Genomic DNA, 56,439 nt, shown 5'->3' on the forward strand with positions numbered 1-56,439 from the left:
TGACGCGGCCGCCGCGGAGCGCCCAGGCGATGGCCATCTGCGCAAGCGTCTGACCGCGCTGTTCGGCGATGTCGTTCAGCTTGCGGATGTTGTCGATGATTGCCGGCCGGATGAAGTCCTTCTTGAGGAAGTGGTTCTGTGCCGCGCGGCTGTCGGCGGGGATGCCGCCGAGATACTTCGTCGTCAGCATGCCCTGCGCCAGCGGCGAGAACACGATCGAGCCGATACCGAGTTCATCGAGCGTGTCCAGCAGATGATCCGTCTCGATCCAGCGGTTGAGCATCGAATAGCTCGGCTGGTGGATGACGCAGGGCGTGCCCAGGTCCTTGAGGATCGCAGCCGCCTCCCGGGTGCGCTGGGCGTTGTAGGAGGAAATGCCGACATAGAGCGCCCTGCCCGACCGCACGATGTAGTCGAGCGCGCCGCAGGTTTCCTCGAGCGGCGTATCCGGATCGAAGCGGTGCGAATAGAAGATGTCGACATAGTCGAGCCCCATGCGCTTGAGGCTCTGGTCGCAGGAGGCGATCAGATACTTGCGGCTCCCCCATTCGCCATAGGGTCCCGGCCACATGTCGTAACCTGCCTTGGAGGAGACGATCAGTTCGTCGCGAAGGCCTGCGAAATCGGTCCGCAGGATCTCGCCGAAGGCCGTCTCGGCCGAACCCGGAGGCGGTCCATAGTTGTTGGCGAGATCGAAATGGGTAATCCCGAGATCGAAGGCCGTTCGGCACATGTCGACCTTGCGCTCGTGCGGCGTATCGCCGCCGAAATTGTGCCAGAGGCCGAGCGAGACTGCCGGAAGCTTTAGCCCGGAGCGGCCGACACGGTTGTACTTCATGGTTTCGTAGCGGTTTTCCGCGGGTACCCAGGACATGTGATGTTCCTTCTCGTAGCGTCAGATCGAATCGGCTGCACTTTACCCCCTCCGTCGCGCCACGACATCTCCCCCCTCGTGCGAGGGAAGCCGTGGAGGACGGAGGGGCGTGCCGCCGACTGCCTCACTCCCGAAGCAGCGCTCTCGCTTCCTCGATGCCGAGCGCGGCGGGCTGCGTGCACGTCGTCGTCAGTTCGACGAACCGCCCTTCGGCACCGGATTTCAGGATCGAGACAAGGACGTCTACCCCGTGCAGCGCCCGATCGAGCGAGCAGCGCGCATCGCGTCCCTCGATGATCGCCATCGCAAGATCGGCCAGTCCGGCCGTGCGGTAGTTGGCGCGCGGTCCGCCGGGATGCTCCTGGTTGTCGACGCTGAAAGGATGCTCCCAGGGATCGATATGACTGATGTCCTTGTCCCGCCCGCTCGCCTCAACGGTACCGCCGAAGAAGTTGGGATCGGGAATGAACAGCGAACCGTCCGTACCATAAAGCTCGATGTTGGAGTGGCGGTGGGACCACACATCCCAGCTCGCACCGAGCGTGACCGTCGCACCATTGTGGAACTCCAGGAGCGCGTGAATGTTCGTCGGCGTCCGGACGGGGATGACTTCACCCTTGCGAGGAGCGCTGGAGATTGTGCGGGTCGGCGATGCCATCGAGGTCAGCGCAGCCACTCGCTTGACCGGGCCAATGAGGTTCACAAGCGCGGCGATGTAGTAGGGTCCCATATCGAGGACTGGCCCACCGCCGGGCAGGAAGAAGAAGTCGGGATTGGGGTGCCACATCTCCATGCCGGGGCTCATCACGTAGCAGGTACCGGACGTCACCCGACCGATCTTGCCCTCGTCGACATAGCTGCGGGCGAGCTGGTGGGAGCCACCGAGGAAGGTATCGGGTGCGCAACCGACCAGGAGGTTCCTCGCCTTGGCGAGCGCGCGCAGCTCCTCGCCCTCTTCGAGGGAGAGTACCAGCGGCTTTTCGGAATAGACGTGCTTGCCGGCCTCCAGGATGCGCTTGGAGACCGGGAAGTGCGCGTCGGGAATGGTGAGGTTGACGACAATCTCGACTTCGGGATTGGCAAGCAGATCCTCGATCGACTGCGCCTTCACGGCGTATTCGGCAGCACGCGCCTCCGCGGCGGCCATGTTGATGTCGCTGCAGGCCACGACCTTGATTCCCTTGAAGAGTGGCGCAAGCGAGAAATAGGTGGTGGAAATGTTGCCGCATCCGATGATGCCGACGCCGAGTTCCCTGGTCATTCTATCGTCTTTCGTTTGGCGAGCCTTCCTTTCCGTTGCAGTTGGACGGGAAGGAAGGGCGCGCGGTGTCAATGATGCTCCCGCACAGGCGGGAGGCGAGTGTCAAAAAGCCTTGATGGACGCGATCGAGCGCGTGGCGAGCCTCTTCAGATCCTTCGGATTGTCGTGCTCGACGATGTAGTGGGCGACCGGCGATCCGCTGAGCGCCTTCGCGAGGTCGGGCCAGGGCGCAACGCCGTGACCGACATCGGCCCAGCCGTCCTCATCCGCATTCTCACCTTTCGGAGCGATGTCCTTGACGTGAACGGCGGTGATGCGGCTGCCATACTTCTGGATCCATGCGAAGGGATCCGCCCCGCCGCGGATAATCCAGGCAATGTCGGCCTCCCAGGAGAGGTCCGGGCCGCCGGCGAAGATATGGTCGAGCGGATAGGTTCCGTCCGGAAGCGCGAAGAACTCAAAGTCATGATTGTGCCACCCGAAAGTAAGCCCTGCCTTGCGATAGGGGGACGATGCCGCCTGCAGCCGCTCACCGAAGCCTTTCCAGCCTGCAGCGTTGCTCGGGCGATGTTCCGGCAGAATGTACGGGCAATAGATGGCCTTTATGCCGAAGGTGCGGGCGATCTCAAGCACGCGCTCAGGTTCGGCCTCCAGCATGTCCAGCCCGAAATGGGCGGTCGGCATGGATAGGCCGTTCCGGTCGAGATCCGCGCGCACGGCCTTGACCGTCGCGTCGTCCAGCGAGGCATAGAGAGCGCCGTAGCCCTCGACTTCCTTGTAGCCAGCCTCGGAGATGATCTTGAAGACCTCCGGGAAAGGCTGGAAATTGCGCGCGCTATAGAGCTGGAAACTGACGTTCTGCATGTAGTACCTCCTTCGGCCCGGGCATTCGTTCCCTAGGCCAGCCACTTTTCATAATCCGAGACCAGCAGGCGAGCCGGCTGGCCGTCTTCCTCGATCTCCGCGAAACGGCCGACGGAATCGCGAAAGATGTTGTCGGTCCGGTCGTCGTTCACCGTCGAGACTTCCCCGACGAGGACGTCGCCGTCCTCGCCCCAGAAAGCGTGCCAGTGATGTGGCAGCAGCGTGACGCTCTCTCCGGGCGAAAGCCTGAGCCGCTCCCCAACTCCCACCCGCCGCTTGCAGCCGTCGACGTCGACGGTGACGTCCGTCTGCTCGTCGACCGATCCGTCCGCGGCCACGTTGCGTAGTTCAAGCACGAGCGTGCCGCCGCCGCGATTGATGATGTCCTCGGCCTTGACGATATGATGATGCATCGGTGTGAGCTGGTTCTCCCGCACGATCATGATCTTCTCGGCATAGAGCATGCCGCGGCCGTTCTTCAGGTCCTCGGCGGAACCGTTGCGGACGGTGAAAAGGAAGAGACCGCAGCCGCTAAAGTCCCCGGAACCAAAATCCGTGATGTCCCAGCCGAGGTTGCCGGACGCGATTGCCGCGCTGTCGCTCTTCACGCGCCGGCGCATCTCCTCTGGCGAATAGTGGGCGAAGGGCGGCAGGCGATAGCCGAACGAGCGAAAGAAGGCATCGCCTTCGGCAATGATTGCATTGATTTCACTGCGCTTCATTGGATGGTTCCTCCTCGGCACTCTGGCAGGAAAAAAGATCCAGCCAGGTGAACCTCGGTTCTAGACCGGGTTCGTTCGGACGGAAGACCAACCTTCTGGCTTGACCGGCTGTCAGGTCGAAAGCGTTGTCCGACCAGCGCCCCTCGACATCCGCCTCGAGCATGACGTGCAGTGCAAGCCTCTCGGCGGTGACAAGGATGTCGAAGGCGCCGTCCGGCCGTGCGGCAACCTCTATCCCTATGCCCGATGGCATGAGGTCGAGCGTCTTGTAGGTGGTCGCAACGTGGTGCCCCTCGCCCGCCATCCCGTTCGATGCTTCGAAGGTCCAGAACAGAAGCTCGCCTTCCGGGATATCGCTGGCGGGCACGGAAAGAAGTACTTCGGCCCTGTCCGGACCGCAGACGCCCTCGGTCGCTCGGAAAGGGCGCTTCTCGCCGGCGAGTGTCACGAGCCAGGACTGGAGGTTGACAGTCACCTGCTCGGCAGTGTCGTTGACCATCGAAAAACCGATCGTCTCCCCGTCTGCGGATGGTATCGCGGCAACGGTCACCGGCTGGAAGAAACGTCGGACCATGTAGTGCATGGCCTTCCATCGCCCGCCATGGTCCAGGCTCGACCACGAGGCAACCGGCCACGTATCGTTGAGCTGCCAGTAGAGCGTGCCCATGCAATGAGGCTTTAGCGAGCGCCAGTATTCGACCGCCGTGCGTATTGCCAGCCCCTGCTGTACCTGGCTCAGATAGACGAAGCTTGCGAAATCCTTGGGGAAACGGAAGTAGCGGAACATCGTGCCGGCGATCCGCTCGTTGCCACCTGCATTCTTCTGATGCCACTCGATGACCGGCGACGATATGTTCAGGTCCTTCGAAGCGGCGAAGGTTCGCATCACCGGCATCGACGTATAGGACTGGAAACCGAACTCGGAGCAGAACCGGGGCCGGACGGACCTGTAATTGTCGAAGGACTTGTTTTCGTGCCAGACGGACCAGTAGTGCATGTCGCCCGAGCCGTCCGCATGCCATGCATCGCCGAAATCGAGATAGCCGGAGGCTGGGCTCGACGGCCACCAGATCGCACCGGGAGCAGCCTTTCTCGTCGCAAGCTCGATCGTGCGGTTGAGCCGGTCGTATGAGACGAGGTAGCGGTCGCGGTTCTGCCGGCTGATGTCGAACCAGGTGAGCGCGCCGACGAGTTCGTTGTCCCCGCACCACAGGACGATCGAGGGATGCGAGGAAAGACGCCGGACCTGGTAGTCCACCTCGGCGGCAACGTTGTCGAGGAACGCCTGGGTCGACGGATAGAGGTTGCAAGCGAACATGAAGTCCTGCCAGACCATGAGGCCCAGCTCGTCGCAGAGATCGTAGAACCAGTCGGGCTCGTAAAAGCCGCCGCCCCAGACACGGATCATGTTCATGTTGGCGTCGACGGCAGACTGGAGGAGATCGCGGACCCCATCCCTCGTCACGCGCGACGCCAGCGCATCGGCAGGTATCCAGTTGGCCCCGCGGCAGAAGATCTCCCGGCCGTTGACGCGGAGCGCGAACCGGCTGCCCGCCTCGTCGGCATCTGTCAGAAGCTCCACTTGTCGCAACCCGACCCGGCGGATGACGCGCTCGGTCGTCGTTTCCACCCGTACATGCATGAGCGGTTGCCCGCCGCTGCCCGACGGCCACCAGAGCTTGGGAGAGTCGATCCGGAACATATGCGTGATGGCGGTCTCCCCCGCCTTGACGCCGATGTCGAGCCGCACCCGCTCGTCCTCCAGGCAGAAGTAGACCGGCATCACGCCGGGTTCGTCGGCATGGAGAATGGCGGTCACGTAGAGATCAACCGCGCCATCGGCATGGTGGAACTGCCGGGTCGTCACGTGTTCGATGCGCGCGACATCGAGCCTTCGGAGCGCGATCCCCTCGTAGATGCCGAGAGGCGCCAGCGCGATGTTCCAGTCCCAGCCGAAGTGGCACTGCGGCTTGCGAAGCATGTTGCCGTTCGGAATGGGTGAGTTGAACTCGTGCCAGGGTACGAAGAACGGCAGCTCGGCCTGACGCGCCGCGCCGGCGGCGATGCTGGAATGGATGAGAACCCGGAGCGTGTTCTCTCCCGCATGGAGCGCCTCGGTGACATCGGGGCGATAGCGCAGAAAGCAGTTGTCCGTATCCTGCACGAGGATGCCGTTCACATAGACCGTCGCCACCGTGTCGATGCTGGCAATATCCAAATACCAGCTATCCTCCAGCATTTCCGGTGAAACCTCGAACGTCCGCTCGATCGCCCAGTCCTTCTCCGCCACCCATTGCACGTCGCGCTCGTTGCGCCCGGCATAGGGTTCCGGGATCACCGCGGCCGCCGCGAGCGCACTGTGAACGTCGCCCGGCACGCACATGGCGACGGCGTGGCTGCCATCCGCCGCGCTGAGACGCCAGGTCCCGGAAAGATCGATGGTGGTGATGTCCGTCCTTGCTGTCATTTTCGTGTCTTGTTCCGTCTGCATTGCCGCGGCACTCGCATTGCCAGCGCCCGTCGGCGGGATGCCGGGCGACCGCTGGGATGTGATCTTGGGGGCCGACTAGATGCGTTCCTCGGTCTTAGCGTCAAACAACGAGGCAAGCCCCATGTCGAAACTGAGCCGCACTGCAGTACCCGGCTGGAACCGGCGCGAACCCGCGATGCGCACGGACATGGTGTGCCCCGCATGCTTCAGCCACAGCAGGTTGTCGGCGCCCATCGGTTCTTCGATGTCCACCACCGCGACATGCTCCAGGTCCGCACCCTCGTTGACCCTGACGTGTTCGGGACGAACGCCGAGGACGACCTCGCGACCCGGCACCAGAGGCGCGCCCGATCGATACCCATCGAGCGGAAAGGACACGCCGTGGGTGACGAATTCCGGCTTGCCGTCAGCGCCAGCGACAAGCTCGCCGCGCAGGAAGTTCATCGACGGCGAGCCGATGAAGCCCGCGACGAAGAGATTCCTGGGCGCGTTGTAGATCGTGTTCGGATCGGCGAGCTGCTGGATGACGCCGCTCTTCATGATCGCGATGCGGTCTGCAAGCGTCAGCGCCTCGATCTGGTCGTGCGTCACGTAGATCATCGTGTTCTTGAGCGACTGGTGGAGACGCTTGATCTCCACGCGCAGCTCGGATCTGAGCTTCGCATCGAGGTTCGAGAGAGGCTCGTCGAAGAGGAAGACGTCGACGTCGCGCACGAGCGCCCGCCCGATCGCCACGCGCTGGCGCTGTCCGCCGGAAAGTTCCGAGGGCTTGCGCTTCAGGAGCGGCTGGATCTGCAGGATCTCGGCGGCACGCGCCACGCGTTTGTCGATCTCGGCTTGCGGCACCTTGGCCACGTGTAGGCCGAAGGAAAGGTTCTTTTCCACGGTCATCTGCGGATAGAGCGCATAGGACTGAAACACCATCCCGATGCCCCGGTCCTTCGGCTCCTCCCAGGTGACGTTCTTGCCGTTGATGAAGATCTGTCCGTCGGTGACGTCGAGAAGCCCCGCAATGCAGTTGAGCAGCGTAGACTTCCCACAACCGGACGAGCCGAGCAGCACCAGGAACTCGCCATCGCCGATATCGAGGTTCAGCTGGTCGAGCACCGTCACGGCGCCGAAGCTGAGTGTGAGGTCTTTGACGGATACGCTTGTCGATGCAGTGTTCATGCTTATCCCTTCACCGCGCCGGCGGCGATGCCGCGCACGAAATATTTCCCGGAGAAGAAGTAGATGGCGAGCGGCACGGCCCCGGTCAGGATGGTTGCCGCCATGTTCACGTTGTATTCCTTCACGCCCTGCGTCGCGTTGACGATGTTGTTGAGCTGGACGGTCATCGGGAAGTTCTGCGTACCGGCGAAGATCACGCCGAAGAGGAAGTCGTTCCAGATGCCGGTCACCTGAAGGATCACGGCCACGACCATGATCGGGACGGACATCGGCAGCATGATGCGGAAGAAGATCTGCCAGAAACCCGCCCCGTCTACGCGCGCCGCCTTGAAAAGCTCCTGCGGGAGCGAGGCAAAGTAGTTGCGGAAGACCAGCGTCAGGATCGGCATGCCGAAGATGGTGTGGATGATGATGATGCCGGTCAGCGTGCCGAAGACGCCAGCCTCGCGGGCGAGGATCACCAGCGGGTAGAGCATTACCTGGTAGGGAATGAACGAGCCGAAGATCAGGATCGTGAAGAACACGTTCGCGCCCTTGAAGCGCCAGTAGGACAGCGCATAACCGTTGATCGAGGCGATCAGGATGGAAACGATGACGCTCGGAACGGTGATCTTCACGGAATTGAGGAAGCCGACCTTCAGCCCTTCACAATAGAGGCCCGTGCAGGCGGAATCCCATGCCTTGACCCAGGGTTCGAAGGTGATCTCCACGGGTGGCGAGAAGATGTTTCCGAGGCGGATTTCGGGCATGCCCTTCAGCGACGTAATCACCATCACGTACAAGGGAAGCAGATAGTAGATGGCAGCGAATGCGAGCACCCCGTAGATCATGATCCGGGTCGGATCGAGGAGGCGCTTCGGACGGCTGCCGGACGGTTCGACGACGGTGGCCATGTTTCCCCCTCAAGCCTTCTTCTTCGGACCATATTCGTAATACATCCACGGAATGAGGATGATGAACACGGTGACGAGCATGATGGTTGATGCGGCTAGGCCCTGGCCGATATTGCCGCGTGCGAACATGAAGTCGTAAACGTACTTGGCCGGCACCTCGGACGAGATTCCAGGCCCGCCATTGGTGAGCGCCACGACGAGGTCATAGAGACGGACGATGCCCGCAGCGACGATGACGAGCGACGTGATGAAGGTCGGCCGCATCATCGGGATCACGACGAATACGTAGGTCCGCCACTTCGGTATGCCGTCGACGCGGGATGCCTTCCAGATATCCTCGTCGATCGTTCTCAAACCCGCCAGCATCAAGGCCATGACAAAGCCGGTCCCCTGCCAGACGCCGGCGATGAGAAGCGCATACATAACGGTGTTGCGGTTTGCGATGATGTCGAAGGTGAAGCCTTCCCAGCCAAGGTCGCGCACCGCCTGCTGCAGGCCAAACGTCGGGTTGAGGATCCACTGCCAGACAACGCCCGTGACGATGAAGGAAAGCGCGAACGGATAGAGATAGATGGTGCGGAACGTGTTCTCGAACCGGATCTTCTGGTCCATGAAACAGGCGAGAATGAACCCGACCGTGAACGAGAACAGCAGGCAGAACACGGCGTAGAAAGCGATGTTCTCCAGGGATATGATCCACCGCGACGTGCGAAAGAGGCGCCTGTACTGGTCAAGGCCGACGAAGTCGTTGATGGGCAGCGCCCTCGACGACGTGAACGAATAGTAGACTGTCCAGAGCGAGCAGCCGACGAAGACGACAAGGGTCGTCAGGATCATGGGGATTGCCGCTATCTTGGCGCTGGCATTGCGCGTCAAGGACGACGGTTTTCGCGCAACCGACATGGTTCCTCCTCAAAATCAAAGCTTCGCGGGCGCACGCACCCGCACCGTCCCTGCAAGGCCCAGGGCCGCCGCAGGGACCGCGTGGAGCTTCACTGTGCCCGCCCGCCGGCGGACACAGTGCGAAGCATGCGAGCTAGTTCGCGGCCTCGATGATTTCGACGAAGCGTTCCTGGCCTTCCTCGACGGACATGTCGGGATTGTTGAAGAACTCGACCCACAGATCCTCGAGCTGCCCCTGGGTATCGGAGGAGAATGCCTGTTCCGTGGCCGGCAGGATATTGGCCGGGTCGTCCAGGATCTTGATACCCTTCTGCATGCAGGCGTTCGCGGCCGACATGTCGATATCGCCGCGGATCGGCAGGGAGCCCTTCTTCAGATTGAAGGCAACCTGCAGGTCCTTGGAGACAAGCAGAGAGGCCATCTTCAGCTGCGCATCCACCACGTCCGGATTGTCATCCTTCGGCCGGGGGAAATAGAAGGCATCGCCACCGGTATCAAGCACCGGGTTGAGGCCGAGGCCGGGAAGGCAATCATATTCCTTGCCCGCCGTCTGGCCCGCCACCTGGAACTCGCCCTGCGCCCAGTCGCCCATGATCTGTGCGCCGGCCTTGCCGGTGATCACCATGTTGGCCGCGTCGTTCCACGAACGCCCGACGGTGCCGTCGTCGACGAAGTTACGCGCCGCCGCCATGGCGTCGAACACCTTCTTCATCTGTGGCCCGGCGGCCGCCTCGGCGTCCTTGTCTACATTGATCTTCTTGTAGAAATCGGCGTCGTTCAGCGCAACGAGGAACACGTTCGCCATACCGAGGAGCTGCCAGGGTTCGCCGCCCACAGCAAGCGGGATCACGCCCTTTTCCTTCAGCTTCGGCGCCTCTTCGACGAACTCGTTCCAGTTCGAGGGAACCTTGAGCCCATTACTCTCGTAGACACCGCGGTTCAGCCACATCCACTGGAACGAGTGGATGTTCACCGGAACGCAATAAATCTTGCCTTCATAGGTGCAGGCATCAAGAAGCTTGGCCGGCCGGATGAAATCCTTCCACCCTTCCTTTTCGGCAATTGCGGTCAGGTCGGTCATCAGCCCGGCCTTCACCAGGTCCTCCGCGTCGCGACCTGTATTGAGCTGGGTTGCGCCCATCGGATTGCCGCCGGTGATGCGGCTGATGATGATCGGTCGCGCATTGCTGCCGCCGGCGATCGCACCATCCACCCAGTTGATGCCCGCCGCGTTAACGGCATCGGCCATCACCTTCACCGCAGCGGCCTCACCGCCCGACGTCCACCAATGGGTGACCTCCAGATCGACTGCGTGAGCAGCACTGAACGGAAGCGCCACGGTTGCGGCCAACGCGGCCACCAGATTACGGAATTTCATGAGTCTCCTCCCTCACTGAAACGTTGCAGGCGAAACTTAGAGCAAAGGTTTTGAACACGCAACCGCCCACACAAAAATTCTCCCCAGCCACCTGCAAGTCACGGAAATTGCATTAAAAACAGGCTGTTTCGGCTGGAATATTTGGCAGAATTCGACAGAGACGTTTCAAGCGCATCGGTATAACATCCTGTTTTATATATTATTTTTCTTCATGAGAAAAATTCCACACGGAAAACGCTCGAAAACTGCACAAAATCCTCCACGATCCGCCGGAAACTCACTCCGGCAAGCTTTTCCAGGTGGCAGGCGAGAATTCGCTCGACAAATGACCTGTATCGTTACAGATTTTCACCTCCATGTGCGGGGGGAGTAGCGGCCGGACGCAGAGCATGTATAACCGGCAGCAAAGCGGAGAGGTTCAGGCGGGGATGGAAAGCAGCGGAAGAGAGGGGCGCGCCGGGGGCCTCCCGCAAACAATGAGCGGCCGACGCTGAAAACGATTGCCTTCATGACAGGCCTCGGCATCACGACCGTATCGCGCGCCCTGAAGGATGCACCGGACATCAGCGCCGAAACGAAGGAACGGGTGCGGCTGGTTGCCCGCCAGATCGGATACCAGCCCAACCGGGCCGGCGTTCGCCTCAGAACGGGCAAGACCAACGTCATCAGCCTCATCCTCAGCCTCGAAGAGGAGATCATGGGGCTCACGAGCCCGATCGTGGTCGGTATTTCGGAGGTTCTCGCCTCGACCCAGTACCACCTCGTCGTGACGCCCTACCGCGCCTCGGGCAATCCGCTGGACCCAGTCCGCTATGTCCTGGAGACGGGTGCAGCAGACGGCGTCATCATCTCGCGCACGGAACCCAAGGACCCGCGCGTAGCGCTGATGATGGAGCGAAACTTTCCCTTCGTGACCCATGGCCGCACGGAGATGGGCTTCACCCACCCGTATCATGACTTCGACAATGAACGGTTCGCCTATGAGGCAGTCCGACGGCTGACGGAAAAAGGCCGCAGGCGGCTCATGCTTCTACAGCCGCCGCCTTACCTCACCTTCCACAGGCACATGCGGTCTGGTTTCGAGAAGGGATTGCGCGACTTTGGGGCAACGGCGGTTCCGTTCGGCCAGGTCGACCTCGATTCCAGCCTGCAACAGATCCGGGACGCCTGCGAGGAAGTGATGCGCCAGCCGAACCCGCCGGACGGGATCGTCTCGGGCAGCGGTTCCGGCGCGGTTGCACTTGTGGCCGCCGTCGAGGCAACAGGTCGTAAGCTTGCAGTCGACCTGGACGTTGCCGCGAAGGAGCCGAGCAGCTTCCTGCAATGGCTGCGCCCCGAGATCATGACCATGCGTGAGGATATAAGGCTGGCGGGACGCGAGCTTGCAAAGGCCGTGCTCTCCCGGATCGAGGGCGTGCCCGCGTCCGAACTTCGCACCCTGAGCTATCCGATCACCACTGGCGAAGCCGCCGGCACGGTGGGTCTCACGCAAGTCGAGACGTGAAAAAGGCCCGGCTGCGTGCCGGGCCCTCGCATTTTATCCCAAACGTTTATGGGAAGCCGTATCAACCGTTAAGGCCGCTTCCCCACGGACCATGGTGGCTGTCCTTGCCGTCCACGCGGTCGAAGCCGTGTGCACCGAAGAAATCGCGCTGGGCCTGGATGACGTTCGCCGTGCCGCGACCACGACGGTAGCTGTCGAAGTAGCCGAGCGCCGAGGCGAGAGCGGGAACGGGCAAACCACCGAGCACGGCCGCCGAGACGACGCGGCGAAGTGCCCCGTCGGTTTCCTTGACCATCGCGGCAAAGGCGGGCGTGACGATCAGGTTGGCGGAGTCCGGAGCCTTGGTGAAGGCGGTGGTGATTTCGTCCAGGAACTGCGAGCGGATGATGCAGCCTGCGCGCCAGATCTTGGCGATCGTCGGCATCGGCAGGTTCCAGCCGAATTCCTTTGATGCGGCGGACATCACAGCGAAGCCCTGCGCATAGGCGCCGATTTTCGAAGCGAGAAGCGCGCTCTCGAGGTCCTTGATGAAGGCCTGCTTGTCGGCGACCTTGAATTCACCGACTTCAGGAAGACCGAGGATCTTCTCCGCAGCTTCGCGCTCATCCTTCATGGACGAGATGCTTCGGGCAGCGACGGCAGCCTCGATGCCCGTGGCCGGAATACCCATGTTCTGGGCTTCGATGACCGACCACTTGCCGGTGCCCTTCTGGCCGGCCTTGTCGAGGATCATGTCCACGATCGGGTTGCCGGAGATGGGATCAGCAGCCTTCAGCACCTTTTCGGTGATTTCGATGAGGTAGGAATTGAGGCGTCCCTTGTTCCAGGTGCTGAAGACCTCGCCGATTTCGCCGGCGCTCATCTTCAGTCCGTCGCGCAGGATGCCGTAGATTTCCGCGATCATCTGCATGTCGGCATACTCGATGCCGTTGTGGATCGTCTTGACGAAGTGGCCGGCACCGTTCTCGCCGAGCCAGTCGACGCAGGGAACGCCATCATACTTGGCAGCAATCGACGTCAGCACCTTCTCGACGCGCTTCCAGGACTCCTCGGTGCCGCCGACCATGATGGACGGACCATGGCGTGCGCCCTCCTCGCCGCCGGAAACGCCCATGCCGATGAAGGTAAGGCCGCTGTCCTTCAACTGGTCGAAGCGGCGCATGGTGTCGCGGAAGTTTGCGTTGCCGGCATCGATCATGATGTCGTTCTTCTCGAGGTAGGGCTTGAGAAGCGCCATCTGCTGATCGACGGCATCGCCTGCCTTGATCATGATGATGATCGGGCGCGGCGGGCGGATGGCGGCGACGAACTCCTCGATGGTTTCGCATGGAACCACCTGGTCCTTCAGCGCGCCCGCTTCCTCGTAGAACTCCTTGGTCCGTTCGACGGTGCGGTTGAACACCGCAATCTTGTTGCCTTTTTCGGCAATGTTGAGCGCAAGATTCGATCCCATTACACCGAGACCGATCAGCCCGATTTCCGCCTGTGCCACGTCTGTACCTCCGTAAGGAAAAGCGCAGACATCCGGTGGGAGATCCGGGGAAAATCGCTGCGCATAATATTGAACCTCTGCCGGGCGGTAGAGGGCCGCCCGACTCCGGCAGCCGGTGTTTTGGCACTCAAATCGATTTACGACAAGTGATTGTTTGGCCGATCGGCCGTTTTCGGCGCCCCCTGTTGCGTGACGCCGTCATCGTCCTCCAGCACGCGCCAGGCCGCACCTTCGATGTCCTCGTACTGCCCGCTTCTGAGTGCCCACAGAAAGGCTGCAAGCCCTAGTCCGCCGAGGAAGAGTGCAATCGGGATGAGAAACACCAGCGTATTCATGTGGCAGGCACCGCTCCCAGATCGGACAAGTGTGCCTTGGCCGTCTCCTGAGCAGGGGGAGCCGGACGGCGAAGGCGCAGCGAATTGACCACGACGATGATCGACGAAGTCGACATCGCAATCGCCGCCACGAGCGGCGTTGCATGGCCGAGCATGGCTACGGGAACCGCAATGACGTTGTATCCGATCGCGAGCGCGAAGTTCTGCCGGATGAGCCTCCCTGCCCCACGCGAGATATCGAGAGCGAATGGAACGGCATCGAGGCTCTCGTGCAGGAACACGAAATCCGCCGCCTGCCGGCCGACGTCGGCAGCCGTGGCGGGCGCCATGGAGACATGCGCGGCCGAAAGCGCCGGAGCATCGTTGATCCCGTCCCCGACCATCAGGACCTTGGCGCCCGCGGTTTGAAGCGCGGCCACCGCCTCGGTCTTGCCCTGCGGCGAGAGCGCCGCCTGCCACCTGGAAATGCCGAGCGTTTCCGCAAGACGCGCAACCGCCGGCGCCCGGTCCCCCGAGAGGATCGAGAGCTTCAACCCGGCGTTTCTCAGCCGGTCGAGTGCCGCGCTAGCGCCCGCCCTCGGCGCATCCTCGAACCGGAAGGCGGCAAGTTCGGCGCCGTCGCGCGACAGAACCACCTCCGTGTAGGGCGTCTCGTCGGTCGGTGAAGCGCCAGCCGGGCATGCGAATGCACGTCTGCCGAGACGATAGGTGCCGCTGTCGTCGGTCGCCTCCAGCCCCTCTCCGGGTCTCTCAGTCACAGCATCGAAATCATATCCTCGTTCGGGCAGGCCTGCGACGAGGGCACGCGAAAGCGGGTGGCGCGAATGTCCGGCAAGCGCGACCGCGATCGCCTGATGGCCGGGATCGCCATTCGAACGGCCGACAAGGCGAGGCTGGCCGAGCGTGAGGGTTCCCGTCTTGTCGAACACCGCCGTATCGATGGCGGCGAGCCTTTCCATTGCCGAACCATCCTTGACCATGACGCCGCCGGCGAAGAGCCGACCCGCGGCCACCACCTGCACGACGGGCACGGCGAGCCCCAAAGCGCAGGGGCAGGTTATGATGAGGACCGCGACGGCGATCAGCATCGCGTGTTTCCAGTCGCCGTCATAGGCGCCCCACGCGAGGAACGAGGCGAGCGCAAGCAGATGCACGACCGGTGAATAGACCTGGGCAGCCCGATCGGCGATACGGCGATAGCGCGCGCGCCCGCCTTCCGCGGCCTCCATCAACGATATCACTTCGGCAAGAAACGAATCCCGGGCGAGCGCTATCGCCTCGACGACAAGAGAACCGGTGATGTTCATTGCACCCGCCTCGAGCTGTTCCCCCGGCCCCACGGCGAGCGGAGCGCTCTCGCCATTGACGATCGAGCGATCGATATCGCTGGTACCCGTCACCACCCTGCAATCGACCGGGATGCGCTCGCCAGCGGCAATCGCAAGCCTGTCGCCAACCGAGATCTCCTCGACGCGACGGTACTCCCTGCTGCCGTCACCACCCACCAGCATCGCCCCGCGCGGCGAAAGCCGCGCCAGCCCGGTGATCGCCGACCGCGCCCGGTCGCGCATGACGTGGTCCAGTGTCCGGCCGATGAGGAGGAAGAAGAGCAGCGACACGGTCGCATCGAACCACGCATGCTCGCCATGGTGGATCGTCTCCCAAAGGGATACGCCGTAAGACAGTGTGACCGCGAGCGAGATCGGCACATCCATGTTGGTGTGGCCATGCCGGAGCGCATTCCACGCCGACCGGTAGAAGAAGCGGCCGGCATAAACGAGCGCAGGCCCGGCAATCAGTGCCGAGATCCAGTGAAACAGATCGCGCGTCGCTGCCTCCGCTCCCGACCATACCGAAACCGACAGAAGCATGATGTTGACAGACGCAAACCCCGCGACCGCGACCGCGCGGATCAGGTCGTTGCGCAGGCCGTCCTCACCCGCGGCCGCCGGTGAAAAGAGATGAGCATCGTATCCACAGGCGCGGATGGCGGCGGCAATCGCCTGAGGATCGACGGCGCGCGCGCCGTCGCCTTCCTTCCACACAACGGTTACCCGGCGCGACGACAGGTTGACGCGCGCGCGTTCCACATCCGGGAGGGAGCGCAACGCACCCTCGATCTTGACGATGCACGCGCCGCAATGGACCCCCGGCACACTGAGATCGATCTGCCGCAATCCGTTACCGAGGTCGCGGCTCGCAAGACGCATCTCTTCCGAAGATGGCAGGCCGTAGGCAGTCGCATCCGGACTGAACGCCGTGTCAGTCCCCGGGGCGCAGCAACTCATCTGACGCCCCCGCGACAACGGTTCTGACCGTCTGGTGGAAGACCTTCCGGCCGTCCTTCATGGACACGATGTCGGCTATCCATTGTCCGGGCGCGAGCCTTCTCGCCGCCTCGAACACACCCGGATCCCGGACGGAAAGATCGAGGCTGAAGTCTTCGCGCTCGTCGACAGGCCGCTTGAAGATCGCGGTGACGCTGTCGGCGGCAAGCGGCCTTCCTGTGCCGTCGAAAAGGCGATAGGTCACCGTCTCGCCCCAGATGATGAGCTCTCCGCGTTTGCCGCTTGCCGCCAGCGCATTCGCCTCGGCGACCTTGGCATTGAACTGTTGGCTGGCGACATAGGTGTTCTGCACCACAAGGCCGCTCCAGCTGCTGATCGCATTCCATGCCATCACGAGATTGACCGATATGATCGTGCCGAAGAACAGCACCATCACGGCGAGCATGTGCCAGCCCGTGAAGACGAATCCGTCGCTGCGTTGTTCCGAATTTTGCATCAGTTCGCTCCAGGCATGTTGAAACGGGCGGAGTAGACATCGCGCTCATGGCTTGCGGGGTCTTCCGCAACCAGGGTGAACCCTTCCCCGGCATTCGCGGCAAGTTCCCGAGGAAGGGTGACGAACACCCTGACGGTCGTAACCTTGTCGGCATCGGCGGGGACCGCGAACAGCCGGCCGTCGCCGCTGTCGTGCCCCGAGATCTTCATCATGGCGCCCGCCAACCCTTCCATCGACACATTGATCACGCGGTTCTCGGGGATCATGTTGAGAAGCTTGATGGTGTAGCCGTTCCGGACCGAGCCGTCGGATTCGATGACGTATTGCGGATTGCGATCATGGATGACGTTGAGTTCCAACCGGTCGCGCGTAAGGAGGGCATATAGCAGTGCGACGCCGGCGAGCATCCAGACGGCCGAATACATCAGCGTGCGCGCGCGGAAGATGACGTGCCAGTCGAAGTGCCCCACTTGTTTGGAAAATTTGCCGTCCGGCTGGCGCACGCGCCGCGGATCGATCGCCTTCGTGCCATCGTCTGTCGCCAGCGCCATGTTGGTGGCGTAGTCGGAGAGCGTCGCATAGGCGATAAGTCCCCGCTCCTTGCCGAGCTTGTCCATGACGCCATCGCAGGCGTCGATGCAGAGCGCGCAGGTGATGCATTCGAGCTGCTGGCCGTCGCGGATGTCGATACCCATCGGACAGACGGCGACACAGGCATTGCAGTCAACGCAATCGCCGACGCTTTCGCCGGCTGCAGCGGCCTTCTTCGCGTGACGCGTACGAGGCTCGCCACGCCAGTCGTTGTAGGTGACGACCAGCGAATTTTCGTCCAGCATCGCCGCCTGGATGCGAGGCCACGGGCACATGTAGGTGCAGACCTGTTCGCGCATCAGGCCGCCGAACACGTAGGTCGTGGCCGTGAGGATGGCCACGGTGGCATAGGCGACGAACGGCGCGTCGAGCGTGAAGAGAGTGACGACGAGGCGCGGAGCATCCGCGAAATAGAATATCCAGGCGCCGCCTGTCGCGACCGCGATCAGAAGCCAGACGGCGTGCTTGGCCACCCGCTTCCTTGTCTTGTCGAAGCTCCATGGCCCGGCATCTAGCTTCATGCGGGCATTTCGATCGCCCTCGATTGCCCTTTCGACGACGAGGAAAAGATCCACCCAGACCGTCTGGGGACAGGCGTAGCCGCACCAGGCGCGCCCGACGGCAGAAGTGACGAGAAAGAGGCCGAAACCGGCCATGACGAGGAGGCCGGCGACGAAGAAGAACTCCTGCGGCCAGATCTCGATGAAGAAGAAATAGAACCGCCGTCCCGCGAGATCGATCAGTACCGCCTGGTCGGGCGCATGCGCGCCTCGGTCCCAGCGCATCCACGGCGTCAGGTAGTAGATCCCGAGCGTGATGAACATGACGATCCATTTGAAGCGGCGAAACTGGCCCTCGGCACGCTTCGGAAAGATCTTCTTCCGCTTTTCATAGAGGGGCTTGCGCATCCGTGCCGAATTGACCGGCTCGGCTTCGAGCCGCTCGACCGGGGAGCCGTTGCTGGACTGTAAGGCATCGTAGATGTTCATGGCGAGGCACCGTCTTTCCCGTCTGTCATGCCCGTCGGCCTCCCCTCGCTCCTTGACTTAAGTCAATAACGGCGCTTGCCTGCCCTCTGCCCGGATGCGACAAATCGGCCAGCATGGGGAGAAGGGAGCGAAGACATGGCAACGATGCCAGCCCGCATCATCCACCGGTCGATCGCGCGTGACTGGCGGGAGGTCTATGCTTTTGCCTCCAGACCGCAGAACATGCCGCAATGGGCCTCGGGCCTCGCCTCGGGGCTTGTGCCGGACGGCGATGAATGGATCGCCGACGGCGGGCCGATCGGCAACGTACGCGTCCGCTTCGCCGCCCCAAATGAATTCGGTGTCATCGACCACAGGGTGACGCTCTCCGATGGCCTGAGCGTTCACAACGCGCTGCGTGTGGTGCCGAACGGCGACGGGGCCGAGGTCATGTTCACCCTGCTGCGCCTGCCTGGCATCGATGATGCCGCCTTCGAGGCGGACGCCGCCCATGTCGCCCGCGACCTCGAAGCCCTGAAGGCGCTGATGGAGAAGGGAACTGTGTGATGGGAACGCAAGGCAACGACCGCCGGATCGACTATATCGAGTTCAACGTCGCGGACATCGCCCGCTCGAAGACGTTCTACGGCAGCGCCTTCGGGTGGACCTTTACTGACTACGGCCCGCAATATTGCGAGTTTCAGGATGGCCGCCTTACCGGCGGCTTCACGACGCTTGCGCCGGTGAACGCCGCCGGCGGTCCGCTGGTCATCCTCTTTGCCGACGATCTCGAAGACGCCGTCGCCCGCGTCGAACAGGCCGGCGGCAGCATCGTCAAGGCGATCTACTCGTTTCCGGGCGGCCGCCGATTTCATTTTGGAGATCCCGACGGTTATGAACTGGCGGTGTGGTCGGATCGATAGACCGTCGCTCCCGCTGAGCCGGCCGGAAGCTCCCCGCATCGCCGTTGCGATTCTCCCGGAACAATGAAGGGGCCGCCCGTTCCTGGAACCGGCGGCCCCAACAGTATAGATCCGGGGGCCTACGCACTGTGAGCGGCAGGCCCCCGGCCTCAGGCTCTCTTACTCTCCACCTCCCAGCGAGTGGACGAAGATCGCCAGTTCCTTGACCGTGGGCTCCCCGAGGCGCGGGAGCCAGGCAGGCATGACGCCATGCTTCGGCGAACGCATCTGGTTGGCCACGGCCTGCTCGCCCTCTCCCTTGAGCCAGATTGCATCGGCGAGATTGGGCGCGCCGAGCTCGCGATTGCCCTTTGCGTCGTCACCATGGCAGGCCGCACAGTTCTCGGCGAAGATCGCCTTGCCCGGTTCAACCATGCCGACATCGGAGGGCGTCCCGGTGAGGCTCACGACATAGGCGGAAACCTCTCTTATTTCCTCCGGCTTCAGCATGTCCCCGAATGCGGGCATTTCGGAAATCCGGGTCTCCTCATCGCCGGGATGGCGGATGCCGTGTGCAATCGTCTGGTAGATGTCGTCGACCGTGCCGCCCCAGATCCAGTCGTCGTCGTTGAGGTTCGGAAAGCCCTGCGAACCGGCCGCACCGGAGCCGTGGCACTGTGCGCAGTTGACCTTGAAAGCGGAGGCGCCCGCCGAGACGGCGAACTGCGCGAGCTGGGGATCCGCAAGGATGTCCTGGAGCGACGAGGATGCGATACGGTCGAGGGAACCGGTCTGCGCAGCCTTGGCCTCCGCGAGTTCCACCGCGACGTCGGCCCGGCTCGAGAATCCGAGGACGCCCTTCGTCGCATCCGTGAGCATCGGCAGTGCCGGATAGGCGATCATGTATCCGAGCGCCCAGACGATCGTCGCATAGAAGGTCCAGACCCACCACCGGGGCATCGGATTGTTCAGTTCCCGGATACCATCCCATTCATGGCCGGTGGTTTCGACACCCGAAATTTCGTCGATGTGCTTGTCAGCCATGATCAGTCCTCTTTGAGGGGAATTGCGGCGGCGTTCTCCGCTGCCTTGCGGGCACCCGGCCGGAACAGGAATACGACGACGGCGAGGAAGAACAGCGTCATGGCCAGAAGGCCCCAGCTGTCCGCGAAGTGGCGCATGGCGGTATAGGTTTCCATCGTGCCCTCCTCAGCGATAGCCGCTTGCGTCGTCATAGGTGGAGAAGTCCACCAGAGTGCCGAGCATCTGCAGATAGGCGACCAGCGCATCCATTTCGGTGAGCTTCTGAGGGTCGCCGTCGAAATCGCCGATCTTCGCCTTCGGATAGCGGGCCTCAAGGCCGGATGTATCCGCATTCGGATCGGCCTGCGCCTTCAGGTCGGCCTCGGCATTCTCGATCATCGCGTCGTCGTAGGGCACGCCGACCGTCCGGCTCGCCTTGAGATTCATTGCGACATCCCGCACGTCCAGCCGCGTCTCCTTGAGGAAGGCATAGCTCGGCATGACCGATTCCGGCACCACCGAGCGCGGCTCGACGAGATGCTGTACGTGCCACTCGTTCGAGTAGCGGTCACCGACGCGTGCGAGATCGGGGCCGGTTCGCTTGGAACCCCACTGGAAGGGATGGTCGTACATCGACTCTGCCGCCAGCGAGTAGTGACCGTAGCGCTCCACCTCGTCTCGGAAGGGCCGGATCATCTGGCTGTGACAGACGTAGCAGCCCTCGCGGATGTAGATGTCGCGTCCGGCGAGCTCCAGCGGCGAGTAAGGCCGCATGCCCTCGACCTTCTCGATGGTGTTCTCGAGGTAGAAGAGCGGCGCGATCTCGACGATACCGCCGATGGTCACCACCAGCAGCGAGCCGGCGAGCAGCAGGGTCGCGTTTCGTTCGAGCAGTACGTGCTTATCAAGTATGGACATCGGTCCACCTCCTATTCAGCGGGCTGCAGCGCAGGAACGGTGCCCGGCATGCGGGCCTCGTCACGCTGGTACCCAAGGATCGTCATGGTGATGTTCCAAGCCATGATCAGCGCACCGGTCAGGTACATGGCTCCGCCGACCGCCCTGAGGACGTAGTAGGGGAACATGGCGGAGACCGTTTCGGCGAAGGAATAGACGAGGAAGCCCTGGTCGTCGTACTCGCGCCACATGAGGCCCTGCTGGATGCCGGCGACCCACATGACAGCCGCGTAGACCACGATGCCGAGGGTGGCGAGCCAGAAGTGCCAGTTGACGAGGCGCAGACTGTAGAGCCGCTCCCTGCCCCACAGCTTCGGCGTCAGATAGTAGACAGCACCGAAGCTGATGAGACCGTTCCAGCCGAGAGCGCCCGAATGCACGTGGCCGATCGTCCAGTCGGTGTAGTGGCTGAGCGAGTTGACGGTCTTGATTGACATCATCGGTCCCTCGAAGGTGGCCATGCCGTAGAAGGCAACGGCCATCACCATCATGCGCATGATCGGGTCGGTGCGGATCTTGTCCCAGGCGCCCGAGAGCGTCATCAGGCCGTTGATCATGCCGCCCCACGAGGGCATCCAGAGCATGATCGAAAACACCATCCCCAGCGTCTGTGCCCAGTCGGGAAGAGCTGTGTAGTGCAGGTGGTGCGGACCCGCCCAGATGTACATGAAGATCAGCGCCCAGAAGTGGATGATCGACAGCCGGTAGGAATAGACGGGGCGATTGGCCTGCTTCGGAATGAAGTAGTAGAGCATGCCGAGGAAGCCGGCCGTCAGGAAGAAGCCCACCGCATTATGGCCGTACCACCACTGGGTCAGCGCATCCTGCACGCCCGAGAATGCCGAGTAGCTCTTCACTCCGAGGAACGAGACGGGGATTGCAAGGTTGTTGACCACGTGCAGCATCGCGATCGTCACGATGAAGGACAGGTAGAACCAATTCGCTACGTAGATGTGCGGTTCCTTGCGGGTCAGGATCGTGCCGAGGAATGCCACGAGATAGGCAACCCAGACCACCGTCAGCCAGAGGTCGACGTACCATTCCGGTTCGGCATACTCGCGCCCCTGCGTGATCCCGAGCAGATAGCCCGTCGCGGCCATGACGATGAACAGCTGGTAGCCCCAGAACACGAACCAGCCGAGATTGCCGCCGAAGAGCCGCACCCGCGACGTGCGCTGGACCACGTAGAAGGAGGTCGCGATCAGCGCATTGCCGCCGAAGGCGAAAATGACCGCCGAGGTATGAAGCGGCCGCACGCGACCGAAATTGAACCAAGGTTCGATATTCAGGTCGGGAAAGGCAAGCTGCAGCGCCACGACGACGCCGACGAGAAAGCCGACGACACCCCAGAACACCGTTGCGATCACGCCGTACTTCACCACGTCGTCGAAGTAGCCGGAGCGATCCGGATCGGACGCTCTTCCCGCCGAGACCGGGGCGAAGGAGATCCGTCGCACCATGACCACCGTGCTCACAAGCAGCACGAAGAACAGCACCCACATATGCGCCTGAAACAGGCTGTCATGGGCAAAGGCTGCCCCAAGCAAGGCCGCGAAGGCCCCAATGGCCAGTAGCGCGGTTTCGGTTCCGTATTTCATCGTTGGCATCCCCCAACCGTAAGTTACCCGCCACGGCAACCCGTCAGAGAATCCGGGATCCGTAGTTGTTGGAGGCTTCGCAAATGCACGCAACCGTCACCTTGACTTAAATCAAGGCGGTTGCGTTGGCGCGGAGGCATCACATTGACAGGTTGACGCAGGCAGATGCCTTGGTGATGCCAGCTGCCCTGAAACAACGGAAATACGCCAATGACGGACAGTGATCTGTGTCAGGAAAATGTTGGACGGCTGCTGTCGGATGCACCGGAGAACGCCGTCTCTCTCGCATGGCTCGACGAGGCCCACGCGGAACAGCTGCGCCTCTGCCAGGCCCTCGAGGAAATCGCGGACAGCCTGCCCTCGAATGTGAACCGGCAGAAATGCATCTACGCAGCCAAAGTGCTGGGGCCGCTCGTCTATGGCGTCCACCGGTATGAGGAGATGGTGCTCTTCCCGATGCTCGCGCGCAGCGTGACCAGGCGAGCTTCGTTGTCAGCGACGATCTCGCGGTTGAAGTTCGAGCACTTCGAGGACGAGTGTTTCGCCGAGGAACTGACCGATGCCCTGCTCCGCCTCGGCCGCAGCGATCCCACGGTCAACGCCGAGGCGACAGGTTACATGCTGCGCGCCTTCTTCGAGGCGATGCGGCGACACATCGCCTTCGAGCAGGAGTTTCTCCTGCGCGATTTCAGAATGATGCAGTGACCGCTTGAACAGGTGACCTCGCCACGCGCCGGCGGGCGTTCCCGATCGACGCTCGTCAGGTGATCAGGCCGCGCTTGATGTTCCAGCGGTCATGATACCAGAGCCATTGGCCCGGATATTCCCGCACCCACTGCTCCACCTTGTCGTTCAGCATCTGAGCGGTCGCTTCGACATCCACCGCCCCGTCCTCCTTGCGCGGAACGGTGATGGCGGGTTCGAGCTCGAGCCGGAAGCGGTTACCGGGAAGCCTGATGCAGCGGGCCGGGAACACCTCGCAGCCGAACTGGCGGACCAACTTCGCGAGCAGCGGATTCGTCTGGACGTCGCGGCCGAAGAACTTCGTCTTCAGTCCCTTGTTGAACTTCTGATCGACGAGAACGCCGACGGCCCCGCCATTGTCAAGCTTGCGGGCCAGCGTGAACGACGAGCCCGCATGCGACGGCACGAGATTACCCATGCGCGCCTTGCGGAACTCGAACACCTTGTCGGCGACGTAAGGATTGTTCGGGGGCCGGAACAGCACGGTCACGTCGAGACCGAAGGCCGCACCCGCAACGGGCAGGAGCTCGAAATTGCCGGTATGCCCGGTAAAGACGATGAACGGCCGCGGATTGTCGCGCAGGTCCACGAAGAGCGGAATGCCCGAGACCTCAACCCTTCCCTCGCCTTCGCGAAAGGGATCGAAGTCGAAGAGTTCGTCGAGGAAGACATACTCGGCGGCGAGCCGGCCCATGTTGCCCCAGCTGTCGAGCGCGATCGCCTGGATCTCCGCTTCCGGCTTTTCCGGAAACGCATTGCGCAGGTTGGTGAGCGTGAGGATGTGGCGCTTCGTCTTCGGCCCGATCCATCGGGCAAAGCGATCGGCGAAGTTCATGGCGCTGTCGGCCGGAAAGAGCTTAAGCACGTTCAGCAGCCCGAACACGAACTGGGCAATCGCCCAGTGCTGGAACTTCCGAAGCGCCAGAACGATGCGGGTGATTACCATCCGCACAGGGTCAGTCCAGCGTCAGTACGATCTTGCCGAACACGTTGCGCGTCTCCATGCGCTCCAGTGCCGTCGCGATGCCGTCGAAGCCAATCTGAGTATCGATGACCGGATGAACGATCCCGCGCGCCATCTTCTGCATGGCATTCGCCATGTTTTCCATGCGGCAGCCGAACGAGCCGAGCAGTTTCAATTGCTGCTGGAAGAGCATCATCAGGTTCATGTCGGTCGACACACCGGAGGTCGAGCCGCATGTGACGAGCCGCCCGCCCCGCTTGAGGCAGAGCATCGAACCGGCCCAGGTATCCTTGCCGACATGCTCGAAGACGACATCGACGCCCTTCTTCTTGGTGAGCTTGCGCACGACGCCCTCGAACCGGTCCTTCCGGTAGTTGATGACATGGTCGGCACCGAGTGCCTTGGCCCTCTCGATCTTGTCGTCGGAACCGACCGTCGTGATCACCGTGCAGCCGATCTTCTTGGCAAGCTGGATAGCCGCCGTGCCGATGCCCGATCCGCCGGCGTGGACGAGGATGGTCTCGCCGGGCTCAAGCTTGGCGTTATCGAAGAGCATGTGCTCGACGGTGCCGAAGGTAACGGGCGCAAGTGCCGCGCCGACGGCGTCAACGCCGGGAGGAGCCGGAACGAGCAGGCGCGCGGGCAGGTTCACCTTTTCCTGCGCGAAGCCGTCGAGATGGAAGCCGTGAACGCCGCCGACATGTTCGCAGAGGTTGTCACGTCCCTCGCGGCAGGGCTTGCAGAGGCCGCAGGTGCGCGCACCATAGATGGATACGAGCTGGCCGGGCAGAACATTCGAAACGCCGGGACCGATGCTGTCCACCACGCCCGCGGCTTCAGCGCCGATGACCAGCGGCATCTTGCGCTTGGCGAATGCCATGCCGCGCCAGCCCCAGACGTCGATGTGATTGAGCGCAACCGCCTTGACGCGAAGCGTCACTTCGCCCGGTCCCGGAGCTTCCGGCTCGGGGATATCGGTGATTTCGAGCTTGCGGTCATCGAGCAGTTGCAGCGCACGCATGGTGGTATCCTTCGCCTTCCGGCATTCTTCTTGTTACTGGCCTTGGTCCAATGCGACCGCTTATGCCGGTTCCGCCGTCATGACAAGGCTGGCGTTCTGCCCGCCGAAGCCGAAGGAGTTCGACAGCACGGCCGAGACCTGCTGCTCGCGCTTCACGTTCGGTACGACGTCGAGAACGATGGCCGGGTCCGGATTGAGGTAGTTGATGGTCGGAGGCAGCGTCCCCGTCAGCATCGTCTGTATTGAGAACACGGCTTCGACCGCACCGGCAGCCGTCAGGGTGTGACCGATCATCGACTTGTTCGACGAAACGGGGATTTTCGGCAATGCCTCGCCGAAGACGGCCGACATGGAGAGGTACTCCATCTTGTCGTTCTCGGGCGTGGAGGTGCCGTGGGCATTGATGTAGCCGATCGCACTCTCCTCTATGCCCGCGTCTGCGAGCGCCGCCCGGATCGTCGCGATCGCCGGTCCGCCGTCCGGAGACGAGCGGGTGCGGTGGAAATGGTCGGCCTTTTCGCCACAGCCCTTGAGAATGCCGAGCACGCGCGCGCCGCGAGCGACGGCGGACTCCAGCGATTCGAGCACGAGGGTCGCCGCCCCTTCCGCGATGACGAAGCCGTCACGGTCCTTCGTGAAGGGCTTCGAGGCCTTCTGCGGCGGGTCGTTCTGGGTGGAAAGCGCCGAAAGCAGCGCGAAGCGGATGAGCGCTTCCGCCGTGACCGAGCCATCCGTGCCGACGGTGAGGGCGCGGTCCGTTCGGCCCTGGCGGATCGCCTCGACACCCAGCTGGATGGCCGTGGCACCCGACGCACAGGCGGTCGAGAGCGTTACCGGCAGGCCGCGCGTGCCGTAGCGGTCCGACAGGCGCTCGGAGATCGCGCCGAACAGCCACGCCTCGTGGAGCGCGGGATCGGCCTTTTCGCGAAGCGCGGTCAGGAAACGCTCATAGGCGTCGCCCGGACGGCTCGACGGCGGAGCGCGGTCGGCAAGTGCAAAACGGGCGCTCCATTCGGGCTCGATCGGCGGTGCTGCGAGAAACAGTGGGCCGCCGAAATCGCCGGAAATGCCGGCCTGCGCCAGCGCCTCGTCCGTTGTCTCGCGCGCATAGGCATAGGAACGCTCGACCGGATTTTCGGTCGGAAGCTCGATGAAATCCACCGTTCCGGCAATGCGCGTATTGAGGCCGTCGACCGGGAACCGGGTGATGCCGTGGATACCGGATACGCCGCTTGTCAGCGCCTTCCAGTTGTCCTCAAGCCCCTGGCCCAGCGAGGTCACGACACCCATCCCGGTTACCGCGACGATGGGACGTCCGAGATGATCCCTGAAACTGGCTTTGCTCATTGGCCGGATCCTCAATTCTCTGCTGACAGCACGGCGACGCCTTCGCCGCGCGCGTGCCCAATGGTCGTGACGACGGCGGTGCGGGCCGGTGACTGCATCGAGGCCTCCGACTGCGGATCGAAGGCTGGAACCTTCGCGCCGCTGTCGAGGGCGAGCGCCGCGAGCGCGAGGCCCAGCGGAAACTGCGTTTCCAGCCCGTGCCCGGCAAAGCCGCTGTATCCGCGTACGGCCGCGCCATCGAAACGACGGTCGATCCAGGCGCGTTCGCGCTGCGTCAGTCCGTGCTGCCCCGATGCCCCCGAGAACACGACCGTAGAGGCGGGTTCAGTGGTGGCGCCGTTCGCCAGCTGGTCGAGGCGCTTTTCGAGCCGCCCCTCTTCCCGGGTGCCGCGGTCGCCGCCGATCGTGTCGATCGTCGCGTAGATGTGCGCACCCCGCGCTTCCGCATGGGCGCGCGATTCCAGGACCAGGAAGGCACCGAGCGTGCCGGTGATGATGCCGCCGCCGGCGTCCGGATCGCGGGACCAGAGCGGCGTCCAGTCTCCCGTCGCATGTGCCTGGATGGCCTCGTAGAGAAGGATCACGTCCTGGCGTTCGGCAACGAGTGCACCCCCGACGAGGGTATGGGTCGACTGTCCGGAACGGATGCGGAAATAGGCGGTCTCGACGGCGCTGATGCCGGACGCCTCCTCGCCCATGAACGTGCGCGACGAGCCGGTCACCTTGTGCACGATGGAAATGTTGCCTGCGAGAAGGTTCGAAAGCTGGGCGAGAAAGAGGGTCGGCCGCAGTTCGGTGGTGAGCTTCTCGTTGAGAAGCCTCTCCCGGTCGTTGCGCTTGAGCCCCTCATCGACGATGAGCGAATCGACGTTGATGTCGCGTTCGCCGCCGCCGGCGGCCACGATCATGTCCATCGTGGCACAGGCTTCCACATCGTCCTTTAGACCGGCATCGTCGAGTGCGAGGCCGGCGGTGAACACGCCGAGACGCTGCCAGTTCTCCATCTGGCGTTGATCGCCGCGCTTGGCGATCTGCTGCGACCAGTCGATCTCCGGCATGGGGTGCACGGGATAGGGCGCAAACCGCGTCGTGTCGATCCTGGTCTCCGGCCCCTTGGCCGCGGTCAGCAGCGCCCTGTGCGGTTCCAGCCCGACACCCTGGCACGTGACGATCCCGATACCCGTGACGACCACATCATTCTCAGCTTTCGCCATTCTCATACCCCTTCGCCGGTCGCAGCCAGCGCGTCAAACAGCCCCAATTCGCCGGCCCGCTTGCGCACGATATCGGCAAGCGGCACCTCTTCGAACGGTACGGTGCGAAGCTTGAGCTGCGCATCGCAGACCTTCTTGCCCTCGGAAGTGATCTTCGCCTTCGTGACGGCAAAGCCGGACCCGTCATGTTCGAGGAAGACCTCGATGTCCAGAACGGCCTCAGGCGCGACGAAGCTGCGCATCTTGGCGCCATCGACGGTCATCAGGAACGGCATGGCCGAGAAATTCGTGGCAGCCAGCACGAGGAACCCCGAGGCCTGCGCCATGGTCTCGATCAGGAGAACCCCCGGCACGAGCGGCATGCCCGGAAAATGACCTTCGAAAACCGGGCTTTTCGCCGGCACGACGGATCGGGCCTTGAGAACCTTGCGCTCGGCATCCACTGCCTCGACGCGGTCAATCATCTGAAAATATTCTAGCAACATTCTGGACGAGCCTCCGGCTGGACCCGGAAATCGAAAGGCCTGCCATCTCGGCAGGCCAGTGACAACTCGCGCCGGACACTCCGGCGCGACAGTGATGGCCGCGCGTCCGAGATGGACGATCGCGCGACCGAAGAATCAGGCCTTCGCCGCGCGAAGTTCGTCGATCTTGGAGCAGAGGTTCTTCAGCACGAAGTATTCTTCGGTGGAGACCTTGCCTTCGTTCACTTCCTGCGTCCACTGCTCGAGCGGGATCTTGATTCCGAACTCCTTGTCGATCGCAAAAACGATGTCGAGAAAGTCCAGGCTGTCGATACCCAGATCGTCGATCGTGTGGCTGTCCGGTGTGATCGTCTCGCGATCGATCTCGCTCGTTTCCGCGATGATGTCGGCAACCTTGTCGAATGTAGCAGTCACGCCCATACCTCATGAAATCAATAGTTGGGCGATCCTATAGGTAAATACGGCGGAAATGCCAATGGGTGTTATTGACATGACGCATTTTGGACAACGGGTGTTGCGCAATGGCATGGGGTGCCGATGTGCAACGGAGGGCCGTCAGACCGCTACGGAATGGCGCGCCGTCCCCTTGCCGAAGTGGGCGTCGAATCGCGATGCCACGGTGCGCGCGAAGGCCTGGCCCTTTTCAGTGAGCGCAAAACGGCCGCCGCCGAACTGAACCAACCCGTCCCGATCAGCACTGGCTATGGCTCTCCCTTCGGCAATGAGCGTGGCGGCCAGAGAGGGATGCGCGCGACGAAGACATTCGAGTCCGAAACCGAACTCGCACATGATGCGCTCTATGACCCAGGCCCGTGCGCGATCCTCGCTGGTGAGGGCATAACCGCGCACCGACGCAAGCCTCCCCTCGTTGACGCTTCTGAGATACTCGCCCGTCGCCGGCATGTTCTGGACATAGCCTTCGGGCAGCTGGCCGATCGCTGATGCGCCGAGACCGATCAGAGCGTCCGCCTGATCATCGGTATAGCCCTGGAAGTTGCGACGCAGCGATCCGTCGCGGGAAGCCGAGGCCAGCGGATCGGCCGGAAGCGCGAAATGGTCTATGCCCACGGCCTGGTATCCCCTCGCCACCAGCATCTCCGCTGCCATCGTCATCTGCCGGAAGCGTTCCGCCACGCCGGGAAGCGAGGCAGCATCGATCATCGCCTGGTGCTTCTTCATCCATGGCACATGTGCGTAGCCGAAAAGCGCAATGCGGTCCGGCCGCATCGAAACGACCGCTTCCACGGTCTCCCCGAGCGACGCCAAGGTCTGGTGCGGGAGGCCATAGAGGACGTCGCAGTTGACGGAGCGAACGCCGCGCGATCGCACTGCTTCCACCACTGCGCGGGTCTGCTCGAAGGTCTGCAAGCGGTTGATCGCCTTTTGCACCTTCGGGTCGAAATCCTGTATCCCGAGGCTCGCACGCGCCAGCCCGATTTCGGCTAGCGCATCATGGCGCGCCTCGTCGAGATCGTTCGGGTCCATTTCCACGCTGATCTCGGCATCCGTCGCGAATTGGAACCGTTCGGACAGGGAGCGCTTGAGCGCGATCATGTCCTGCGGCCTGAGCATGGTCGGCGATCCACCACCGAGATGGAGCGCCGTCACGGCTGCATCGCGCGAGACCATCCCGCCCACGGTGTCGATCTCGCGGAAAAGTCCCTTCAGGTAAGCCTCAACCGGCTCGTAGCGCAGCGTCTGGCGGGTATGACAGGCACAGAACCAACACAGCCGGTCGCAATACGGGATGTGCACGTAGAGCGACAGCCGGTTGCGGCCGCCCAGATTGCCGAGCCATTCGCGATACGTGTCCGGGCCGACAGATTCGCTGAAATGGGGAGCGGTCGGATAGCTGGTATACCGAGGAACGGGCGCCGAAAGGCGTTCAACGAGATCGTCGCGCATGTCTGTCTCCTTGCCGTCCCCAGCAAATATGAGGGACTGAGCCCTGCGCGTTTGATTTTGATCAAGTCGCACCGACAAAACCGGCGATAGAATTTAACAAATGCCAAGTAGCGTTGTTTTGCCGCGAGGCGGGGCGCTGTCGAGCGAATGCAAAAACGGGTACATTCAAATGACCGCAACAGGAAGCAGCACTCAGCAAGGAACACCGGATATGGACCTCCAGCTCGCAGACAGCCGTAGCAGCCAGATTCCACCCGTATGCATGAAGTGCGGCGTGCGCGGCGGTGGCGTTTGTGCGGCCCTGACGGCCGCGCAGCTTCAGGAACTCAACCGTCAATCGGCAAGGCAGCGAATCGAAGCCGGAACCGAGGTGGTGGGACAGGGCGAAGAGATCGGAACCTATGCCAACATCATGCAGGGCGTGGTCAAGCTCACGAAGATGATGGCCGACGGCCGTCAGCAGATCGTCGGCCTCCAGTTCGCACCGGATTTCATCGGCCGTCCCTTCCAGCGTGAAAGCACGCTCTCGGCGGAGGCTGCCACCGACACCGAAATCTGCAGTTTCCCGCGCGCCGTGCTGGAGCGCCTGACCGAACGGACGCCGGAACTCGAGCACCGCCTGCATTGCCAATCGCTCAAGGAACTCGACGACGCCCGCGACTGGATGCTCACGCTCGGCCGAAAGACGGCGCATGAAAAGGTCGCGAGCTTTCTTTATCTCATCGCGAGCCGAACCCACTGCGGCGATGGCGTGAAATCGTCCTTCGAGCTGCCGCTGTCGCGGGCCGACATCGCGGATTTTCTCGGCCTCACCATCGAAACCGTCAGCCGCCAGATGACCAAGCTGCGCAAGGACGGCACGATATCCATCGAGAACAGCCGCCACGTGACCGTGCCGAACATGGAACGCCTTGTCCGCTGCGCAGGAAACGAATGAAGTTCTTCAGACAAGCCTCTGGAATCAGACGAATTCACGTCCTTCGGCTAGCGACCGCCTGAGTCTCGTGGCGATCGGAGAGGCGCCTCCTCCGGTTCAGGCTGCTTTTGTCACGCACGCCGTGTGGCAAGACGCAGGCTCTCGCCCGTCAGTCGCGTCCTAGCAAAGAAGTGCGACCACTGCGGCCGCCAAAAGAACCATTGCCGCGAGCGCGGAACAGGCGCCGCCATAGATCGACAGCGCCCTGTCTATGTCGTTTGCGGTTGCGTCCGTCCGGCCCGAGGCATTGATCATCGGCTCTTCGACGCGGACACCGGCATAGATTCGCGGGCCTGCGAGGCCGATGCCGAGCGCACCCGCCATCGCCGCCTCCGGCCAGCCCGAATTGGGGGAGCGATGGAGCCCGTGGTCGCGCAAGGCAGTATCCACAGCCGTCCATGCCGCATTCATCGACGACACGAGCCGCGCCCCGGCAGCAATCAGCAGGACCGAGAGACGGGCGGCAGGAATGTTCGCGAGGTCGTCGAGGCGGGCCGATGCCCAACCGAATTCGAGGTACTTCTTGTTCTTGTGGCCGATCATCGAATCGGCGGTGTTCAGCAGCTTGTAGGCAAACAGGCCCGGCAACCCCGCAACCGCATACCAGAATGCCGGCGCCACGACGCCGTCGGAAAAGTTTTCCGCAAGGCTTTCGATCGCGGCGCGGCAGACACCCGGACCGTCAAGGCTCGCCGGATCGCGCCCGACGATCATCGAGACCGCGTTGCGCCCCCCATCTAGCCCGCCCGTGCGCAAGCCTGTCGCCACCGCGCCGACATGGTCGGAAAGGCTCTTCTGGGCAAGAAATACAGCAACCAGGGCGACCTCGATGACGGTGCCGACCAAACCCAACAGATCGAGCGCCGCATGAACGAGGTAGCCGAGAAAGGCACTGGCCGCGAGAAGCACGGCGATAGCGGCCGCACCGTTGAAGCGGCGAAGGTCCGCCGTCATCCGCTTGCCGTTGAACGAACGGTCGAAGGCTGCGATCGCCCGACCGAACCAGACCACCGGATGGGTGATCCGGTTCCAGAGTTCCGGCGGATCGCCGACCACGCGATCGAGCAGAAGGGCCGCGAAAAGAATGAGCAGCGACTCGGTCATCTGATTGCGCCAATGGTTTCAAGCGCGCCGGCGAGACGATCATCGTCCTTTTGACCAGGAGTCAGGCCGAAGCGCAGCCAGCGGGGAGCGTAGTCGAAACGTCGCACGAGAATATGCCGTTCGCACAACGCCTCGTGAACGTCTGCCGCTTTGCCGTGATCCACGAGCGTGAAGAGCTCGGTGCCACCCGCAATGGTGAGCCCCGCACCGGAAAGCACATCGTCGAGCGCGCGCTTGCGTTCGGCGATAGAGGTCCGGATCGCCCTGGTATCGCCGCGCATGAGCGCCGACGCGACGGCGAGTGCCGGACCCGACACCGCCCAGGGGCCGAGCCAATCTGCGAGTTGGGAAAGAACTTTTCCCTCTCCGAGAGCGAACCCGAGCCGCAATCCTGCCAGCCCGAAGAACTTGCCGAAGGAGCGAAACACCACGAGACCGGGCAAGGCGCCCGCGCGGGGGGCAAGGGCATCTTCGGGCCGCATGTCGCCGAACGCCTCGTCGACCAGCAGCATCCCGGACCACGAGCGCATGCGGTCGTGCAGCGCCAGCAGTTCCTCGGCGGCAAAGCGCCTGCCGTCCGGATTGTTCGGATTGACGACGACGACGAGGCCATGGTCGGCAGTTACCGCGTCGAGGGAGGCGACGGCATCGACCGGCACGCCGGCATCTGCGAGGACCCGGCCATACTCGCCGTAGGTCGGAGAGAGGACGGCCGCACGCGTTCGGTCGAGCAACAGGCGCGGCAGAAGCTGGATGGCGGACTGGGTTCCCGGAACGGGTAGAGGCAAGCAGTTTTGCGCGCCGTAGAAGCCGGCCGCCGCCCGGCGGGCGTCCTCGACCCTATGATGGTCAGGCAACCTGTGCCAGGCATCGCCTTCGATGTCGGGAAGCAGCGGCGGGCATGGATTGATTCCCGTCGACAGATCGAGCCAGTCCTGCGGGCGGCCGCCGAAAAGCGCCGCGGCGGCAGTGATCCCGCCGCCGTGAACAATGCGGGGCGCGCTCATGACGTTCCGGCCGCAAGATCGATCAGGTGCATGTAGGAGCCGGAGACGTTCGCGCGCCGCAACCCCGCCGGCCCCAAGTCGGCTCCGGTGGCATCCCGTACGGAAAAGAGCCGGTCGGCGGCACCTTCCGAGACGACCGTCGAATAGTGAAACTCGTGGGCAGTCATCGGGCGGTCAAAACCGGAACCGGAAAGGGGCGTGAGCCTCCGGTAGCCGAGGTGCCGCCGGCGCTCGGCAAAGCTGGTGACAAGCGGAAGCAGCCCGAGCATGCGGTGGCTTGTGCCGTCCGCTGATATGATCGCCTCTCCCAACGTCATGTACCCGCCGCATTCCCCATAGATCCGCACACCCCGCGAAGCTGCGTCCAACATCGATTGCCGGAAATGTCGCGCATTTTCAAGAGTGCCACCGTGCAACTCCGGGTAGCCGCCGGGCAAATACACAGCTTCGGCAAAACGGTCCGGCCCCTCGTCGGCAAGTGGCGAGAAAAAGGAGATTGTGGCGCCCTGCTCTCGCCATCCCTCGATAAGGTGCGGATAGGCAAAGGCGAAGGCGGTATCCAGCGCGACGGCAACATGCTGGCCGGGGGGCGGAAGACGCGGAACACTCGCCGGCCCGCTTGCAATGACCGGGGGGCGGCCAAGCCAACGAGGGCATCGAGCGTGCAGGTTTCAGCCATCACCGCCGCCGCATGGGTAATGAACGCTTCGAGTTCCCGATGCTCTCCCGCCTGGACCAGCCCGAGGTGGCGCTCGGGCAAGGCCAGCTTGGCGTCTCGGCCGATCGCGCCGAAAACCGGCATTCCAATGCCATCGAGCGCGGCGCGCAACATCGCTTCGTGGCGCGGGCTAGCGACCTTGTTGAGGATCACGCCCGCTACGACCACGTCCGCCCGAAACTCAGCGTAGCCTTTCACCAGGGCGGCGATCGAATGCGAGAAGCGCGAGCAGTCGACGACGAGGACGACGGTGAGGCCGACGAGAGCTGCGAGATCGGCGGGCGAGCCGGTTCCGTCCGCGGCAGCATCATGCAGCCCCATCATGCCCTCGACCACCAGCAGCCGATTGTCGGAGGCCTCGGCAGCGGTAGCGAGGAGAAGCTCCGGTCGCATGGCCCAGGGATCGTAGTTGATGCAGGTGCTGCGGCTTGCTGCCGTGTGGTAGGCAGGGTCGATATAGTCCGGTCCCGCCTTGCCGGGGGAGATGGCAATGCCGCGGTCCGCGAGAGCCCGCAACAGTCCGAGCGTCACCGTCGTCTTGCCCGACCCGGAGAAAGGTGCAGCGATGAGCAGTCCTCTCATGCCTGATCCTTGAGCGCGCGTGACCCAAGAGGGTCCGCGGCGAGCTTCCGGCCGCCCTCGAGTGCGCCCAGCCAGTCGAGCGAGGCGCGCAGCCTTACCACCTCACCGACCACGACGATCGCCGGGGGCTGTAGTCCGGCAGCCTCAACATCGGCTTCGGCCCGCCCCAGCGTCGTTTCCAGAACTTTTTGCCGCGGGGTCGCGGCATCACAGACGAAAGCGACGGGTTCTGCGGCGTCACGGCCCGCAGCGATCAGGTTACCGGCGATCCGCCCGATATGCTTCATCGCCATGTACATCACGATCACAGGCGAACCGGCTGCGATCGCCTGCCAGTTGATCCTGTCGGGGATCTCGCCCGACGAGTCATGTCCCGTCAGGAAGGTGACGGCATGATTGACTTCGCGGTGCGTCACCGGAATTCCGGCATAGGCGAGCCCGCCGATCCCTGCCGTGATACCGGGAACGATGCGGAAGGGGATGCCGTGCTCGATGAGTGTCAGCGCCTCCTCGCCTCCTCGCCCGAACACGAACGGATCGCCGCCCTTGAGCCGCAGCACACGATTGCCCGCCCGGGCCAGTTCCACCAGTCGAAGGGAAATGTCCCGCTGCTTCGGCGAAGGTTTGCCGCCGCGCTTGCCTGCGAACTCGAGCGTGCAGCTGCTCTTGGCGAGCGCCAGGCAATCGGAATTCACGAGTGCGTCATGGACGATCACATCGGCCTGGCGGAGCGCGTTCGCGGCATGCAGTGTCAGCAATCCGGGATCGCCCGGCCCCGCTCCGACAAGCCAGACGCTGCCTTTCGCAAGTTCAGGAAGGGAGGAGAAAAGATCGCTGCTCATCGTACTGTCCCCTCGCCATCAGTTGAATCCGAATGCAAGGAAGCGGATTCACCTTGTGAGGAATTCTCTGCAAACAATTGATCGGACTCCGCAATCGCAGCCGTCGCATGTGGCGACCTGATCTTCGTGACCGCGAGGCGGCCGCTCGGGCCGCTGGCAGCAAGAGCTGCGCCCTCGGCCACCCCATGGCAGCCCGTATGGGCGAAGACGACCGTCGAGGGACTGGCAAGCCGCGAGGTCTCCTGCTCCAGGCGCGCGGCGTCGAATGTGATGAACGGAATTCCGAAATGTCCGGCTGCCGCACGCATCGCCGGTTCGTGCGCTCGGGTATCGAGGGAAGCCACGAGGCTGAGATCGGACGGGAGGAAACCGCCCTGCATCAGCGCCTCCTCGGCCAGCGAGATCACCTCCGCCGCGTCCGTGCCCCGTTCGCAGCCGAGGCCGAGAACAAGCCTCGCCGGTCGCCCATTCCTGGCCTCAATCATATCTGCCTTCCGTCCCCGTCTTGCGCGCGATCCGCATGCGAGGCACGGCTCTCGGCCGCCTGCCCGACAGTTCCGGTTATGGGCCCCCTGCATGGGTCGGCCCGCACCGGACATCTTTCGGTCCACAAACGTGGACACCGTCGCATGTCCTCCATGTTTACCGGAGGGCAGAAAGCCGGTCAAACCGGATTGCGGCAAGAAAGATGAGCGAATGCGCCATCGCGCACCGGCGACATAATGCTGCACTGCAGCGGAAATGGTTGCAGCCGCGAAGAAATCGACTAATGATGGAAACACGCATGCGGAAGGCAATCACGTTCTGTTCGGAGATTGGACTTGGCAAAAGCTGTAAAGACTTCGCCCCGCAAGCAGATATCTGTCGACCTTGCCCTGCAAGGGGGCGGTTCGCACGGCGCCTTCACATGGGGTGTCCTCGATCGCCTCCTCGAGGAGGAAAGGCTCACGATCGAGGCGATTTCCGGCACTTCGGCCGGTGCCATGAACGCAGCGGTCCTGGCTGACGGCTATCTCGACGGCGGCAGGGATGGTGCGCGGGCAGCGCTCGAGAAATTCTGGAGAAAGGTGTCGCACGCGGCCCGCTTCAGCCCGCTACGGCGCACGCCACTCGACGTGCTCTTCGGACGATGGACGCTCGACCATTCGCCTGCCTATTTGATGATGGACATGGTTGCGCGCGTGGTCTCTCCCTATCTGCTGAATCCGGAGGGAGGCAACCCGCTCTCCGACATCCTTGACGAATGCATCGACTTCGAGCGCCTGGCCAAGTCCTCGATCCGGGTCTTCATCACCGCCACCAATGTCCACACAGGTCGCGGACGCGTCTTCCGGAACACCGAACTTACCGCCGATGTCCTGCTCGCCTCCGCCTGCCTGCCGACGCTCTATCACGCCGTCGAGATCGACGGCGAATCCTATTGGGACGGCGGCTTCTCCGGCAATCCCACGCTCACGCCGCTGATCGAGGATTCGGCCGCGGAAGATACGATCCTCGTTCAGATAAACCCCGTCGAGCGCCGTACCGTTCCGAAGACGGCCCGCGACATCCAGAGCCGTCTGAACGAGATTTCCTTCAATGCGGTCCTTCTCAAGGAGCTCCGGATGGCTGCCATGTTGCGCAAGGTCGCCGATCCCGGATCGGAAGAAGGCGCACGCTGGGCGTCGATGCGGCTGCACCGGATTGCCAGCGACGTCATGCTCGACCTCGGCCATTCATCGAAACTCAACGCGGAGTGGAACTTCCTTGCAAAACTGCGTGACGACGGGCGCGCCGCGGCATCAGCCTTCCTTGATGCCCACTCCGAAGATCTGGGGCACCGATCAAGCCTCGATCTCGATTCACTGACGGACCTCGACTAGCGTGGGCCTCCTCGGCATAGTCGCGGGTCTCGGCACGCTCGTGGCGCTCGCCTATCGGGGCTGGAGCATCCTGCTGCTTGCGCCGCTTTGTGCATTGATCGCCGCCGCCTTCGGCCGCGATCCGCTGCTTGCGAGCTGGACACAGACCTTCATGGGCAGTGCGGCGGGGTTCTTCGCTCAGTATTTCCCTCTGTTCCTGCTGGGTGCACTGTTCGGCAAACTCATGGAGGATAGCGGATCGATCAGGGTCATATCGAGAACCCTGATGGAGAGGCTCGGGAAGAAGCGGGCGATCGTTGCGGTGGTGCTCGCCGGCGCGATCGTCACCTATGGCGGCGTCAGCCTTTTCGTCGCTTTCTTCGTGATCGCTCCGATGGCCGAAGACCTTTTCCGCCGTGCCGGTATCCCTCGGCGACTGATGCCCGCCGCAATCGTTCTGGGCACCTCCACCTTCACCATGTCGGCGCTCCCCGGCACGCCGTCGATCCAGAACGCAATACCGATGCCCGTCTTTTCCACGACGGCATTCGCGGCACCAGGGCTCGGCACCATCGCCGCCGTGATCATGGCGGGCTTCGGCCTCTGGTGGCTTGGCCGCGTCGCGCGTGCGGCCCGCGCAAAGGGTGAGGGTTTCGGAGCCGGCGAGGCTCCGAATAGCGGTTCCCTTGCCGCAAATCCGAAGCTGCGTGAGCACGCGAATGCGGCGCGCGAATTCGACCCGGCCGAGATCGCCCGCGGCCAGTCGGCTGCGACGCCCCCCTCCTTCGTCACGGCCGCACTCCCGCTGGTGGCTGTCATCCTGGTCAATATGACGATGTCGCTCTGGCTTTTGCCAACGCTCTCTGCCGACTATCTTTCGCAGGCGCGATGGGGCAGCACGACACTGCAGGCGGTAGCGGGTGTCTGGTCTGTCGTCACGGCCCTCGCGCTCGCAATTCTCCTCGCCGTCGTTCTGAACTATCGTCGCCTTCCGTCGCTGCGCGAAACAGCCGATGCCGGCGTCAACGCCTCGGTGATGCCGGCCGTCAGCGTCGCGAGTCTCGTCGGCTTCGGCGCGGTGATCGCGGGCCTTCCGGCCTTCGGCGACGTCAGGGAATGGGTGCTGGGCATCGGGGGCGGGCCGGCCGTTTCGCTCGCGGTCGCGACAAACATTCTCGCAGCCCTCACGGGATCCGCTTCGGGCGGCCTCACAATTGCCCTCGACGCACTCGGACCGACCTTCGTCGAGCGGGCCCAGGCGGTCGGCGTCGACCTCGCGCTTCTGCACCGGGTCGCCGTGCTCTCCGCAGGCACGCTCGACACCTTGCCCCACAACGGTGCGGTGATTACGCTCCTCACGGTCTGCGGGACCGGCCACCGGGAGAGCTATCGCGACATTGCGATTGTCAGCATAGGCGGCGCACTGCTTGGCCTTGCCGCCGTCCTCGTTCTCGGGTCGGCATTCGGCTCGTTCTGACGATCAATTGCGAACCCATCGCATCGCTCCACGGCGCGAGCGATGCGATGCCCGCTTTGCTTTGCGACGAACATCTGCCAAAGAGGGGGCCACTCGTCGCCGCTTCCCCCTTTGAGTTCTCCCGCCTTGCCTGAAATCGCCTTCCAACTGCTTCTGCTGCTCTTTGTTGCCGCCTTCATTGCCGGTTTCATCGATTCGATCGCCGGGGGCGGCGGGATGATAACCATCCCCGCAATGCTCCTTGCCGGCATTCCCCCGCTCCACACGCTCGGCACCAACAAGCTGCAGTCGTTGTTCGGTTCCGGGTCGGCGACGCTCGCCTATTCCCGCGCGGGACACGTAAATCTCAAAGAGCAGCTTCCCATGGCGGCGATCTCGGCGATCGGGGCGGCGTTCGGCGCAATTCTCGCAACGGTGGTTCCGGCCGACGTATTGAAGGCGGCGCTGCCATTCCTGCTCCTCGCGATCGCCCTCTACTTCGGCCTGAAGCCGAACATCGGCGACAGCGACAAGCATCGCCGCATGTCCGAGTCGCTTTTCACGCTCACGCTGGTCCCGCTGATCGGTTTCTACGACGGCGTCTTCGGACCGGGGACCGGATCGTTTTTCATGCTTTCCTTCGTTTCCCTTGCCGGTTTCGGCGTGCTCAGGGCAACGGCACACACAAAGCTCCTGAACTTCGGCTCCAACATCGGCGCCTTCGCAGTCTTCCTCCTCTACGGCGTGGTGCTATGGAAAGTCGGCCTCGTAATGGGCGCCGGTCAGTTCCTCGGCGCCCAGGTGGGCTCACGCGTTGCGATGCGGATCGGAGCGAAGGTGATCAAGCCGCTGCTGGTCGTGACCAGCATGGCGCTTGCGGTCCGGCTGATGGCCGACCCGTCCCATCCCCTTCGCATATGGCTCGGCTGGTAGGCGGGCCGAAGGTGCCGGGCTGACGCCTGGCCCTCAGAACTCGACGCCGATCTGCGCCTTGATGCCAGAGCGGAACGGATGCTTGACCAGTTCCATCTCCGTCACCAGATCGGCAACCTCGATAAGTTCTTCCTTGGCGTTTCGCCCCGTCAGGACCACATGGGTCATGTAGGGTTTCTCGTTCTTGAGAAAGTCGACCACCTCGTTGACGTCTATGTAGTCGTAGCGCAGAGCGATGTTAATCTCGTCGAGCAGCACCATCGAATTGGTTTCGTCGCGGATCAGTTCCTTGGCCTTCTCCCACGCCTTTTGCGCCATCGCTACGTCGCGGGCACGGTCCTGCGTCTCCCAGGTAAAGCCCTCGCCCAACGTGTAGAACTGGCAGAGGTCGCCGAAATGCTTCTCGATGAGGTCGCGTTCGCCGGTGGCCCAGGCTCCCTTGATGAACTGCACCACCGCGCAGGGCTTGCCGTGGGCGATGTGGCGGAAAATCATGCCGAAGCCCGCGGTCGACTTGCCCTTCCCCTTGCCGGTGTGAACGATGATCAGGCCTTTCTCATCGGTCTTGGTGGCCATGATCTTCTCGCGCGCCTGCTTCTTCTTCGCCATTTTCTCGGCGTGGCGCGCAAGGTCTGCCTCGGTCGCTGTCGTCTCGTTCTCGGCCATCTCAGCCCTCCCGCTTCGGCAGGTCGTCCTGGCAGTGAAGCCAGGAGACCCGCTCGTTCCAATACCAATGCTGTGAAATCGTGACACCGCTCGCATCGTCGAGCGCGGCCACGTAGAGGTCGATTTCGCCCGGCCGTTCCTCTGTCTCGTAGGTCATCGGCGAACCGCAATTACCGCAGAAGCCGCGCCTGACGCCCGGCGACGAGGCGAAATGACGAAGCGTTTCGCCTGTAAGGACCACATCCGATCTCGCCGCCGAGAGGAAAGTCGTGACCGGCGACGACGTCGCGCGCCGGCAGCTCTCGCAGTGGCAATGCCCTGCGCGGATGACAGGACCCGAAAGCTCCACACGCAGGGATTTGCACAGGCAGCGACCGGTGAGTTTCATTGCGCTGCCCTCCCCCCCGTGGCAAGCGCTCCGAGCTCGAAGCGGGCAGAGTTCGACAGGGGCGTCCATAGTCCCCTGTCGATGGCCTCTACGAGCCTCTCCGACATTTCGGCGAGCGCCGCCGGGTTCTTCTCGGCCATGAAATCGCGTACCGCGTCATCCAGGACATAGGCCCTGTATACGGCTTCGAAATGATGGTGTTTCACCGCGCCCGTCGTTGCCGCGAAGGCGAACATCAGATCGACGGTCGCCGCCAATTCGAATGCGCCCTTGTAGCCGTGGCGCATCACGCCTTCGATCCACTTCGGATTGACCACCCGGGCACGCACGACCCGACCGATCTCGTCCTCGAGCGTGCGCACGACAGGCTTTTCCGGCCGCGAATGGTCGTTGTGATAGATGACCGGCTGGACGCCCGTCAGATGCTCGACCGCGGCGGCCATGCCGCCTTCGAACTGATAGTATTCGTCGCTGTCGAGAAGATCGTGCTCGCGATTGTCCTGGTTCTGGATGATTGCCTGAAGGCTCTTCATGCGTGCTTCGAACCGGGCACGCCACTCGCCCTCGTCCCGGTCGCCGGCATAAGCATGCGAGCCCCAGGCAAGGAACGCTTCCGCAAGGTCGCCTCGGTCCTTCCAGAGGCCCTCGTCGATCATTGTCTGGAGACCGGCCCCGTAGGTTCCGGGCCGCGCACCGAAGATGCGGAACCCCGCCTGGTCTGCCGCCTCCGCCGCCTCGACCCCGTCAGCAGCAAGAGCGGCTGCCTCGGACCGCATGCGCGCGGCGATCGGGTTGTCGGAGCCGTCTTCATCGAGTGCGCCGATCGCCCGGACAGCCCGGTCGAACAAGGCGATCTGCTCCGGGAAGGCATCGCGGAAGAAACCTGAAATGCGCAAGGTGACGTCGACACGCGGACGTCGCAGCATGGCCGGCGGAATGATCTCGTATCCGGTGACGCGTCGGGAAACCGTGTCCCAGACGGGCTTCGCGCCAATCAGCGCCAGCGCCTGCGCAATGTCGTCTCCGCCGGTGCGCATGTTCGAAGTCCCCCAAGCGGTAATGCCGAACGAGGTCGGCCATTCGCCATGGTCCTGCGCATAGCGCGTCACCAGCAGTTCCGCGGATTTCTTGCCGAGCTCCCAGGCGGCCGGCGTCGGCACGGCGCGGCTGTCGACGGAATAAAAGTTCCGGCCGGTCGGCAGCACGTCGGGACGGCCGCGCGTCGGCGCGCCCGAGGGGCCTGGCTCGACGAAACGGCCGTCGAGACCACGCATCAACGCCGCGATCTCTGCAGCGCCGCAGGCCTTGATCGAGGGAATGATGATGGAATGGACGTTGGCGAGCACCGCGCTTGTGGCTTCCCACCCTGCCGGGCACGCCATTTCGCCAGAGACAAGCTTTGCCGCCAACAGTTCGATGCGCTCCACGGTATCTCCAGCCGTGCGCCAGGCGGCATCGGACTGGGCCGAGAGAATTTCCGGTTTCGCCCCGTTCCAGGGATCGGAAAGGACGCTATCGAGCGGATCAAAGGCCTGCGAGTGCGGGCAGCCGGAAAATGCGTCGGCGGCGATCGCGCGTTGCAGGCTCGAATCCCCGCCTTCGCCCAAAGCGCGCGGCACCCGCGCAAGTGCAAGTGCAAGCTCGGTGAGCAGGCCGCCGGTCGGCGAGACGCCGAAGACATGCAATCCGTCGCGGATCTGCATCTCCTTCAAGTCGCAGAGATAGGCATCGAGCTTCTGCAGCGCCGCGGTTTCGCCGTCGGATTTCGCGATGCCGGCGTCGTGGTCAAGCCCAATGTCACGGACGAGCTCGAGGATCTGTTTGCTCAAGAGCTTTATGCGCCGCGGATCGCCACCCGACGCGTCGTAGTATTCATCGACAAGCGCCTCGAGATCCTTCAACGGGCCGTAGGTCTCGGCGCGGGTAAGCGGCGGCGTCAGATGGTCGATGATGACGGCACCCGAACGGCGTTTCGCCTGCGTGCCCTCTCCCGGGTCATTCACGATGAAAGGGTAAAGGTGCGGCGTCGGCCCGAAGACGGCTTCCGGATAGCAATCACTGGAAAGCGCCAGCGCCTTGCCCGGAAGCCATTCGAGATTGCCGTGCTTGCCCATGTGCACGATCGCATGCGCGCCGTAGATCTGGCGCAAGTAGGCGTAGAAGGCGAAATAGCCATGGGGCGGAACGAGATCCGGGGAATGGTAGGTTTCCTTCGGATCGATGTTGTAGCCTCGCGCCGGCTGGATGCCGACCAGCGTGTCGCCGAAGCGGGCGAGCGGCAGCGCGAACATGCCGTCCACCACGAATGGGTCGTCTTCGGGAGCGCCCCAGCGCGCCGACACCCCTTCCTGAATCAATTCGGGAAGAGACGCGAAGAAGTCCTTGTAAAGATTCAAGGACAGCGTTTCACGGATCACGCGACCGTCGCTCGCCGAATTGGTCGGGCCGGCCATCAGGTGGGCCATCAGCGCGTCGCCATCGAGGGGCAGGTCCGCAACCGCATAGCCCGCCGAGGCCATCGCCCGCAGCACTTCGAGCGTCCCGGCGGGCGTATCGAGGCCGACGCCATTGCCGAGCCGCCCGTCGCGGTTCGGATAGTTGGCCATGACGAGGGCGATACGGCGGGCATCGGGTGTGGTCCGGTGAAGGCGCGCCCAGTTGACCGCCAGCCCCACCGCAAAGCGGATGCGATCCCCGACGGGATCCAGCCCGACGATGTTTGCCTCCACGCTTTCGTCATACCTGGCGGCAGCCTTGAACGAAACGGCCCGCGCAAGCACTCTTCCGTCGACCTCTGGCAGGGAAACGTTCATTCCGAGATCGCGCGCCGTCAGGCCCTGCCCGGAATTCTCCCAGGCGTCGCGGGACGACCCGGAAAAAATGATTTGCAGCACCACTGCGCCGGTCTCGTCAAGTACTGTCGGCTTGCGCTGGCCTCCCGGCGCAGACACCGCGAAGCTGGTGGCGTTCAGCACCACGTCCACACGTGCAGTCTTGAACGCCGCGCGCACGACCTCGATCGAATCCGGGTCCTTCAGACTGGAAACGAAGACCGGCAATGCGCGCACGCCTTCGTCCGCGAGCGCCTCGATCAGCATCTCGACAGGACGCGTCTCCCCGCTCTGGACATAGGCGCGGTAGAAACACAGCGCGACCGTGGCGGGCGCCGGATCTGCGGCACCGATTTGCCCGTCGCCCGGAGCGACAGATCCGCCGACGGGTTTGCGGCGCGTTGCCTCCGGATCGGCGAGCGAACGCCACCGTTCAATTCCCACAACGCCCTCGCCTGGCCACCAGATCCCCGCCTTTTCAAGGGGCGTAGCCGGCTCGGGCTTCGGGTCTCCGCCAACCAGAGCGTCCGCATAGGCGAGGAAGCGCGCGGCATTCTCCGCGCCACCCTGGTTCAGATAGGCCCAAAGGCGCGCGCGATCCTCCCCGTCGATGCGGTTGAACGGCAGAAGGCCGTCGTCGGGCCGGTCGTCGCCGGGAAGCGCGACCATGGCAATGCCATGCGCGACCGAGGCCGCGTGCAACGCTTCCAGCACGTAGCGGAAATAGCTCGCTCCGCCGAGGGCGCGCACGATGATCAACCGGGCGTGCCGTGCCGTTCGCTCGACATAGGTGTCGACAGACATCGGATGGGCGAGCGCCGCAAGGCTTGCGAGCCGCAACCGCGTCGTGCCGTCACGCCCGCGGTGCGCAGCGGCAATCGCAGCAAGCTCGGTGTCCGCTGCAGACAGAAACAGGACATCTCCCGGCGTCTGGCCGAGGTCGATCGCCTCTCTTCCGTCGGCGATTGTGCCTTTCTGGGCTAGGAGAAGATGCATGATCCCGCTCCCGCAAGCATGCGAGCCTTGGTTTCCCTGTGCTGCCCCTCGCTTGCAGGAGGGGCTTCGGAAGACCTTCTTGCCGACGCGGCCACGACCGCCTCAGACCGCCGCAGCGATGGCGGCGCGAACGGCCTGCTCGTCCATGTCGTGCAGACCGATGACGACGAGCCGCGTGCCGCGTGCCTCGCCGGTCGCCCAGGCGCGCTCGAAATACTGGTCGATGCGGCTGCCTACGGCCTGGATCAGCAGGCGCATCGGCTTGCCGGGCACATCGGCGAACCCCTTGAGACGCAGGACGTCATGCTCGGCGATGATGCCCTTCAGGCGATCGATGAAGGCAGCCGGATCGGAGACCGGGCCGAGCTCGACGACAAAGCTGTCGAATTCGTCGTGATTGTGCTCCTCGCCTGCCTCGTGCTCGAGTTCGTGGTGGGATTTCCGGTTGGCGATGTCATCCTCGGTTCCAACGCCGAGACCGAGCAGGACGGCCGCGGCAACCTCGCCGTTCCGTGCCTCGATGAGAGTCGGGCGACGCGCGGTGCGGGAGGCAACCTCCTTGCGCACGGCCGTGAGCCCTTCCGCATCGATCAGGTCGGTCTTGTTGAGGACGATCAGATCGGCGGCCGTCAGCTGATCCTCGAACAGTTCCTCGATCGGGCTTTCATGGTCGAGGTTCTCGTCGTTGACGCGAATTGCATCCACCTTGTCGTGATCATCGGCGAAGCGGCCTGCGGCAACGGCTGCGCTGTCCACCACCGTGATCACTCCATCAACCGTTACCTGGGTCTTTATTTCCGGCCAGTTGAAGGCGGCGACGAGCGGTTGCGGCAGGGCGAGACCGGAGGTCTCGATGACGATGTGGTCCGGCCGGTTTTCACGCTCCAGCAGCTTCGACATGGTGGGAATGAAATCGTCAGCGACGGTGCAGCAGATGCAACCGTTGGTGAGTTCGATGATGTCGTCCTCGCTGCACGCCTCGGCGCCGCAACCCTTGAGAACGTCGCCGTCGATTCCGAGATCGCCGAATTCGTTGATAATCAGCGCAATACGCTTTCCGCCCGCGTTCTGGAGCAGGTTGCGGATCATCGTCGTCTTGCCCGCACCAAGGAAGCCGGTGATGACGGTTGCGGGAATCTTCTCCTGGAGCATTGTGCTCAACCCTTCATTTTCAGCGGCAATCCGGCCGCGACAAAATAGACTTCAGTGGCCATCGACGCCACCATCTGATGTAGCAGGCCTGCATGGTCGCGGAATTCGCGTGCCATGCGGTTCTCCGGAACGATCCCCAGTCCGACCTCGTTCGAGACGAAGACGATGCGGCCGGGCGCCTGTTGCAGTTGCGACGCAAGTCCGGCAAAGGCCGCACTGACGTCGCGATTGTCGAGCATGAGGTTCGTCACCCAGAGCGTCAGGCAATCGACGAGCACGGCGCGATCAGGTGCGGCAACAGTCGCGATGGTCTCCGCCAGCTCGAGGGGTTCCTCGTGGGAGACCCAGTCGGGGCCGCGCCGTGCCCGGTGCTGATCGATCCGCGTCCGCATCTCATCGTCCCAGGCACGTCCCGTCGCGATGTAGTGCATGGCAAGGCCGCTCGAACGGACCAACCCCTCGGCAAAGGACGACTTGCCGGAACGCGCACCGCCCAGAACCAGGACGGCCCCGGGCGATACGCTGGTCATCAGGCTGCCTTCGCAATCTTCTCGTTGGCAAGGCCAAGCGACAGGCCGAGAACGATCCAGAAGAACAGCGTCGTGGCGAGTGCGGCGACTGCGAACTCGGCTCCGAGGACTGCCGGTACCGCACTTGCGATGTCGGTCGGCTGCGGTGCACCATAGACCTGTGGCGCGGCGATGAGCACGACACCGGCGATCTTCGCGACAAGGCCGCTCTTGAGGCACAGCAGATAGATGCCGACGGCGGAAAGAACGACCGTCGCAATCCACCAGACCTGCCGATCTGCAAGTTCTGCGGCCGGGAAGCCCGGCAATTCAGGAGGCAGTCCGATCGCCGGAAGCATATGGACTGCAAGCCAGCCGCCCGCGCCCCACAGCGCGCCGTTCGAAAGGGTGATTGCATTGCCGGTTACGAGGCTGACGCCCGCGAGCAGCAGGGCAAACCCGGCACCCGTCACCAAATTGGCGAGAAGCGTTCCGGAGAAGCGGCTCATGCCGAACATGATGCCTCCCTCTTCTTCTTCGTGGCCCTCATGCGCATAGGCGGGAGTCACCGGCGAGAAGTAGGAGACTGCTTCGCCGATGATCGCACCCAGGGACAGGCTCGAATGCTCCTGCACTTCGCCCGCGGCGGGCGCAGGCTCCTTGCCCTCGTATTCCTCGGCATGGAGGATCAGCGGAACGACGCGAAACTCCTGGGCGGCCGTCATCAGCACGCCAGAGAACAGCCCGGCCACCAGAGCGGCCAGGAGATATTTGACGATCATGATGGAAACTCCTTAGTGGCAGGGAAAGCCGTAGGAGTGACGGGTGTCGTGCGCCGTGTCGTGCAGAACAGACGAATTGGCGAGCCCCGCCCCGAACACCAGGAAGCCACCGATCAGAAGAGCGGCGAGACCGGCGAGCAGACGATCGTTGAGAGAAAGAGAAAGGGTAGACGTAGTAGACGCAGCCATGACAACCTCCGTGCTGGCAACGGGGAGAACCCCCAATCGGGCACCATGCCCTTCATTGGTTGGCAGGTCTCCTGGCTCGCGGCGTCAGGTGCGCGAACGCACCGGCGGGACTTCCTCGCCTTCCCGGGTGTGATCGCATTGCGAAAGGCGGACGATTCGTAGAAAAAGAGGCGTCCAGCCCGGTTTATCACAATGCCACCCAGTGGCTTTTCCGATGATCCGGTTTGGCCAACCCGGGGACACCATGTCTCCGCGCCGCCTTTCCGAAACGCCGGATGGAAATCCCTCGCCACTCTACAGTCGCGGGGTCGGCTGTGATTGCAGTGCCCGATATGGGTCCACCCTCTCACATTCCCATTTACTCTCCATTCCGTTTCCGGATCGGAGAACCATCCAATTGATTGGATGATTATGCCTGCGTGGGTCGGAAGTCAATCGACACCGCGCGCCACCGCCTTTGCCGATAGCGCCTGAACCACGCTCGTCATCCCGAGCGTCAGTACCCGGGAATGACCATCACACTGCCGCCATAGGCTGGGCCGTCATAGTAGCCGTCGACAGGACCCTCGTAGTAGCCGTCGACCGGACCTTCGTAGACGTCGTAGCGGCGATCGTAGGCAGGAGGTTCCCTGTAGGTATTGCGCCGGGCGACGAACTGCGCCGATTCGCGAAGTGCCCGGAACTGCCTGCGGCTCAAATATCCGTCAGCAGCAAAGCCGTTGGAGGATTGCCACCCCGCAATCGCCGACCGCGTGCGCGGCCCGAAGACGCCGTCCGCGCCATAGGTCTCGAACCCGAGAAGGCTCAGCCAGCGCTGCGCCTGCACGCGATTACCCGGAGAGAGATGAGCCTCCCGGCTGTCGACATAGGCCCGTGCGGTCTCACGCTTGCGCAGCGGCGCGGTCGCGATCACATCATTGGCACTGTCGTCACCCTGCGCTTCCGCACCATCGTTTTTGCGCCGTTCGAGAGCACTCAGCCTCTGTTGTGCCTCTCCGGCGAAGCGACCCTGCGGATAGGTCTCGAGATAGGCCTCGAAGGCCTTGGGCTTTCCATCGAGAACGGCCTTCTCCCAGCGGTCGTTCTCGATCTTGGCGAGGCGTCTGGCCTCCTGCTTTTCGGCTGCGGCCTTCTCCTTTGCCGCAGTCTCCTGCTCGGCCTTCATCTGATCGGATTCCGCGTTCGCGCCTGCGATCGCCGGTTCGTCTTCGGCAGGAGCCTCTGCATCGGCGGTGGACTGCTGTATGCTCGTCACGCTATCAGACTCGGCAGGTGTTTCTTCTTCCGCCGCGGCCCTCACGCCCTCTTCGGCAGCGGCTGCACGCTCCGCGGCTTCTGTCCGCGCACGCACGGCTGCCGCTTCCTGCTCCACCTTCGCCTTTTCAGCCACCTCGGCGGCCTCCTGCTCGGCCCTCACCTTTTCGGCAGCGGCCTGTTCGGAGCGCTGTTTCTCGGCCTCCGCCTCGGCGGCCTTCAGCTTTTCCTCGGCTTCGCGTTCGGCGGCGAGACGAGCGGCCTCCGCTTCCCGTTCAATTCTTGCCTTTTCGGCTGCCGCCTGCTCGGCTTTCGCCTTTTCTTCAGCTTCGCGCTCTGCCTTGAGCTTTGCTTCAGCGGCTTCCTGTTCGGCTTTCAGTTTGGCGGCAGCGGCTTCCTGTTCGGCCCTTGCCTTTTCGGCGGCTGCCTGTTCGGCGCGCGCCTTCTCCGCAGCTTCCTGTTCCGCCTTCAACTTCGCCTCGGCGGCAGCGGCTTCTGCCGCGGCAGCCTTCTCGGCAGCGGCCTGCTCGGCCCGCGCCGCTTCTGCCCGTGCCTTTTCAGTCGCAGCCTGTTCGGCGCGTGCCTTCTGGGCGGCAGCCTCTTCCGCGCGTTTGCGCTGCTCCGCTTCCGACTGGACCGCACCGCCGGATGCGTCCTGACCAGACGTCACGTCGCTGGTCCCAGCCCCGGCCTTCTTGGCCGCGGCCTGCTGGGCAGCCTTCAGCTCGGCAATCCGCAGCCTCGCCATCGAAGCGAAAGTACCCTTCGGATAGGCTTCGAGATAACCTTCATAGGCTGCCAGATCGCTACCCGATGACACTTTTTGCCAGAGGGAGAATTCGGTCTCCCACTTCTTGCTGGCGCTTCCGACCGTGCTTGTTGCGCCCGACGTATCGGCCGCGGACGCGGGAGCCCCGACCAGCGACAGGCCGACGAAGCCTGCAAGCCCGATTTTGGCAAAACGTCCAATCTGTCCGGATGTCATCGTTCTTCCCTTCGATGGCAATCAAATAAACTCACCGGCCGCCGGGCGCTGGCCCAAGCCGGATGCACGCGATGCTTGACACCGGAATCTGGCGCAACTTTGGTATCCCTGGTAACAAACCATTGCCTTTGGTTTCCTTGTGAGAAGCCTCATGACAATGACGTTCGGCGACAGCCACATAATCATCCGCAGGCATCAATTGGTGCCAAGAATTCCGTCGAGCCAGTCCGGATCGAGCGCTCGTTCCAGTTCGCCGGCAAGGCCGTTCAGCGCATCGTCCACGGTCTTCCTGTAGTCGACTGCCCCTCCGGTGATGCCGAGTTCAGCAAGGAGCGCCGCCCGGTATGCGTCGCTTGCCAGGATGCCGTGCAGATAGGTTCCGACGACCCTGCCATCAGGTGAAATCGCTCCGTCCGGCCGGCCGTCGATTGACACCGACGCCCGGGCGCAGTCGGCTCCCCTCGTATGGCCAAGGTGGATCTCGTAGCCCGAAAGCGGAACGTCGTACTGGAGGGAGCGTGCCTGGCTGTTGCGAACCGTCTTTTCCGGCGCCATCTCCGTCTCGACATCGAGAAGGCCGAGCCCCTCGACCTCGCGGACGTTGCCTTCGGTCCCGAGGGGATCCGTCACCCGCCGGCCGAGCATCTGGTAGCCGCCGCAGATCCCGAGAACACGGCCACCGCGCCGCATGTGCTGGTCGAGGTCGCGGTCCCATCCCTCGGCGCGGAAGTCGAGGAGATCGGAAATGGTCGACTTCGATCCTGGAAGGACGACGAGCCCGGCATCGGCGGGCAGTCGCTCGCCGGGACGCACGAAGATGAGCTCGACATCCGGTTCGGCCTTCAAAGGGTCGAGATCGTCGAAATTTGCGATCCGCGACAGGACAGGCACGGCCACCTTCAGCGCGCGCCCGGTTCCTTTCGACAATCGCTCGAGGACGACGGAGTCCTCCGCGGGCAGCCTTCCCGCCTCCCTCAGCCAGGGCACGACGCCGAAGCAGGGCCAGCCGGTAAAGCGCCGGATCTCGGAGAGGCCATCGTCGAAGAGGGTGACGTCGCCGCGGAACTTGTTGATCATGTAGCCGGTGATCATCCGGCGATCCTCGGGCGAAAGGATCGCATGCGTGCCGACCAGCGACGCGATGACGCCGCCGCGATCGATGTCGCCGACCAATACGACCGGAACGTCGGCCCGTGTCGCAAATCCCATGTTGGCAATGTCGCCCGGCCTGAGGTTGATCTCGGCCGGCGATCCGGCTCCTTCGACGACTACCAGGTCGGCCCCGTCACAGACGGCGTCGAAGCTCTCCATCACGCTGTCCAGCAACTGTGGCTTCAGCCGCTGATAGTCCCTGCCGCGCGCCTGTCCCCAGACCTTGCCCTGAACAATGATCTGGCTGCCGGTTTCCGATTGCGGTTTCAGGAGCACCGGATTCATGTGCACGGAGGAAGGGACCCGGGCGGCAAGCGCCTGAAGCCATTGCGCCCGGCCGATCTCGCCGCCGTCAGCGGAGACCGCGGCATTGTTCGACATGTTCTGCGGCTTGAACGGCCGCACGGCGAGGCCCCGGTTCGAAGCGATCCGGCAGAGACCGGCGACAAGCACCGTCTTTCCGACATCCGAGCCGGTCCCCTGAAGCATGATCCTGCGTGTCATGAACGTTCCGTAGCATTCGACCCGCCACGCGCAAAGACCTGTTTTCGTCATGCATTTTCCCGGTGGCGCTCTGTGGCGATCAGGATGCCGCTCGGCAACACAGCAGACGGCGCACAGCGAGCAGCCGGAAAACGAGAGAGCCGCGCATGCCTTCCGGCAATGCGCGGCCCACCAAAGAACGCATGGCAATCCCGCAAATACGCTTCGGGATCCAATCGCTCCGGTACGCACTACCTGATCCGGAACGAGCGGCGGTTGTCCCCCGCCGTCAGAAACAAATAGACGGACATCGTTACCGGACGGTTATTGAGACGTTAAGCAATGATGAACGGCGAAAAATTCGGAAGAGCCCCCAGAAGGCCCCCTGCACGATCTCAGCGGCGTTGGCCATGATGGCAAAATACTCGTGCCGAACGATGCGGCTCGGGTATAGCGGCCATCTATTCTGCTTACCTGGAAGGCATCTGCCAACTCTCCGGGCACCGACAGATCGCATGTCGGGCGACGGCGTCGTGGACTTCGCCCCTGGGGTGAACGCGGGTAGCTCAGAGGTTGATTTCTCTGCCGGAACCCTTACGCTTGCCCTTCGATACGAATGAAGCATGGCCGGCGACATGGTTCCGCCGGAGAGAAGACGAAGCATCGCTGCAAGCGGGAAGCAGGCACGCCTGACCTGGCGGTCGCGCCTTGGGCCCGCCGGCATTCGACAGGCCAATGCTTTACCGTCTTGCATCCGCCAGCGGGATCGATTGCTGCAAGAGGACTGGGAGGTCTTGAACAGATGAGGAAGCTGCTTGCTTCGATCCTCCTTGCCACCGGCCTGCTCGCGCTTGCAGACGTCGCTGAGGCTCAGTGCGGCAACGTATCGATTGCCGAAATGAACTGGGCCTCTGCAGGGGTCGCCGCGCATGTGGACAAGCTGATCCTCGAGAAGGGCTACGGCTGCACGGTCACGCTTGTGCCGGGCGACACGATCCCGACATTCGCTTCCATGAACGAGAAGGGAGAACCCGACGTCGCGCCGGAATTCTGGGTCAATTCGGTTCGCACCGCGCTCGGCACGGCGCTCGCCGAAGGTCGCTTGATCCAGATGGCCCCGTTGCTTTCCGAAGGCGGCGTCGAGGGCTGGTGGATCCCCAAATTCCTCGCGGACTCCCATCGCGAGATCAAGACCGTTGCCGACGCGCTGAAGCATCCCGAACTTTTCCCCGACCCGAAAAACCCCGCAAGGGGTGCCATCTACAACTGCCCGTCAGGCTGGAGCTGCCACGTTTCGACCGCCAATCTTTTCAAGGCGACGGAGGCTGAGAAGGCGGGCTTCGACCTGATCGATCCCGGCTCGGCCGCCGGCCTCGACGCCTCGATCGCCAATGCGTTCGAGGAGAAGACCGGCTGGCTCGGATATTATTGGGCGCCGACTGCGGTTCTCGGCAAGTACGACATGGTGAAGCTCTCCTTCGGCCTGGAGCACGACACCGCCGAATGGGACAATTGCACCTCCGTGCCGGACTGTCCCGCCCCCAGGATCAACCCCTACCCGACCTCGGATGCCTTCACGATCGTGACCAGCGCCTTTCCGAAAAAGGCAGCAGTAGCGATGGATTACATGGGGAAACGCCAGTGGGATAACAGGACTGTCGGCAAGGTTCTTGCATGGATGGACGAGAACCTCGGCACGAACGAGGCCGGGGCGAAATACTTCCTCGAAACCTATCCGGAGGTGTGGACAGCGTGGGTCTCACCCGAGGTCGCAGAAAAGGTAAAGGCTGCGCTTTGAGAAACAGGGAGATTGCGGCGCAACGGCCTACTTTGAAACGGCCATGCGGTCGGCACTTCAGGTTTCAGGTCGATTGGCAAAAGCCAGGTCGCAAACAGTACAATGATCAATAACGGTTCGTGCAACACACATTGGTGAACACCGGCTACGACAAGAAAAAAACTGCGAGCGGCGCATTGCGCCTACCTCATGTGGCAACAGCCACGCTGCGCCGGGATCAGCTGCAAAAACTGAGGGGATAAAAATGGCTCCAGACTACCCACAGGCTCCTCGATCCGAGGCCAGGCTCCTGCCCGATCCTGCCGGCCGCGTAAGCAGCCCCCGCAGCAACCAGATCGGAGAGATTTGATGGCCAGCCACTCCATCGAGGTGAAGAACCTCTACAAGATCTTCGGGCCCCGCGGAGTCGACTTCGTCGACAAGGTGAAGCAGGGCATGGGCAAGGCCGAGCTCAACCAGACCTACGGCCACGTTCTCGGCCTGAAGGACATCAACATCTATATGCCGGCCGGCGGCGTCACCGTGGTGATGGGACTTTCCGGATCCGGCAAGTCGACGCTCATACGCCACATCAACCGGCTGATCGACCCGACAGCCGGCGAGGTGCTCTACGACGGCGTCGACGTCTGCAAGATGAACGAAAACGACCTCAGGGAGTTCCGCCGCCACAAGACCGCGATGGTATTCCAGAAGTTCGCGCTCCTGCCGCATAGAACCGTGCTCGAAAACACCGTCTACGGCCTGGAAATCCAGGGAGTTCCGGCTGCGGAGAGCGAAAAGCGCGCCCGTCAGTGGATTTCCCGTGTCGGTCTTTCTGGCTTCGAGAACCACTATCCGAACCAGCTCTCCGGCGGCATGCAGCAGCGCGTCGGCCTTGCCCGCGCACTGACCAACGATGCCGACATCCTTCTCATGGACGAAGCGTATTCGGCTCTCGATCCCCTGATCAGGGTCGACATGCAGACGGTGCTTCTCGATCTCCAGAAGGAACTGAAGAAAACGGTGGTGTTCATCACCCACGATCTCGACGAGGCGCTCCGCCTCGGCGACAAGATCGCGATTCTCCGGGACGGTCAGGTCGTGCAGCAGGGCACTGGCCAGGAAATCGTTCTGAAACCAGCCGACGAATACATCACCGCCTTCGTCAAGGAGGTCAACCGGGGCCGCGTCATCAACGTGGAGACGATCATGTCGCCCATGGCCGGCAACCCGGAAGGCATGCCACTGGCGAAGGGAACCGTGCTGGAGACGGCAGCCCGCGAGATGACCGCATCGAACCTTACGGTCGCCCACGTCGTCGACGAGGCACGCCGGCCAATCGGCGCCATCAATCTCGCCGCGATCATATCGTCAATGGTGACACCGACCAGCCATGACGACCGGGCTGCGGCCTGAAGCGACCGGTCCGACGACCTTCGTCTTGACCTTCGGCCGGGCGGACGGCTGCCCTGTTGCGACGGCCGTCCGTGCGATGCTCCTCGAAATCGCGCATCCCGCCGCGGTTTCGTGTGCAGCTTTGTTGCAAGAACATAAAGACATCTTTATATGTCCCTCAGCCTTGAAACCGGGAAAAGCCTCATGTCCGCCGCCGCCAATGCCCTTTCCGCCCTGCTTGCCGAAAAGCCCTTCCTGCTCGCTGACGGGGCGACCGGCACGTCGCTGTTTGCCATGGGCCTCGAGGCGGGCGAAGCGCCGGAGCTCTGGAACGAGGCCAAGCCCGAGAACATCACCAAGCTGCACCAGGACTTTGTCGATGCCGGCGCCGACATCATCCTGACCAACACTTTCGGTGGCACCCGCCACCGCCTGAAGCTCCATCACGCCCAGGACCGCGTTCATGACTTGAACCGCAGGGCCGCCGAGATCGCCCGCGCGGTTGCCGACAAGGCGGAACGCCGGGTCGTCGTCGCAGGGTCCGTCGGGCCGACCGGCGAACTGCTGGTCCCGCTTGGAGCCTTGACCTACACGGAAGCCGTGGACGCCTTCGCGGAACAGATCGAAGGTCTGAAGGCCGGCGGTGCCGACGTCGCCTGGATCGAAACCATGTCTTCGCCCGAGGAGATCCGCGCGGCCGCGGAAGCAGCCACCAAGGTTGGCCTGCCCTTCGTCTATACCGGCTCGTTCGATACGGCCGGCAAGACGATGATGGGCCTCCACCCGAAGGACATCCATGGCGTCGCGTCCGATGTCGGCTCCGGGCCGCTGGCGGTGGGCGCCAATTGCGGCGTGGGCGCCTCCGACATCCTGTCCTCGCTTCTCGACATGACGGGCGCCGATCCGTCGGCAACGATCGTCGTGAAGGGCAATTGCGGCATTCCGGAATATCGCGGTGCCGAGATCCACTATTCCGGTACGCCGCCGCTGATGGCGGAATATGCCCGTCTCGCCCGCGATGCCGGTGCGCGCATCATCGGCGGCTGCTGCGGAACGTCCTGCGAGCATCTTGCTGCCATGCGCCAGGCCCTCGACGCGCATGAACCCCGCCCGCGTCCGACGCTCGACGTGATCGTCGAGAAGATCGGGCCGCTGCGCAACAAGACTGCAAGCGAAAGCGCCGCCGCCCCTGCGCGCGAGCGCGGCAGCCGACGCCGCGGATAAGGCGAGCCCGCTCATTCCGTGAAATGTTAGAGGGCGCCTGGACGCAAGAAGCAGGGCCTATAAGGCAGCCTGCGTGAAGCTTGCGTCCTCGCTCGGCCACCCTTGCGACGCCCATGCCGCCATTCTATCCAGAAGTCCCATAGATTCGCCTGGAGAAAACCAATGAACGCAGGGCTCGCAGCCTTTCCGGACCGTGATACGGTCGCAGACAAGCTCTCGTCCTTTTCCGATGCCGACCAGGCCTTCGTCCGGCTGTTGCTCGAAAACCCTGCCCAGGACGAAAACCTGCTCGAGGGCCTGAATGTCTACCTCGATCGTGCAGCACAGGCTAAATTCCTGAACTCGCTGAAGCTTGAAAAGCTGGGCATCTGGCTCGGCAACGAGGCCCCTGCCCGGCTGCAGATGCGGCTGACGGAAACAGGTCGCTCCAGCCAGCACGCCGCCTACGGCGCCTTCCGCAACGGTCTCGCGGCCTCCGGAGGGCTGGAGAGGGCCTATCCGAAGGTGTGAGCCGTCCCGGAGGGTGCATCAGAACGGAAGTGTTCCGACCACCGCGATGACAGTGCCCATCACGGCGTGGGAGTCGTTTCGACTGATCGCAGGCGCGTAGAGACTGGAGATGCTGCCGTCGAGATAGAGTGCATCGCGGCAGCCGAGTTCGTCTCTGAACAGCGTTGCAAAATCATGAAATCTGACGGCATGGCGCGATATGGCGAAGACCACGTTGCCGTTGCCGTCGATGCCCACGCCGTTTCGCAGGTTAAGGCTGTCACTTTTCGGCAGGAACCGCGGATGTATGCGCCCCCC

The 56,439-nt window shown here is 63.2% G+C and carries 51 protein-coding genes, 1 pseudogene and 1 riboswitch (1 of these 53 only partly in view); of the genes and pseudogenes, 12 read left to right on the forward strand and 40 right to left on the reverse strand.

Annotated elements, in window-relative coordinates; translation table 11 throughout:
• From mgrA to F3Y30_RS15440, 9 genes are all read right to left on the reverse strand, one after another.
• A protein-coding gene (gene mgrA, locus F3Y30_RS15400; RefSeq protein WP_203423568.1) for an L-glyceraldehyde 3-phosphate reductase crosses the window boundary here: on the reverse strand, nt 1-874 show its 5' portion. 158 nt of this gene lie to the left of the window's left edge; only the first 874 of its 1,032 coding nucleotides appear in the window; it begins with the start codon at nt 872-874; its stop codon lies beyond the left edge, outside the window.
• Between the two features lie 124 nt (nt 875-998).
• Entirely contained in the window at nt 999-2,135 is a 1,137-nt protein-coding gene (locus F3Y30_RS15405; RefSeq protein ID WP_203423570.1) for a Gfo/Idh/MocA family oxidoreductase, read from the reverse strand.
• Between the two features lie 102 nt (nt 2,136-2,237).
• Nucleotides 2,238-2,999 (reverse strand): sugar phosphate isomerase/epimerase, encoded by a 762-nt coding sequence (locus F3Y30_RS15410; protein WP_203423572.1) that lies wholly within the window; start codon nt 2,997-2,999, stop codon nt 2,238-2,240.
• A gap of 32 nt (nt 3,000-3,031) precedes the next feature.
• Nucleotides 3,032-3,721: a D-lyxose/D-mannose family sugar isomerase gene (locus F3Y30_RS15415; RefSeq protein ID WP_203423574.1), complete on the reverse strand. Its 690-nt coding sequence runs from the start codon at nt 3,719-3,721 to the stop codon at nt 3,032-3,034.
• Nucleotides 3,708-6,188, reverse strand: a complete 2,481-nt coding sequence (locus tag F3Y30_RS15420; protein WP_203423576.1) for a glycoside hydrolase family 2 protein — start codon at nt 6,186-6,188, stop codon at nt 3,708-3,710. Before F3Y30_RS15420 ends, F3Y30_RS15415 begins: the two co-directional genes overlap by 14 nt.
• Before the next feature lie 99 nt (nt 6,189-6,287).
• Nucleotides 6,288-7,382 carry an ABC transporter ATP-binding protein gene (locus F3Y30_RS15425; protein ID WP_203423577.1) on the reverse strand — a complete coding sequence of 365 codons (1,095 nt, stop codon included), beginning with the start codon at nt 7,380-7,382 and terminating at the stop codon, nt 6,288-6,290.
• Nucleotides 7,383-7,384: 2 nt separating this feature from the next.
• The gene (locus F3Y30_RS15430) at nt 7,385-8,275 is read right to left on the reverse strand and encodes a carbohydrate ABC transporter permease (protein ID WP_203423579.1); all 891 of its coding nucleotides are present in this window, start codon (nt 8,273-8,275) and stop codon (nt 7,385-7,387) included.
• A gap of 9 nt (nt 8,276-8,284) precedes the next feature.
• Nucleotides 8,285-9,178, reverse strand: a complete 894-nt coding sequence (locus F3Y30_RS15435; protein ID WP_203423581.1) for a sugar ABC transporter permease — start codon at nt 9,176-9,178, stop codon at nt 8,285-8,287.
• 133 nt (nt 9,179-9,311) lie between these two features.
• Nucleotides 9,312-10,556: an ABC transporter substrate-binding protein gene (locus tag F3Y30_RS15440; RefSeq protein ID WP_203423582.1), complete on the reverse strand. Its 1,245-nt coding sequence runs from the start codon at nt 10,554-10,556 to the stop codon at nt 9,312-9,314.
• Between the two features lie 508 nt (nt 10,557-11,064).
• Here F3Y30_RS15440 and F3Y30_RS15445 point away from each other — a divergent pair.
• Nucleotides 11,065-12,060 (forward strand): LacI family transcriptional regulator, encoded by a 996-nt coding sequence (locus F3Y30_RS15445; RefSeq protein WP_203423584.1) that lies wholly within the window; start codon nt 11,065-11,067, stop codon nt 12,058-12,060.
• 61 nt (nt 12,061-12,121) lie between these two features.
• Here F3Y30_RS15445 and gndA read toward each other — a convergent pair whose 3' ends face one another.
• The 5 genes from gndA to ccoG form a co-directional block, all read right to left on the reverse strand.
• On the reverse strand, nt 12,122-13,552 hold the full coding sequence (gene gndA, locus F3Y30_RS15450) for an NADP-dependent phosphogluconate dehydrogenase (RefSeq protein ID WP_203423586.1): 1,431 nt from the start codon (nt 13,550-13,552) through the stop codon (nt 12,122-12,124).
• A 137-nt stretch (nt 13,553-13,689) separates the two neighbouring features.
• Complete coding sequence (gene ccoS, locus F3Y30_RS15455; RefSeq protein ID WP_203423588.1) at nt 13,690-13,887, reverse strand: cbb3-type cytochrome oxidase assembly protein CcoS; 198 nt, start codon at nt 13,885-13,887, stop codon at nt 13,690-13,692.
• Nucleotides 13,884-16,175, reverse strand: a complete 2,292-nt coding sequence (locus F3Y30_RS15460) for a cation-translocating P-type ATPase (RefSeq protein ID WP_203423589.1) — start codon at nt 16,173-16,175, stop codon at nt 13,884-13,886. Before F3Y30_RS15460 ends, ccoS begins: the two co-directional genes overlap by 4 nt.
• Nucleotides 16,150-16,671 carry a FixH family protein gene (locus F3Y30_RS15465; protein ID WP_203423591.1) on the reverse strand — a complete coding sequence of 174 codons (522 nt, stop codon included), beginning with the start codon at nt 16,669-16,671 and terminating at the stop codon, nt 16,150-16,152. Before F3Y30_RS15465 ends, F3Y30_RS15460 begins: the two co-directional genes overlap by 26 nt.
• Nucleotides 16,671-18,251 carry a cytochrome c oxidase accessory protein CcoG gene (ccoG, locus tag F3Y30_RS15470; RefSeq protein WP_203423593.1) on the reverse strand — a complete coding sequence of 527 codons (1,581 nt, stop codon included), beginning with the start codon at nt 18,249-18,251 and terminating at the stop codon, nt 16,671-16,673. The genes F3Y30_RS15465 and ccoG overlap by 1 nt, the downstream gene beginning before the upstream one ends.
• A 135-nt stretch (nt 18,252-18,386) precedes the next feature.
• Here ccoG and F3Y30_RS15475 point away from each other — a divergent pair, with 135 nt between their 5' ends.
• Nucleotides 18,387-18,797 carry an SRPBCC family protein gene (locus F3Y30_RS15475; RefSeq protein ID WP_203423595.1) on the forward strand — a complete coding sequence of 137 codons (411 nt, stop codon included), beginning with the start codon at nt 18,387-18,389 and terminating at the stop codon, nt 18,795-18,797.
• On the forward strand, nt 18,797-19,153 hold the full coding sequence (locus F3Y30_RS15480; protein ID WP_203423596.1) for a VOC family protein: 357 nt from the start codon (nt 18,797-18,799) through the stop codon (nt 19,151-19,153). The genes F3Y30_RS15475 and F3Y30_RS15480 overlap by 1 nt, the downstream gene beginning before the upstream one ends.
• Before the next feature lie 159 nt (nt 19,154-19,312).
• Here the strand turns inward: F3Y30_RS15480 and ccoP are convergent, their stop codons facing one another.
• The 4 genes from ccoP to ccoN are packed head-to-tail and all read right to left on the reverse strand — an operon-like array spanning nt 19,313 to nt 22,710.
• Nucleotides 19,313-20,176 carry a cytochrome-c oxidase, cbb3-type subunit III gene (ccoP, locus tag F3Y30_RS15485; RefSeq protein ID WP_203423598.1) on the reverse strand — a complete coding sequence of 288 codons (864 nt, stop codon included), beginning with the start codon at nt 20,174-20,176 and terminating at the stop codon, nt 19,313-19,315.
• 2 nt (nt 20,177-20,178) lie between these two features.
• Nucleotides 20,179-20,331, reverse strand: coding sequence for a cbb3-type cytochrome c oxidase subunit 3 (locus tag F3Y30_RS15490; protein WP_203423600.1), 153 nt, complete (start codon nt 20,329-20,331; stop codon nt 20,179-20,181).
• 10 nt (nt 20,332-20,341) lie between these two features.
• A complete protein-coding gene (ccoO, locus tag F3Y30_RS15495) occupies nt 20,342-21,073 on the reverse strand; it encodes a cytochrome-c oxidase, cbb3-type subunit II (RefSeq protein WP_203423602.1) in 732 nt (243 codons plus the stop codon).
• Between the two features lie 11 nt (nt 21,074-21,084).
• The gene (ccoN, locus tag F3Y30_RS15500; protein WP_203423604.1) at nt 21,085-22,710 is read right to left on the reverse strand and encodes a cytochrome-c oxidase, cbb3-type subunit I; all 1,626 of its coding nucleotides are present in this window, start codon (nt 22,708-22,710) and stop codon (nt 21,085-21,087) included.
• Between the two features lie 210 nt (nt 22,711-22,920).
• On the opposite strand from ccoN, the gene F3Y30_RS15505 reads away from it, so the two are divergent.
• Nucleotides 22,921-23,415 (forward strand): hemerythrin domain-containing protein, encoded by a 495-nt coding sequence (locus F3Y30_RS15505; RefSeq protein ID WP_203423606.1) that lies wholly within the window; start codon nt 22,921-22,923, stop codon nt 23,413-23,415.
• Nucleotides 23,416-23,470: 55 nt separating this feature from the next.
• On the opposite strand, the gene F3Y30_RS15510 is transcribed toward F3Y30_RS15505, so the two are convergent.
• The 7 genes from F3Y30_RS15510 to hemN form a co-directional block, all read right to left on the reverse strand.
• Complete coding sequence (locus tag F3Y30_RS15510) at nt 23,471-24,400, reverse strand: lipid A biosynthesis lauroyl acyltransferase (RefSeq protein ID WP_203426637.1); 930 nt, start codon at nt 24,398-24,400, stop codon at nt 23,471-23,473.
• Nucleotides 24,401-24,410: 10 nt separating this feature from the next.
• A complete protein-coding gene (locus tag F3Y30_RS15515) occupies nt 24,411-25,439 on the reverse strand; it encodes a zinc-binding dehydrogenase (protein ID WP_203423608.1) in 1,029 nt (342 codons plus the stop codon).
• A 60-nt stretch (nt 25,440-25,499) separates the two neighbouring features.
• Nucleotides 25,500-26,786 (reverse strand): beta-ketoacyl-ACP synthase, encoded by a 1,287-nt coding sequence (locus F3Y30_RS15520; RefSeq protein ID WP_203423609.1) that lies wholly within the window; start codon nt 26,784-26,786, stop codon nt 25,500-25,502.
• Nucleotides 26,787-26,797: 11 nt separating this feature from the next.
• A complete protein-coding gene (locus F3Y30_RS15525; RefSeq protein ID WP_203423611.1) occupies nt 26,798-28,000 on the reverse strand; it encodes a beta-ketoacyl-ACP synthase in 1,203 nt (400 codons plus the stop codon).
• Between the two features lie 2 nt (nt 28,001-28,002).
• Complete coding sequence (locus F3Y30_RS15530) at nt 28,003-28,485, reverse strand: 3-hydroxyacyl-ACP dehydratase FabZ family protein (RefSeq protein WP_203423613.1); 483 nt, start codon at nt 28,483-28,485, stop codon at nt 28,003-28,005.
• 135 nt (nt 28,486-28,620) lie between these two features.
• Nucleotides 28,621-28,905 carry an acyl carrier protein gene (locus F3Y30_RS15535; protein ID WP_203423614.1) on the reverse strand — a complete coding sequence of 95 codons (285 nt, stop codon included), beginning with the start codon at nt 28,903-28,905 and terminating at the stop codon, nt 28,621-28,623.
• Nucleotides 28,906-29,040: 135 nt separating this feature from the next.
• Nucleotides 29,041-30,390 (reverse strand): oxygen-independent coproporphyrinogen III oxidase, encoded by a 1,350-nt coding sequence (gene hemN, locus F3Y30_RS15540; RefSeq protein WP_203423616.1) that lies wholly within the window; start codon nt 30,388-30,390, stop codon nt 29,041-29,043.
• 211 nt (nt 30,391-30,601) lie between these two features.
• Here hemN and F3Y30_RS15545 point away from each other — a divergent pair, with 211 nt between their 5' ends.
• Nucleotides 30,602-31,327, forward strand: a complete 726-nt coding sequence (locus tag F3Y30_RS15545; protein WP_203423618.1) for a Crp/Fnr family transcriptional regulator — start codon at nt 30,602-30,604, stop codon at nt 31,325-31,327.
• Nucleotides 31,328-31,486: 159 nt separating this feature from the next.
• Here the strand turns inward: F3Y30_RS15545 and cbiB are convergent, their stop codons facing one another.
• The 5 genes and pseudogenes from cbiB to F3Y30_RS15570 all read right to left on the reverse strand — a co-directional run bounded on the left by cbiB (nt 31,487) and on the right by F3Y30_RS15570 (nt 36,104).
• Entirely contained in the window at nt 31,487-32,470 is a 984-nt protein-coding gene (cbiB, locus tag F3Y30_RS15550; RefSeq protein ID WP_203423620.1) for an adenosylcobinamide-phosphate synthase CbiB, read from the reverse strand.
• Complete coding sequence (gene cobD, locus F3Y30_RS15555) at nt 32,467-33,477, reverse strand: threonine-phosphate decarboxylase CobD (protein ID WP_203423621.1); 1,011 nt, start codon at nt 33,475-33,477, stop codon at nt 32,467-32,469. The genes cbiB and cobD overlap by 4 nt, the downstream gene beginning before the upstream one ends.
• Nucleotides 33,474-34,777, reverse strand: a pseudogene (locus F3Y30_RS15560) (cobyrinate a,c-diamide synthase). The gene cobD and the pseudogene F3Y30_RS15560 overlap by 4 nt, the downstream one beginning before the upstream one ends.
• Nucleotides 34,774-35,619 (reverse strand): uroporphyrinogen-III C-methyltransferase, encoded by an 846-nt coding sequence (gene cobA / locus F3Y30_RS15565; protein WP_203423623.1) that lies wholly within the window; start codon nt 35,617-35,619, stop codon nt 34,774-34,776. Before cobA ends, F3Y30_RS15560 begins: the two are co-directional and overlap by 4 nt.
• Complete coding sequence (locus F3Y30_RS15570) at nt 35,616-36,104, reverse strand: cobalamin biosynthesis protein (protein ID WP_203423625.1); 489 nt, start codon at nt 36,102-36,104, stop codon at nt 35,616-35,618. Before F3Y30_RS15570 ends, cobA begins: the two co-directional genes overlap by 4 nt.
• A 336-nt stretch (nt 36,105-36,440) precedes the next feature.
• On the opposite strand from F3Y30_RS15570, the gene F3Y30_RS15575 reads away from it, so the two are divergent.
• The 3 genes from F3Y30_RS15575 to F3Y30_RS15585 all read left to right on the forward strand — a co-directional run bounded on the left by F3Y30_RS15575 (nt 36,441) and on the right by F3Y30_RS15585 (nt 39,849).
• Nucleotides 36,441-37,481, forward strand: coding sequence for a patatin-like phospholipase family protein (locus F3Y30_RS15575; RefSeq protein ID WP_203423626.1), 1,041 nt, complete (start codon nt 36,441-36,443; stop codon nt 37,479-37,481).
• A 1-nt stretch (nt 37,482) separates the two neighbouring features.
• Nucleotides 37,483-38,937 carry a Na+/H+ antiporter NhaC family protein gene (locus tag F3Y30_RS15580; RefSeq protein ID WP_203423628.1) on the forward strand — a complete coding sequence of 485 codons (1,455 nt, stop codon included), beginning with the start codon at nt 37,483-37,485 and terminating at the stop codon, nt 38,935-38,937.
• A gap of 126 nt (nt 38,938-39,063) precedes the next feature.
• Entirely contained in the window at nt 39,064-39,849 is a 786-nt protein-coding gene (locus tag F3Y30_RS15585) for a TSUP family transporter (protein WP_246752758.1), read from the forward strand.
• Between the two features lie 33 nt (nt 39,850-39,882).
• Here the strand turns inward: F3Y30_RS15585 and cobO are convergent, their stop codons facing one another.
• The 9 genes from cobO to F3Y30_RS15630 form a co-directional block, all read right to left on the reverse strand.
• A complete protein-coding gene (gene cobO, locus F3Y30_RS15590; protein WP_203423632.1) occupies nt 39,883-40,515 on the reverse strand; it encodes a cob(I)yrinic acid a,c-diamide adenosyltransferase in 633 nt (210 codons plus the stop codon).
• 1 nt (nt 40,516) lies between these two features.
• Entirely contained in the window at nt 40,517-40,903 is a 387-nt protein-coding gene (locus F3Y30_RS15595) for a GFA family protein (protein ID WP_203423637.1), read from the reverse strand.
• Complete coding sequence (cobN, locus tag F3Y30_RS15600; protein ID WP_203423638.1) at nt 40,900-44,730, reverse strand: cobaltochelatase subunit CobN; 3,831 nt, start codon at nt 44,728-44,730, stop codon at nt 40,900-40,902. The genes F3Y30_RS15595 and cobN overlap by 4 nt, the downstream gene beginning before the upstream one ends.
• Nucleotides 44,731-44,832: 102 nt before the next feature.
• Nucleotides 44,833-45,882: a cobalamin biosynthesis protein CobW gene (gene cobW, locus F3Y30_RS15605; protein ID WP_203423639.1), complete on the reverse strand. Its 1,050-nt coding sequence runs from the start codon at nt 45,880-45,882 to the stop codon at nt 44,833-44,835.
• 5 nt (nt 45,883-45,887) lie between these two features.
• Nucleotides 45,888-46,412 (reverse strand): bifunctional adenosylcobinamide kinase/adenosylcobinamide-phosphate guanylyltransferase, encoded by a 525-nt coding sequence (gene cobU / locus F3Y30_RS15610; RefSeq protein WP_203423640.1) that lies wholly within the window; start codon nt 46,410-46,412, stop codon nt 45,888-45,890.
• Nucleotides 46,412-47,173, reverse strand: a complete 762-nt coding sequence (locus F3Y30_RS15615; RefSeq protein ID WP_203423641.1) for a CbtA family protein — start codon at nt 47,171-47,173, stop codon at nt 46,412-46,414. Before F3Y30_RS15615 ends, cobU begins: the two co-directional genes overlap by 1 nt.
• 12 nt (nt 47,174-47,185) lie before the next feature.
• The gene (locus F3Y30_RS15620) at nt 47,186-47,362 is read right to left on the reverse strand and encodes a CbtB-domain containing protein (RefSeq protein WP_203423642.1); all 177 of its coding nucleotides are present in this window, start codon (nt 47,360-47,362) and stop codon (nt 47,186-47,188) included.
• A 43-nt stretch (nt 47,363-47,405) separates the two neighbouring features.
• A riboswitch (cobalamin riboswitch) is annotated at nt 47,406-47,771 on the reverse strand.
• A gap of 87 nt (nt 47,772-47,858) precedes the next feature.
• Nucleotides 47,859-49,601 (reverse strand): peptidoglycan-binding protein, encoded by a 1,743-nt coding sequence (locus F3Y30_RS15625; RefSeq protein WP_203423643.1) that lies wholly within the window; start codon nt 49,599-49,601, stop codon nt 47,859-47,861.
• Between the two features lie 195 nt (nt 49,602-49,796).
• Nucleotides 49,797-51,257 carry a cobyric acid synthase gene (locus F3Y30_RS15630; protein WP_203426638.1) on the reverse strand — a complete coding sequence of 487 codons (1,461 nt, stop codon included), beginning with the start codon at nt 51,255-51,257 and terminating at the stop codon, nt 49,797-49,799.
• A 781-nt stretch (nt 51,258-52,038) separates the two neighbouring features.
• Between F3Y30_RS15630 and F3Y30_RS15635 the strand changes: the two genes are divergently transcribed.
• From F3Y30_RS15635 to F3Y30_RS15650, 4 genes are all read left to right on the forward strand, one after another.
• Nucleotides 52,039-53,034 (forward strand): glycine betaine ABC transporter substrate-binding protein, encoded by a 996-nt coding sequence (locus F3Y30_RS15635; protein ID WP_203423644.1) that lies wholly within the window; start codon nt 52,039-52,041, stop codon nt 53,032-53,034.
• A gap of 348 nt (nt 53,035-53,382) precedes the next feature.
• Nucleotides 53,383-54,429, forward strand: a complete 1,047-nt coding sequence (locus tag F3Y30_RS15640) for a glycine betaine/L-proline ABC transporter ATP-binding protein (RefSeq protein ID WP_203423645.1) — start codon at nt 53,383-53,385, stop codon at nt 54,427-54,429.
• A 183-nt stretch (nt 54,430-54,612) separates the two neighbouring features.
• Entirely contained in the window at nt 54,613-55,632 is a 1,020-nt protein-coding gene (bmt, locus tag F3Y30_RS15645; protein WP_203423646.1) for a betaine--homocysteine S-methyltransferase, read from the forward strand.
• Nucleotides 55,633-55,794: 162 nt separating this feature from the next.
• The gene (locus F3Y30_RS15650) at nt 55,795-56,142 is read left to right on the forward strand and encodes a hypothetical protein (RefSeq protein ID WP_203423647.1); all 348 of its coding nucleotides are present in this window, start codon (nt 55,795-55,797) and stop codon (nt 56,140-56,142) included.
• Nucleotides 56,143-56,160: 18 nt separating this feature from the next.
• On the opposite strand, the gene F3Y30_RS26410 is transcribed toward F3Y30_RS15650, so the two are convergent.
• Complete coding sequence (locus F3Y30_RS26410) at nt 56,161-56,379, reverse strand: phosphodiester glycosidase family protein (RefSeq protein WP_246752759.1); 219 nt, start codon at nt 56,377-56,379, stop codon at nt 56,161-56,163.
• Nucleotides 56,380-56,439: the final 60 nt, after the last annotated feature.

The sequence above is a fragment of the Sinorhizobium sp. BG8 genome, from assembly GCF_016864555.1.
Lineage (GTDB): Bacteria > Pseudomonadota > Alphaproteobacteria > Rhizobiales > Rhizobiaceae > BG8.

Bases quoted from the DNA above. Each gene is read 5' to 3' on its own strand.
- F3Y30_RS15405 (WP_203423570.1), bottom strand. From the start codon at position 2,135: ATGACCAGGGAACTCGGCGTCGGCATCATCGGATGCGGCAACATTTCC.
- F3Y30_RS15410 (WP_203423572.1), bottom strand. From the start codon at position 2,999: ATGCAGAACGTCAGTTTCCAGCTCTATAGCGCGCGCAATTTCCAGCCT.
- F3Y30_RS15415 (WP_203423574.1), bottom strand. From the start codon at position 3,721: ATGAAGCGCAGTGAAATCAATGCAATCATTGCCGAAGGCGATGCCTTC.
- F3Y30_RS15420 (WP_203423576.1), bottom strand. From the start codon at position 6,188: ATGACAGCAAGGACGGACATCACCACCATCGATCTTTCCGGGACCTGG.
- F3Y30_RS15425 (WP_203423577.1), bottom strand. From the start codon at position 7,382: ATGAACACTGCATCGACAAGCGTATCCGTCAAAGACCTCACACTCAGC.
- F3Y30_RS15430 (WP_203423579.1), bottom strand. From the start codon at position 8,275: ATGGCCACCGTCGTCGAACCGTCCGGCAGCCGTCCGAAGCGCCTCCTC.
- F3Y30_RS15435 (WP_203423581.1), bottom strand. From the start codon at position 9,178: ATGTCGGTTGCGCGAAAACCGTCGTCCTTGACGCGCAATGCCAGCGCC.
- F3Y30_RS15440 (WP_203423582.1), bottom strand. From the start codon at position 10,556: ATGAAATTCCGTAATCTGGTGGCCGCGTTGGCCGCAACCGTGGCGCTT.
- F3Y30_RS15445 (WP_203423584.1), top strand. From the start codon at position 11,065: ATGACAGGCCTCGGCATCACGACCGTATCGCGCGCCCTGAAGGATGCA.
- ccoS (WP_203423588.1), bottom strand. From the start codon at position 13,887: ATGAATACGCTGGTGTTTCTCATCCCGATTGCACTCTTCCTCGGCGGA.
- F3Y30_RS15460 (WP_203423589.1), bottom strand. From the start codon at position 16,175: ATGAGTTGCTGCGCCCCGGGGACTGACACGGCGTTCAGTCCGGATGCG.
- F3Y30_RS15465 (WP_203423591.1), bottom strand. From the start codon at position 16,671: ATGCAAAATTCGGAACAACGCAGCGACGGATTCGTCTTCACGGGCTGG.
- ccoG (WP_203423593.1), bottom strand. From the start codon at position 18,251: ATGAACATCTACGATGCCTTACAGTCCAGCAACGGCTCCCCGGTCGAG.
- F3Y30_RS15475 (WP_203423595.1), top strand. From the start codon at position 18,387: ATGGCAACGATGCCAGCCCGCATCATCCACCGGTCGATCGCGCGTGAC.
- F3Y30_RS15480 (WP_203423596.1), top strand. From the start codon at position 18,797: ATGGGAACGCAAGGCAACGACCGCCGGATCGACTATATCGAGTTCAAC.
- ccoP (WP_203423598.1), bottom strand. From the start codon at position 20,176: ATGGCTGACAAGCACATCGACGAAATTTCGGGTGTCGAAACCACCGGC.
- F3Y30_RS15490 (WP_203423600.1), bottom strand. From the start codon at position 20,331: ATGGAAACCTATACCGCCATGCGCCACTTCGCGGACAGCTGGGGCCTT.
- ccoO (WP_203423602.1), bottom strand. From the start codon at position 21,073: ATGTCCATACTTGATAAGCACGTACTGCTCGAACGAAACGCGACCCTG.
- ccoN (WP_203423604.1), bottom strand. From the start codon at position 22,710: ATGAAATACGGAACCGAAACCGCGCTACTGGCCATTGGGGCCTTCGCG.
- F3Y30_RS15505 (WP_203423606.1), top strand. From the start codon at position 22,921: ATGACGGACAGTGATCTGTGTCAGGAAAATGTTGGACGGCTGCTGTCG.
- F3Y30_RS15510 (WP_203426637.1), bottom strand. From the start codon at position 24,400: ATGGTAATCACCCGCATCGTTCTGGCGCTTCGGAAGTTCCAGCACTGG.
- F3Y30_RS15515 (WP_203423608.1), bottom strand. From the start codon at position 25,439: ATGCGTGCGCTGCAACTGCTCGATGACCGCAAGCTCGAAATCACCGAT.
- F3Y30_RS15520 (WP_203423609.1), bottom strand. From the start codon at position 26,786: ATGAGCAAAGCCAGTTTCAGGGATCATCTCGGACGTCCCATCGTCGCG.
- F3Y30_RS15525 (WP_203423611.1), bottom strand. From the start codon at position 28,000: ATGGCGAAAGCTGAGAATGATGTGGTCGTCACGGGTATCGGGATCGTC.
- F3Y30_RS15530 (WP_203423613.1), bottom strand. From the start codon at position 28,485: ATGTTGCTAGAATATTTTCAGATGATTGACCGCGTCGAGGCAGTGGAT.
- F3Y30_RS15535 (WP_203423614.1), bottom strand. From the start codon at position 28,905: ATGGGCGTGACTGCTACATTCGACAAGGTTGCCGACATCATCGCGGAA.
- hemN (WP_203423616.1), bottom strand. From the start codon at position 30,390: ATGCGCGACGATCTCGTTGAACGCCTTTCGGCGCCCGTTCCTCGGTAT.
- F3Y30_RS15545 (WP_203423618.1), top strand. From the start codon at position 30,602: ATGGACCTCCAGCTCGCAGACAGCCGTAGCAGCCAGATTCCACCCGTA.
- cbiB (WP_203423620.1), bottom strand. From the start codon at position 32,470: ATGACCGAGTCGCTGCTCATTCTTTTCGCGGCCCTTCTGCTCGATCGC.
- cobD (WP_203423621.1), bottom strand. From the start codon at position 33,477: ATGAGCGCGCCCCGCATTGTTCACGGCGGCGGGATCACTGCCGCCGCG.
- cobA (WP_203423623.1), bottom strand. From the start codon at position 35,619: ATGAGCAGCGATCTTTTCTCCTCCCTTCCTGAACTTGCGAAAGGCAGC.
- F3Y30_RS15570 (WP_203423625.1), bottom strand. From the start codon at position 36,104: ATGATTGAGGCCAGGAATGGGCGACCGGCGAGGCTTGTTCTCGGCCTC.
- cobO (WP_203423632.1), bottom strand. From the start codon at position 40,515: ATGGCCGAGAACGAGACGACAGCGACCGAGGCAGACCTTGCGCGCCAC.
- F3Y30_RS15595 (WP_203423637.1), bottom strand. From the start codon at position 40,903: ATGAAACTCACCGGTCGCTGCCTGTGCAAATCCCTGCGTGTGGAGCTT.
- cobN (WP_203423638.1), bottom strand. From the start codon at position 44,730: ATGCATCTTCTCCTAGCCCAGAAAGGCACAATCGCCGACGGAAGAGAG.
- cobW (WP_203423639.1), bottom strand. From the start codon at position 45,882: ATGCTCCAGGAGAAGATTCCCGCAACCGTCATCACCGGCTTCCTTGGT.
- cobU (WP_203423640.1), bottom strand. From the start codon at position 46,412: ATGACCAGCGTATCGCCCGGGGCCGTCCTGGTTCTGGGCGGTGCGCGT.
- F3Y30_RS15615 (WP_203423641.1), bottom strand. From the start codon at position 47,173: ATGATCGTCAAATATCTCCTGGCCGCTCTGGTGGCCGGGCTGTTCTCT.
- F3Y30_RS15620 (WP_203423642.1), bottom strand. From the start codon at position 47,362: ATGGCTGCGTCTACTACGTCTACCCTTTCTCTTTCTCTCAACGATCGT.
- F3Y30_RS15625 (WP_203423643.1), bottom strand. From the start codon at position 49,601: ATGACATCCGGACAGATTGGACGTTTTGCCAAAATCGGGCTTGCAGGC.
- F3Y30_RS15630 (WP_203426638.1), bottom strand. From the start codon at position 51,257: ATGACACGCAGGATCATGCTTCAGGGGACCGGCTCGGATGTCGGAAAG.
- F3Y30_RS15635 (WP_203423644.1), top strand. From the start codon at position 52,039: ATGAGGAAGCTGCTTGCTTCGATCCTCCTTGCCACCGGCCTGCTCGCG.
- F3Y30_RS15640 (WP_203423645.1), top strand. From the start codon at position 53,383: ATGGCCAGCCACTCCATCGAGGTGAAGAACCTCTACAAGATCTTCGGG.
- bmt (WP_203423646.1), top strand. From the start codon at position 54,613: ATGTCCGCCGCCGCCAATGCCCTTTCCGCCCTGCTTGCCGAAAAGCCC.
- F3Y30_RS15650 (WP_203423647.1), top strand. From the start codon at position 55,795: ATGAACGCAGGGCTCGCAGCCTTTCCGGACCGTGATACGGTCGCAGAC.